Source organism: Propionivibrio sp. (assembly GCF_047602565.1).
Lineage (GTDB): Bacteria > Pseudomonadota > Gammaproteobacteria > Burkholderiales > Rhodocyclaceae > Propionivibrio.
The window spans coordinates 1-55324 of sequence record NZ_JASGGX010000001.1; the positions used below are offsets into that span (position 1 = coordinate 1).

Here is a 55324-nt window from a genome sequence, read left to right on the forward strand (position 1 = left end):
GCACGCTGGCGCATGCCGCCGGACAGCTGCCAGGGCGCGTGCCCGGCGAAGTCCTGGAGACCGACGAGGCGCAGGTAGCGTTCGGCTTCCGGCAGGTAGCGGGACGGCGCCAGGCCGGCGAGGCGCGGGCCGAAGGTGACGTTGTCCCTGACCGACAGCCACGGAAACAGGGTCGGCTGCTGGAAGACCATGCCGCGCTCGGGGCCGGGGGCCTGGATCGGGCGGCCGTCGAGCAGGATGCTGCCGGCGCTGGCCCGCTCGAAGCCGGCGATCAGGTTGAGGATGGTGGACTTGCCGCAACCCGACGGCCCGAGCAGGCAGACGAACTCGCCGGAGGCGAGCGCCAGGGAGACGTCGCTCAGCACCTCCGTGCGCCGCCCGGCGCCGCCCGGCGCGGCAAACCACTTGCCGACGCCGTCGAGGCGGATGCGGTGTTCCGGGGTCACTGGACGACCCTCCTGCCGCAGCGCGACATCCTCTCCCGGGGAGGAAGAGCGCCTCCTTCGGGCGGCCGGGCGGAGGCGCTCATGCATCCTTCCCCGCCCAGGGCGCGATCCGGCGCTGCAGGCGCACCAGCAGCCAATCGAAGAAATACCCGGTCAGCCCGAGCAGCAGGATGCCGAGCAGCACGACGTCGGTGCGCAGGTAGGTGCCCGCGTTGATCACCATCCAGCCGAGGCCGGAATCGGCGGCCACCATTTCCGCGGCGATCAGCGAGGTCCAGCCGATGCCGACCGACAGGCGCACGGTGGTGAACAGCTCGGGCAGGGCGTTCGGCAGCACGACGTGGCGGAAGACCTGCCGGCGGCTGGCGCCGAGCGTCTGCGCCACGCGCACCCGTCCCTGGCTGACGCCGGCCACGGACGCCACGGCGCCGACGACGATGCTCAGGAACGAGGAAATGAAGATCAGGAAGAACTTGGAGCCTTCGCCGATACCGAACCACACCACCACCAGCGGAATCAGCGCGATCTTCGGCAGGGGCCGCAGGAACTGGACGAACGGATCGAGGACGGCGTTGAGCGTCGGCGCCAGCCCCATGCTCAGGCCGAGCGGCACGCCGACGGCGATGGCCACGGCGAAGGCGGAAAGGGCGCGCGCCGCGCTGATCAGGAAATGCTGCCACAGCGGCGTCTGCCGGTAGCCGGACGCCACCAGTTCCGCCGCCGTGCGGAAGACCTCCGACGGCGGGGGCAGGAGCAGGGGATCGACCCAGCCGAGACTGCCGGAGAGCTGCCAGAGCAGCGCGAAGAGGGCCACGCTGGCGATGCCGGTCAGCAGATGGCGATGCCTGCCGGGAACGCGCGGCCGTGGTTCGGGCTCCGCTCGTTCCGCGGCGCCCGGGTACGGCTCCAGCATCAATTCCGATCCGAGCATGATCGCCTACCTCGCCGCCGCGCGTTGCAGGTACACGGTGTTGATGAACGGCGCGTAGGAAGCCGGGACGTCCTCCTTGCGTATTTCGCCGATCTGCGCCAGGAAGTCGGCCGAATCCTTGTAGGAGCGGGTGATGCGCGAATCCGCCTTGTTCTCGGCGTTGCCGATGAACGCCGGCGTCGAACTGCTCGGCGAGCGAGGGATATTCGAGCCCGGCCAGCGTGCTGCGCGCGGTGTCCGGCGGGATGTCCAGGTGCCTGGCGATCAGCTGCGCGGAGCCTTCCGGGTCCTTCTTGTACTGATCGACCTTGTCCTGCACCACGCGCAGGAATTTCACCACGAGGTCGGGATGCCTTTCGGCGAACTCCTTGCGCACGACGAAGTTGTTGAACACCAGGATGCCGTCCTTCTGCAGGTCGCGGGTGGCGAAGATCTCCTTGCCGCCGTCGCCTTCCAGCTGGTGCGAGAACGGTCCCCAGACGTACGCGGCGTCGATGTCGTTGCGCTTCCAGGCCGAGACGATCTCGGCCGGCTTGAGCGCCACCGTCTTGATTTTGGCGCGATCGACCCTGGCCAGCCGGACGGCGACTTCGAAGGCGTACTGGGCGGTCGAATTGGCCGGGTAAGCCACCGTCTTTCCTTCCAGTTCCTTCAGCGAGCCGATCCCCTTGCGGGCGATCAGCCGTTCGCTGGTGGCGATGATCTCGGGCGTGCCGATCACCTCGATCGGCAGCTTGCGCGCGATGCCTGCGGCGGCGGGGCTCGAACCGAAGCGGGCGATGTCGATTTCCCTGGCGGCGAACAGCGTCAGCACGTCGGCGCCGGAATTGAACGGAATCCACTTGACCTTGGTGCCGAACGCCTGCTCGAAGGAACCATCGATCTTGCCCAGAATCCACACGCGCGGACCGCCGGCGTAGGCAAAGCGCACTTCAGAGGGCGGGGCCTCGGCCGACGCGGGCGACGACGCCAGCACGGCGAGCAGCGAGACAGCGGCAAGCAACAGTCGGGTCAATTGGACGATCATGGCGTTTCCTTCGAAAATCGGAGAAAACACACTATATGTAGCGAGAAACGAAACCAGAAGTAATATGAATTGATATTTTTATACGGCAGGCGGTATAAAGCGGTCTTCCGGCGCGGACGAAATATCGCCCGCTCACCTGTTGCGAAGGTTTTCCATGCTTGGCATAAACGACTACGGCGCGTTCGTGGCGGCCGTCATCCTCTTCCTGATGATTCCCGGACCGGGCAATCTCGCGCTGATCACCTCCACCGGCAAGGGCGGCATTCGCGGCGGCCTGGCCGCGACGCTCGGCGTGATCCTCGGCGACCAGGTGCTGATGTGGCTGGCGGTGGCCGGCGTCGCCGCCCTGCTGAGCGCCAGCCCGGCCGCGTTCCACGCCGTGCAGTGGCTCGGCGCGGCATACCTCGCCTGGCTCGGCGGCCGGATGCTGTTCTCCCGGCCGGGCGCGGCGCCGGTGCTCGATCTCAAGCCCCGCCACTTCCTGCGCCAGGCCATGGCGATCACCCTGCTCAACCCCAAGGCCATCGTCTTCTACATGGCGTTCTTTCCGCTGTTCGTCGACCCGGTAGGGCATCGGGGCGTGCTGACTTTCGCCTTCATGGCGGCGACGATCGCGGTGCTGACGTTCGCCTATGGCCTGATCGCCGTCCTGCTGACACATTTCCTGGCCGAACGCCTACGCGCCAATCCGGCCGTATCTCGCTTCCTGACGCGGCTAGCCGGAGTCTTCCTGATCGGCTTCGGCGTCCGGCTGGCGGCCGGGCAGTGATCCGCACAGTCAGGCGGCCAGAGCCTGCTGCACCAGTGGCCGCAAGGCCGGCAAAAGCTCGGATTCGAACCACGGATTGCGCCTGAGCCACAGGTTGTTGCGCGGACTCGGATGCGGCAGGGCCACCGTGCGGGGCCATGCCGCCTGCCGGTTCCTGACCACGTCCGCCAGCGGCAACCTGCCTGCATCGGGCAGGTGGTACGCCTGGGCGTATCTGCCGATGACCAGCGTGAGGCGCACGTGCTGCAGCCGGGCAAGCAGCTTCGCGCGCCAGAGCGGCGCGCATTCCGGCCGGGGCGGCAGATCGCCGGAACGTCCAGTTCCCGGAAAGCAGAATGCCATGGGCAGAATGGCCACCAATTCCGGGTCGTAGAAAATGTCGCGCGACAAACCCAGCCACGCGCGAAGCCGCTCGCCGCTGGCATCGTTGAAAGGAATGCCGGTTTCGTGAACCTTCCGGCCCGGCGCCTGCGCGGCAATGAGGATGCGGGCGGACGGATGGACCTGGACGACGGGGCGGGGTCCATGGGGTAAGTGCGCGGCGCATGCCGTGCATGCCTGGATTTCGGCCAGCAAGGGAGCGATGGATGCCATGAGAGTTCTACAGTTCAGCCACTGATTGCCCCAGTAGTCTGAAAACGGCACTCAAAGATTGTCGGTGCCGCGACGAACGCTATCAGGTGGAGGCCAAGAAAGATAGCAGAGAAAGCGTCGAACTGTAACTATCTATAGGAAGGCAGTTCTGGGGTGTGACGCCGGATAAACCTTGCAAAAGCCAACAGCGCTGCGGCCAGCACCAGCCACAGAAAAACCAGGCCGGTTGAACCGGCGATAACGAAAACGATATCGACGACCCAAGCCCAACGCCCTTTGAATGGAGGCGCCGAGGGAACAAACCATTCATGTACGGCGCCAATAATCGCTAATACCGCAAGCATCACAAGCACACGAACAAACCATCGTGTCTCTTGAACTCCGGTGTGTATGCTGATCGGTTTCAAGATGTCTTACGTTTGAACTCGATGGCCTGCGCACAATTCTGCGCAGGTTCAGTGGAATGACGGATCGGGTCGATGGTCATCGGCGTCCTTTCAAGTTGTAAAGCATGCCACCTGTGGGCGCCGAGTTATCAATGATTCCCTCGCGGACAGAGATGCGAATAGCTTGGGTACCGATGGATCGGGTCTGGCTATTGATTTTCGTAAACTGTGCGCTCAGGAATTCAACGGCCACTGAGTCCGCAGACGTCCACGTAAGGTTGGCGCCGTAAGCGTCCTGGTTGCGACGTGCGCCATACATGGAAACAGCCGGAGAGCCGAAAGACTGAGCACCATGTGCTACGACGTGGACCTCATAACCAAATGATGTTGTGGCACCGCTATTTGTTTCGAACAATACAGCATCAACTTTTCCTGTTGGCGATACGACGCGAGCAACCTCGTCTTTGCTCTGATCCCCCAATAAGCTGGAGAAAAGCCATGTTGTCAGGAATACCGCAACAACGAATATGGAAACAAACGCTCCAATTACCCAAAGTATCCATTTCATCGGTTGAGAAATTGCCATGATTCAGGGTACCCAATGTCTTAGATCATTGGTGCGCGTAGACGGCGCGCAGTGTTGCTTAAGCGGACCAATATTTGTCGGGTGGGCCTTTTCATTTGATTGATAGCGAGAGAGGGCCACACCACATAACAGTGTTACAAACCACCAGCTGGTTAAGAAAGTATCCAGTTCCATAGCCCCCAAGCCCAAGCAGAAAGAGAGCGATTGGCTGAGAAAGACATTTCTTTCGTGCAACGGAGGCAACTATTACTGTCGCGATTACCGCGCCTGGTAGTGAAAAAATATGTCCTAAACCTAGCAAGCCCTCTGGTGAAGATTGTGTCCAGTTGACGGCCATGAGCGCAACCATGGAAGCCGCAATGACTACTGCAGTACCGGAAAGAAAAAGAGGAGCAGGGCGAATCGCGATGCATACTCCAAGAATCAGTGTCGGAACAGCAATGTAGTACCACAGTCCCAAATAGAGAGCATCACCGCGAAGGATTACCGCGATGACCATGACGATGGCTATAGCTGACGCAACACAGATATCGAGTACGCGCATGGTGGCCATGACAGAAAATGCAGTTTTTTTGTGATCGACTGGAACGGGATATCAGAGCGAGTGTTCGATAGCGTACGGAGATACCCGTTTGGGACAAAAATAGATTTCAACGAAGGCGAATGGCAACTGTTACCAGTAGAGCTCCAATTAATGCTAGTAAAATTTTAAAATCGCCTTCTTTGTAACGGCCCATTAGACCGCGATATACGTAATACGAGATTGCCAAGCCTAAAAGTTTCGAAATCCAGTCCATATATCAAATTAAATATTCACAAAGGCTGAAGCTTGGTTGCGTTAGAAATGCCGAATCGCTACAAGCTCCACAGCATACGGACTGGCGGCCTCTATGTCTAGTGGATACAATGCCTTATTATTTCTCGGCAAGCGTTATTCGATAGGGGTGAAGGCTTCAACCGGGGAAATCCACAGCAGTCTGTTTTAGCGTGAGCTATCGATGATTTGGCGCCGGTTGTATTAGCGCATGGGTTTCCGAATGGCGCGGCGCAAGGGCATATGGGCGCGTACCCGTCCGAGGATTATCCGTCGAGAATGCACGCCGACCAATGCGCCGGCGCGATTTCCCTGAGCGGCGGCCTGTCGGCCCGGCATTCGGGCCTGGCGTACGGGCAGCGCGGGTGGAAATGGCAGCCGCTCGGGGGGTGCAGCGGCGAGGGCGGTTCGCCGCGGATCGGGTGATAGGCGCGCCGGCGCGCCGGGAGTTCGGGCAGTTCGGCGATCAGCGCCTGCGTGTAGGGGTGATGCGCGCAGGCGAAGATTTCCTCGACCGGGGCGATCTCGACGATCCGGCCAAGGTACATGACCACTACCCGGTCGCTGATGTGGCGCACCACGCCCAGGTCGTGGCTGATGAACAGGTAGGTCAGCCCCAGGTCCGCGCGCAGCTGCATGAACAGGTTGAGGATCTGCGCCTGGATCGAGACGTCGAGCGCGGCGACCGCCTCGTCGCAGACGAGGAATTCGGGTTGCACGGCCAGCGCGCGGGCGATGCCCAGGCGGGCGCGCTGGCCGCCGGAGAACTGGTGCGGGTAGCGCTCCGCCAGGCCGGGGTCGAGGCCGACGCGGCGCAGCAGCTGCGCGAGCCACGCCGCGCGGTCCTGCTGGCGGAGCAGCCCGTGCGCCAGCGGCGCTTCGCTGATCGCGGTACCGGCGCGCATTCGTGGGTTGAGCGAGGCGGAAGGGTCCTGGAAGACCATCTGCATCTTGATGCGGATCGCGCGCAGTCCGTCGGCGGGCAGGTCGTCCAGCGGCCGGGCATGGCCGTCGCCGTGCCAGAAACGCTGTCCGGCCGTCGGCGCGTACAGGCCGACCGCCACGCGGCCGAGGGTCGACTTGCCGCAGCCCGATTCGCCGACCAGCCCGACCACCTCGCCGCGGGCGATGGTGAGCGAAACGTCGTCCACCGCGTGTACGGTTTCGGCGGCAACCCGGGCGCCGATCTTTTGCGCCGCGCGCGCGGCCAGGTCGAGCGCAGGGCCGAACGACTTGCTGATGCGCCGCAGTTCGAGCAGGGGCGAGGACGTGGGCGCATGGTTCATCGGCGCGGCGTGCGGATCGGTCATTGCGGTACGGGCGAAGGGACGGGCGTGCGCAGCCAGCAGCGGACCCGATGCGGCCGGCCGGGTTCGCCGGCGTCGATGTCGGGCGGCGCGACCTTGCACGCGGCAAAGGCGTGCGGGCAACGGTCGGCGAAGGCGCAGCCGGCGGGCAGGTCGGCCAGCGACGGCGGATTGCCGGGGATCGGATGCAGCGGTTCGCCGCGCGCGTGCAGGGCCGGGATCGCACCGAGCAGGCCTTCGGCGTAGGGATGCAGCGGGCGCGCCAGGACGGCGTCGACGGGGCCGGATTCGACGATCCTGCCCGCGTACATCACGGCGATCCGGTCGGCCAGGCCGGCGACCACCGACAGGTCGTGGGTGATCCAGATCAGGCTGGTCCGGTGTTCGCGGCAGAGCTTCTGCACCAGCGCCAGGATCTGGCCCTGGATGGTCACGTCGAGCGCCGTGGTCGGTTCGTCGGCGATGATCAGGTCGGGCCGGTTGAGCAGGGCGATGGCGATGGCCACGCGCTGGCGCATGCCGCCGGAGAACTGGTGCGGATAGGCGGCGAGCCGCTCGGCCGGCGAGGCGATGCCCACGTCGGCGAGCGCCCGCAGCGCGCGCTCGCGGGCGGCGGCATGGCCGATCCGCTGATGCGCCTGCAAGGTCTCGATCATCTGCGTGTCGATGCGCAGCACCGGATTGAGGGTCATCATCGGGTCCTGGAAGACCATCGCGATGCGGTCGCCGCGCAGCCGGCGCAGGCGCCGGGCGTCCATGGCCAGCAGATTCTCGCCCTTGAACAGCACCTGTCCGCCGACGATCCGGCCCGGCGGGTCGACCAGCCCGAGAATGGAAAACCCGGTCATCGATTTGCCGGAGCCCGATTCGCCGACCAGTCCGAGAATCTCGCCGGGCTGAAGGGCGAGGCTGACGTCGTTGACCGCGCGCACCACGCCCCTGGCGGTGAAGAAGTGGGTGCGCAGACCACGCACGTCGAGCACGGGCGGCGGCATGGTCACTGCCCCTGCAGCCGGGGGTTGAGCACGTCGCGCACGCGGTCGGCGACCAGGTTGATCGAGACGATGAGCAGCACCAGGGCGATGCCGGGGAAGAAGCTGATCCAGTAGTCGCCGACCAGCAGGTACTGGAAGCCCGTGGCGATCAGCAGGCCGAGCGAGGGCTCGGTGATCGGCAGGCCGATGCCGAGGAAGGACAGCGTGGCTTCGAGCGAGATGGCGCTGGCCACCTGCAGCGCGGCCACCACGATCAGCGGCGGCAGGCAGTTGGGCAGCAGGTGCCGGAAGATGATGCGCGGCGTGCCCAGGTCGAGCAGGCGCGCGGCGGCGATGTAGTCCTTGCCGCGCTCCACCAGCGCCGCGCTGCGCGCCGTGCGCGCGTAGTAGGCCCACTGCACGGCGAACAGCGCGGTGACGATCTTGCCGACGCCCTGCCCGAGCACGGCGAGCAGGACCAGCGCGATGAGGATGGCGGGAAACGACAGCTGGATGTCGGCGACGCGCATCACCAGCGTGTCGATCCGGCCGCCGAAATACCCGGCGATCAGGCCGAGCGAGAGGCCGCAGGCCAGCGCCAGCAGCGTGCTGCTGACGCCCACCAGCAGACTGATGCGCAGGCCGTAGAGGATCGCCGAGAGCATGTCGCGCCCCTGGTCGTCGCTGCCCAGCCAGTAGCGGCCGACCCCGCCGGCATCCGCCGCGCTGCCGGGCGGCAGGCGGCCGTCGGCGACGTTGAGCTGGGCCAGGTCGTAGGGGTTCTGCGGCGAGATCAGCGGCGCCGCCAGGGCGGCCAGGAACAGCGCCAGCAGCACGAACAGCGCCACCCGCTCGACACGGTTCGGCGAATAGGCATCGAGCAGGCCGCGCATCGCTCAGTCGCTCCGCTGTTCGAGCCGGATGCGCGGGTCCAGCGCCGAGTAGAGGAGGTCCACGGCGAGGTTGATCAGCACGAACAAGGCGACCACGATCAGCAGGTAGGCCACCACGACCGGCCGGTCGAGCAGGTTGATCGACTCGATCAGCAGCTTGCCCATGCCCGGCCAGGCGAAGATCGATTCGGTGACCACGGCGAAGGCGATCAGCGAGCCGAATTCGAGCCCCAGCACGGTGACGATCGGAATCAGGATGTTCTTCAGCACGTGCACGCCGACGATCCGCGCCGGGCCGAGGCCCTTGGCGCGGGCGAAGCGCACGTAGTCCTGCAGCAGCGCCTCGCGGGTGCCGGCGCGGGTCAGGCGGATGACCAGCGAAACCTTGAAGAGCGCGAGGTTCAGGGCCGGCATCAAGAGGTGCTTGAGGCCGTCCCAGGTGAGGAACGACACCGGGATGCCGAGGAGGTCGGTGGTAGCGCCGCGCCCGTTCGACGGCAGCCAGCCGAGCTGCACCGAAAAAAGCATGATCAGGAGCAGCCCGACCCAGAAGGTCGGCAGCGAGAAGCCGAGGATCGACAGGCCCATGATCGTCCTGCCGCTGCGGCTCTCCGGCCGCAAGCCGGCCCACAGCCCGAGCGGAATGCCCAGCGCGACGGCGATCAGCAGCGCCGCGACGGCGAGTTCCAGCGTCGCCGGCATGCGCTGCAGGATCAGCTGCGTCGCCGAGGTGCCGTGCACGAAGGAATTGCCGAAATCGCCTGCCAGCGCCTGCTTCACGAAGATCGCGTACTGCGTCCACAGCGGTTTGTCGAGGCCCAGCGCGGCCACGGCGCGATCCATTTCCGCGCGGTCGGCCTCCGGATTGACCAGGATGTTGACGGGATTGCCGACGGCGTACACGCCGACGAACACCAGCAGCGACATGGCCAGCAGCACCGCGCCGCTCTGCATCAGGCGGCGCAACAGGAAAACTAGCATGCGAGGCTTCCGGCCGTTTTTTCGCTGCCTTCCGGGATGGCGGCCGGCGGCTCGGGCGTGTACCGCCGGACGATTTCGCCATTGAAGAACGTGAGCAGTTCGCCGCGCTCGAATCTGTTCCACTGCTCGTCACAGGTCAGCGGCTGGGTGGCGATGACCGTGATCAGGTCGTTCGGCTTGTTGTAATGGCTGAAGTCGATGGAAACGTCGCAGTTGACCAGCTTCGCCGTGGAGAAGGGATAGCCGCGCTGGACCCAGAACAGGTCCGTGGAGCAGTGCGCGAACATGAAGTCCCCGTTCGACAGCAGGAAATTGAAGGTGCCGTGCGCGGCGATGCCGGTGGCGATTTCCCGGATGCTGCGGAACAGCACGTCGAGCGGCGGTTCGCGGTACGGGTGGCGTTCGCGCAGGCCCTGCAGGATGAAGCAGAACGCGGCTTCGCTGTCGGTGAAGCCGACCGGCAGATACTGGCCGTTCAGCGCGGGGTGGAAATCCTTGAGGTCGCCGTTGTGCGCGAACACCCAGTATTTTCCCCACAGCTCGCGCATGAACGGATGGCAGTTCGGCAGGCTGACCTTGCCCTGCGTGGCCAGGCGCACGTGCGCGACGATGTTGGTCGATTTGATCGGGTAGTGCTTGATCAGCTGCGCGATCGGCGAGTCGATCGAAGCCTGGTAATCGATGAAGAGCCGGCAGCCGGTGTCCTCGAAGAAGGCGATGCCCCAGCCGTCGCGGTGCTTGCCGGTCAAGCCGCCACGGGCCACGAAGCCTTCGAACGAAAAGGTGATCGCGGCGGGATGGTTGCTGTTCAGCGCGAGCAGTTGGCACATGGCGGGACGGCGTCGGTCGGGGATGGAAAATGCCTCGCCGCGGTTTCCCGGGCGAGGCGTATGGATGCAGGAACGGTTTTTACTCCGGTCGGACGAACTGCGCCAGCGTCGCCTCGTCCGGACGCGGCGTGTAGCGGTAGCCCTTGCGCGCCGCCCAGGTGGCGACCTGGTTGTACAGCGGGATGATCGCATGGTCCTGCCTGATCGCGATATCCGCCGCGTCCTGGAAGAGCTTCTCGCGCTTCCTGTCGTCGATCGTGCTCAAGGCCTCGATCAGCGCCGCGTCGAACTTGGCGCTGCTGTAGCTGCTCCAGTTGCTGGTGCCGAGGCCCTTGTCCTTGTCGGTCGTCGCCAGCAGGCCGCGCAGCGGGCTCGACGGCTCGCCGCCGCCGACGCCCCAGCCGAGCAGGCCGAAGCCGAGTTCCTTCTTCGCCGCCTTGGGCACGTAGCTGGCCATGGGCTGCGTCTGCACCTTGGTGGCGATGCCGCCGCGCGTCAGCATCTGGCCGATGGCCTGCAGCACCTGCTCGTCGTTGATGAAGCGGTCGTTCGGTCCGAAGATGGTGATGCCGAAGCCGTCGGGATAGCCCGCCTCGGCCAGCAGCTTCTTGGCGCCGGCCACGTCGAGGGCGTCGGGCTTGAGGTCGGGGTTGTGCCCGAACATTCCGGGCGGCGCGGGATTGGCGTTGGGCACGCCGAGTCCGTCGAGCACCTTCCCGGTCAGCGTCTTGCGGTCGATCAGCTTGGAGATCGCCTCGCGCACGCGCGCGTCCTTGAGCGGGTTCTTGTCGAGCGGCTTGCCGGCCTTGTCGGTGACGAACGGCGAGGTGTCGCGGTGATCGGTGTACAGGAACATGTAGCGGTTCGACATTTTCTCGAACACGTTCAGGTCCTTGTTGGCCTTGAACTGCGCGACGAGGTTGGCCTGCACGTTCTCGATCAGCTGCACGTCGCTCGACAGCAGCGCCGCCATGCGCGCCGGGTCGTTCGGCAGGAACTTCAGGGTGACCGACGCCCAGGCCGGCTTGGAGCCCCAGTAGCCATCGAAGCGGGCCACCTGCAGATACTCGCCCTTGCTGTACTTGACCAGCTTGAAGGGGCCGGTGCCGCCGACGACCTTGCCCTGGTTGAAATCGTCCGTGGTCGCCTTTTCCGCCGCCTTGCGCGAGACGATGAAGATCCGCGTCAGGTCGTTGGGCAGCAGGGGCGCCGGCGCCGCCGTGGTCAACTGGATGGTGAGCGGATCGACGATCTTCTTGGCCACGATCGACTTCGTATAGGTGGTGAACGAACTCGGACTGTTCTGGATGGTGGCCGGACGCTCCAGCGAGAAGACGACGTCGTCGGCGGTGAAGTCGCCGCCGTCGTGGAATTTCACGCCCTGGCGCAGCTTGAACTCCCAGGTGGTGTCGTTGATCGTGCGCCAGGAAACGGCGAGGGCCGGGGCCAGCTTGCCGTCGGCGTCGATGGCGACCAGCGGTTCGTAGATGTGGCTGCACAGCGCGCTGATGGCGTCGTTGTTGAAGAAGTGCGGGTCGACCGCCGCGGGGTTGCTGCTCAAGCCGATTTTCAATTCTTGCGCCGAGGCGGCGTTCGCGGCGAGCGAGAACGCCAGGGCGAGCGCGGCGAGGCTGGCGCCCCGCTTGAGCGAACGCAATGCGAAGGAAAAGGCCATGCGATTCTCCTTGTTGAATGTTTGAGCGGCCATGCCCGGAACGGCACCGACTCTAGCAGCGGGGGCGCCGGGCATGAAAGAAGATTTTTCGATATGCGTATTCCAAAAGGGCACTACGGGGACATTGGACCGGCGAAACGCCGCGCAAATTCCTCGCCGCGCGGTTTTCCTGCGCGGAATTGCCCGCGCTTCAGCGGAAGCGCCGCGGCCTCAGGCCGGCATGGAACCAGGAAACCAGCGATATCGTATCGAATACCGGCAGCCCGAGCGCATCGGCGATGTCGGCCGAGAACGGCGCCAGGTTGGTGCATTCGAGGAGGAGGGCGCCGAGTTCGGGATGATGCCGCTGGAAGTCGTTCGCGACGGCCAGCACTTCGTCGCGGAGGCGCTCGAAGGGGATGGAATCGTCATCGTCCAGGATGGCGCGGACGAAGTCGGAATCGGGCGGCATGCCGGCCACCGGCGTGCCCGCCGGAATGCCGGCGGATTCGAGATAGCTCCCTTTCAGCGCGGCGCCGTCGAAGGTCAGGATGCCGACTTTCCTGTGCGAGGCGATCACGCTTGCCGCCAGCGGATACTGCAGCAGGCTGCTGGCCGCCACCGGCACCGGCGACCAGTCGGCCAGTTCCCGCTGGTAGTGCGAAAGGAACCCGCAGGTGGTGGTGATGCCGTTGACGCCGCCGTCGATCAGTTCCCGCGCCGCGCGCTTGAACGGTTCGAGCAGGCTCTGCTCGTGGATGCGAGTCATGCCGCGCGGTGTGGCTTCCTCGACGATCCGGTACTGGACCGGGAAGGGCCAGGTCTCGGCGTTGCCGATGTCGCCGGGAAAGCGCCGGAAACGGGTGCGCACCATCAGGATGCCGATGGATACGCCGTAGTAGGTCTTCGTTCTCTTGGCCATGTTCGTTGTCCCGGAGGCTGCGTGCCCCGCGCCGACGCCGGCGGGATGCGGCGAAACGGCCCCGCCGCGATTCTTCCCCGTTCCGCGTCCGGGTTGAACTAATTTATGGTGAATTGCTTATGCCGATCCGCGCGGGATCGCTTCCAGGAATTCATAGTAAGCATAGAAAAAATACTTCGTTCTCGCGCCAACCCCCGTTCGCTAAGGTGAGCCTTTCTTTCACTTCAAAGGGGGGTGTATGTCTCTGCGTCATCGACCGGCCGGCCGGTTCTGGAAACTTGCGCTGGCCGCCGTCGCCGGCGGGCTGATCGCGGCGGGCGCCTGCGCGCAGACCAGGAGCGGTGGCACGCTGAACTGGATCATCGCCTCCGAGCCGGCGCTGTTCGTGCCGCTGACGACGAGCGCCGGCAGCAGCTGCGACCTCGGCCCGAAGGTGGTCGAAGGGCTCCTGACCTACGACTATCAGCTCAATCCCAAGCCGCTGCTGGCGACGGCCTGGTCGGTCAGCAAGGATGGGCTGCAGTACCGCTTCGACCTGCGCAAGGGCGTCAAGTGGCACGACGGCAAGGACTTCACCTCGGCTGACGTGGCCTTCTCGATCCTCGCGCTCAAGCAGTACCATCCGCGCGGCCGCAGCACCTTCGCCAACGTCGAAAGCGTCAGGACGCCGGATGCGCACACGGCGGTGATCGTCCTGTCGAAGCCGGCGCCGTACCTGCTGACGGCGCTGTCCGGCACCGAGTCGCCGATCGTCCCGAAACACCTGTACGAAGGGACCGACGTCCAGAACAGCAAGTACAACCGGGAACCCGTCGGCACCGGGCCGTTCGTGTTCAAGGAGTGGGTCAAGGGCAGCCACGTCGTCCTCGAACGCAACCCGAACTACTGGGACAAGCCCAAGCCCTACGTCGACAAGGTCGTCGCGCGCTTCATCCCCGACGCGGCGGCGCGCGCGTTGGCGCTCGAATCCGGCGCCGCCGACGTTGGCACGCAGGTGATCCCGCTGTCCGACGTCGAGCGCTTCAAGGCGTCGCCGAAATTCACCGTCGACATCCGCTCGTTTCCGTATCTCGGCAACCAGCAGCAGCTCTATTTCAACCTCGACACGCCGCAGTTGAAGGACGTCAACGTGCGCCGGGCGATCGCGCAGGCGCTGGACCTGGAGGCGTTCAACAAGCTGGTCTGGTTCGGCTACGGCACCATCGCGGCGTCGCCGGTCGGGCCGCAGCTGACCCGGTACCACGATGCGGGCATCAAGCATTACCCGTTCAACCTCAAGCAGGCCGAGGCGGCGCTCGACGCGGCCGGCTACAAGCGCGGCGCCGACGGCGTGCGCTTCAAGCTGCGCCTGCTGTTCAACCCGTACCACGAAAAGCGCGCGCCGGAATTCGTCCGCCAGTCGCTGGCCAGGATCGGCGTCGACGCGGTGATCGAGAACTACGACTTCGCCACCTACACGACCAAGGCCTACACCGACCGCGCCTTCGACCTGGCGCTGGAAATGCTCTCCAACATGTTCGATCCAACGGTCGGCGTGCAGCGCGTGTTCTGGTCGAAGAACTTCAAGGTCGGGTTGCCGTTCGCCAACCCGGCGCACTACGCCAACCCGGAGGTCGACCGGCTGCTGGAGGCGGCGGCCGTCGAGCCGGACGAGGCCAAACGGCACAAGCAGTTCGACGAGTTCCAGAAGATCGTGCACGCGGACGTCGTGTCCGTCGAGTTCGGCACGAACCCGCAGATCACCATCGCCGCGAAAAAGGTGAAGAACCACATCCCGACCGGCGAAGGCATCCGCGGCAGCTTCTCCGAAGTGTCGCTGCAGGAATGACGGCGCGCATCACCGGACTCCGTACCTCGAACCTCAATGACTGAAAGGCAACCATGTTCTTCCTGAATTTCCTTCGCCGTTCCCTGTCGCGGACGGCATGGGTGCTGGCGGCGGCCGGACTGGCCGGCGCGGCCATCGCCGAACCCAGAAGCGGCGGCAACCTGAACTGGATCGTCACGCCCGAGCCGGCGCTGATCGTGCCGCTGACCACCACGGCCGGCGGTAGCTGCGAGATCGGCCCCAAAATCGTCGAGGGGCTGCTGACCTACGACCAGAAGCTCAATCCCAAGCCGCAGCTGGCGACCGCCTGGTCCGTCGCCAAGGACGGGCTGCAGTACCGCTTCGACCTGCGCAAGGGCGTCAAGTGGCACGACGGCAAGGAGTTCACCTCGGCCGACGTGGCCTTCTCGATCCTCGCGCTCAAGCAGTATCACCCGCGCGGCCGGAGCGTCTTCGCCAACGTGACCCGCGTCGAGACGCCGGACGCGCATACGGCGATCCTGGTGCTCTCCAAGCCGGCCCCGTTCCTCCTGACGGCGCTGGCGGCGACCGAATCGCCGATCGTGCCGAAGCACCTGTACGAAGGCACCGACATCCTGACCAACAAGTACAACAGCGCGCCCGTGGGCACCGGCCCGTTCGTGTTCAAGGAATGGGTGCGCGGCAGCTACGTCGCCCTGGAACGCAACCCGAACTACTGGGACAAGCCGAAGCCCTACCTGGACAAGGTGACGGTGCGCTTCATCCCCGACGCCGCCGCGCGCGCCCTGGCCCTGGAGTCCGGCAGCGCGGACCTCGGCGGGCAGGCGATACCGCTCTCCGACGTCGAACGCTTCAAGGCGCTGCCCAACTTCGCCGTTGACACGTCGAGCGAGCCGTACCTCGGCAGCCAGCACCAGCTCTATTTCAACCTCGACTCGCCGATCCTCGCTAACCTCGAAGTCCGGCGGGCGCTGGCAGGGGCGCTGGATCTGAACGCGCTGAACAGGCTGGTCTGGTTCGGCTACGGGCAGGTCTCGGCGTCGCCGATCGGGCCGCTGATCGCCAAATATCACGACGGCAGCATCCAGCCTTACCCCTTCGACCCGAAACGCTCCGAGGCCGCGCTCGACGCCGCCGGCCACAAGCGCGGCGCGGACGGCACGCGCTTCAAGCTGCGCCTGCTGTGGAACCCGTTCCAGGAAAAGCGCGCCGCCGAGTTCGTCAGGCAGTCCTGGGCCAGGATCGGCGTTGACGCGGTGATCGAGAACTACGACTTCGCCACCTACACGACCAAGGCCTACACCGACCGCGCCTTCGACGTCACGCTCGAAGCGCTGGCCAACATGTTCGATCCGACGGTCGGCGTGCAGCGGGTCTTCTGGTCGAAGAACTTCAAGGTCGGCCTGCCGTTCGCCAACCCGGCGCACTATGCCAACCCGGAGGTTGACCGCCTGCTCGAAGCGGCGGCGGTGGAGATCGACGAAGGCAAGCGCCAGAAACAGTTCCAGGAATTCCAGCGGATCGTGAACAAGGACCTGCCGTCCATCGAGTTCGGCACCAATCCGCGCGTCGTCGTGCTGGCGAAAAAGGTCAGGAACTACGCGCCCACGGGGGAAGGGCTGCGCGGCAGCTTCGCGGACGCTTATCTGCAGGAATGATCCGTGCCGGGTTCCCGCCGCCGGATGATGTTGATGGCGGCGGCGGAGGCCCGGAGCCACCTTACTCCCGGGCCAGCCTTACAGCCAGCGTCGCCAATACCGTTCCCATCACGTACCGCTGAGTAGCCAGCCATTTGGGGCTATGGCTGAACCAGGCCGCCAACTTGGCCGCCGAGAGTGCGATGGTCAGATTCACCGAGAAGCTGATGACGATCTGGGTCAGGCCGAGCTCGATGCTTTGAGTAAACATGTCTCCATGCGCCGGAGAGACGAACTGCGGCAGGATCGACAAATAAAAAACCGCGATCTTCGGATTCAGCAGGTTGGTCACGAAGCCCATGGCGAACAATTTCCTGGGCGTGTCGATCGGCAGATTCTTCGCTTCGAAAGGGGATTTGGAACCGGGCTTCACGGCTTGCCAGGCCAGATAGAGAAGATAGGCGGCGCCGGCCCATTTGAGGATTTCGTAGGCCAGGGGCACGGCCATGAACAGGGCGGTGATGCCGAGAGCGGCGGCAAACATGTGGACCAAAAAACCGGCGACCACGCCAAGCAATGAAATCACGCCGGCTTTCCTGCCTTGGCAGATGGAGCGCGAAATGAGGTAAATCATGTTCGGACCGGGAGTCAGCACCATCAGCAATGCGATTCCGGCGAATACCAGAAGGTCGGATAAGGGAATCATGAAATTGATCTTTGTCTGGAAAAGGGTTCGCGAGGGAAAGGCAAGCAATTCCGGGCGGCTGCATTTGTACGGAAACTATACGGGAGAACATGGCCGAAAACCGGCCCCGCCGGATCAGGCCGCCGCCGGTGGCAAAACATTCTTCTGCGCCGGCAACAGGCGTTGCGTCCATGTTCCCCTCATGAGCGCACGTTCGGCCGCGACGCGGCTCGGGTAGTACTCGACCGACTCCCGCGAAAACGGCAGGCCGTCCTCGCGGGTGCCGATGTAGAACCCTTCCGGGCTTTCCAGCACTTCGACCCTCAGGCAGGCGCCATACGCATGAGCGACCTGCCCGATGGCCCGGTGCGACCTCGCAGGTTTCATTGTTCCAGACAGTGGCGGCGCAGCAAATGCACGCGGAAGTATGTTTTCTGGTCGCCGTCGCCACGGACTCTTGGCGAGGAGCGGGTCTCCGGCGGCGTGACACCGACTATGACCAACGCCATCACCGCTAGGCTCAGCAGCGCGGGAATCGCCGAGAAGTCGCCGTGCCGGATGCACAGGGCCATCGCGATGGCCAGCGCGCACACCGAGATGCCGCCGCAGAGGTCGAAATGAAATGTGCCCGCGGGGAACTGTCTTGCATCGAGATTGAGCGTTGTCATGACTTTCCTTTCATAAGACTTTACAGATGCCGAATGGGAAAACCCGCCGTCCGGCGTGGCGATGCGGCCACCATCGCCACACCCCACGATTGATATGCTATTACTAATGTCTTATCATGGAAAAATGAGTTTTTTCTCATGGCTAACTGAAAATGACTTTCACCCAACTCGAAATTTTCGCCAAGGTGGCGGAGCTGGGCGGCTTCACCGCCGCGGCGGAGCAGCTCGGCATCAGCCAGTCGGCCGTATCGCACGCCCTGCGGTTGCTGGAAAAGGAATGGGGCGTCACGCTCCTGTCGCGCAAGCAGTCCAACATCGAGGTCACCGAAGTCGGCCGGAATCTGCTGATCCGCGTTCGTGAACTGCTCGGCGTTTCCGAAGCCATCCGCCAGGAGGTGGCTGCCCTCCGCGGACTGAGCCGCGGCGTCCTGCGCATCGGTTCGTTCGGACCCTCGTCGTCCTTGTGGCTGCTGCCGAGAATCCTCGACCAGTTCCAGAAAGAGCATCCCGCCATCAAGATTCTCGTCGAGGAGGCCGACGATGACGACGTGGTCGATTGGGTTCTGGAACGCCGGGTCGATGTCGGCTTCGTCGTGCTTCCCGAAGAACGGCTGGACACCATGCCGCTGGTAGAGGATCAGCTGGTCGCACTGCTCCCGGCCGATCACCCGCTGGCCAGGAAAAGAGCGGTGGGCCTGCCCGAACTGTGCGAGTCGCCGTTCATCATGAAAATCGTCGAGGGCGGCGTGTCGGCGGCCGAGAAGAGCCTCGCCTCCGCCAACCTGCGCCCCGCGATCACGCACCGCTATTCCCAGATCATCACCATCATCAAGTCGGTGGAGAACGGGGACGGCGTGTCGTTGATCTCCGACCTGGCCTTGTCGGATCAGGTCATGTCCCTGTGCCCGGGCGTCATCAAGAAGCCATTGACGCCGGCCGTCCGGCGATCCGTGGGCCTGGCGGTGCTCAGTTTGAAGCACGCCAGCCCGGCCGCGCACGCTTTCCTGAAAACCGCCAAGGCATTGGCGGCGACGTTGCGCAAACCATAACTCCGCATAGCGTCAGTCTTTTCCTCTTGCCGGAGCGAGATCTGGCGTCCTTGGCGATTCTTTGTCAACGGTCTGTTACAGGCTCAATGAGGTCGTCTGCGTTGTTTTTCTATTGCATACAAAAGACGCTGGAATTGGCTTCAAGAAAACGTTCGACATTTTATATGTCATGACGGAAAATACTCCGTCATGATCTCTACTCGTGGTTAGGCCTCAAACAAATGCGTGCGCTCCGAATATTTCTCCAGATCATCTTCGGGTTACTCTCTGCCATAACTGTCTTTGTATTTCTGAGAGCACCAGGCACTGATTACTGGTCAGACCTAGTGATGCTCACGGTATTCATTTTTTTTATCATTATTCTTGGGCCATGCTGGCCAAACCAAGAAAACATTGATCGATGGGCGAAAAAATGGAATTTCCGGCTTCCCACAGACAACCCAGACGTTGCCAAATATGTGGGAAATTACATTTTTTCTGCTTATTGTTTTTACCATGCTTGGGACGTCTTCACCAATCCGTCCGCAAAGCCGTGGCGCTATGAAAAAATTGCTTTTGCAATCGCCGGTTCAAACGGTGTTGTCGCGTTTTGGATTTTTCTGGCGTTAGCATGCCTCGTTTATGGCGCTATTGTGCACGCAAGATCGAGACGGACCCAAAACGCTGCCCGATGAAGCCGCTCGGTGCTCGCCAGTTCCCCGCTAGACATCGCTCCCTTATGCTGCGCTATCTCCCGCATTTCGCCTTCATGATTGCCGTAACCGCGTCCGCGATGGCGGCGCAGCCAAAAATCCAGCCGGGCCAATACGTCCGTGAGCGCGGTAGCGGCATGCTCACGATTCGATCGGACGCGCAGAAGAGGCTGACCTTCGAGATCGAGTCTATCGGAGGAAACTGTCACACCTGTAATGTTTCAGGCGTGATTTCGGGCGCCACCGGTTACCCGGGTGGTTGGGCCGCGGAGGGCGATGATTCGAAATGCGACATATCTTTTTCAGCTAGCGGCTCCGCGGTAGTCGTAAGTCCAATCAACGAGGACGAGTGTCGCGTCTACTGCGGGATGCGGGCCGGATTCGACGGCATGTACCATGTTCCACCGGCGGCCTGCACGAACGCGGGCCGGCAAGCGCTGCGCGACCGGTTCCTCGGCTTGTATCGCTCCCGTCGCTTCGCCCAGGCAGCGGACATTCTGCAAAGCCTGATGGCGCAGTGCGAGAAATTCATGGACTGGATCGAAATGGACCAGGTGCGGAATGACCTGGCGCTGGCGCAATATCACAATGGCGAAATCCAGCAATGTCTGGCAACGCTGGACGCCACGCTGGCTGCGAGAGCAGGAAACGAAGGAGAACTCAAGGGAGGAAAGAATGGCATCTACCTTCCGCCTTGCGATTTCGACAACTATATCGGCGTGGCAAAGTCCACCTGGTTCAACAAGGCGCTTTGTGCCAAGGCAATGTCAAGAGGACGTTGAGGCGGCCCGGCTTTACGCTCTTCAACTCCAACGTTGAACGTCCGCTTTATCCGGGCGGACAGTCTTTCGCCATCGATGAGTCATGATGACGAAAGACTTTCCTGAGGCATTCCGCCTCAATACCGGTAAAACACCTCGCGCAGCGTCTTCGTATCCGCCGCCTTGGTCAGCGCGAGCGCGGTGAGAAGGCGGGCCTTGACCGGCGTCTCCGCGACGAATCCGGCTTTCATATCCCCGCTGGACAAGGGGCCGCGATAAATTTTGAGTTCTCCGGAAATGAACGCAGGCGCGGTCCGTTTCACGCCCCCGGCCGCTTGGCGGGCTCGCCGCTATTCGACGAACGGCCTCGTATGCGACTGGGCGATTTCCTCCAGCGTCACCGGCTTGACCGGATAGCGGCCGCGCAGCATTCCGACGTCCTGAACGTGCAGCCCCGAAACCTCGGCGGCGAGCGCGGCGGTCACGCAGGCGCACATGCGGCCCTGGCAGGCGCCCATGCCGGCGCGGGTGAGGGCCTTGATCTGGTTGGGGCCGGCGCCGCCCAGGCGCGCGGCGTGGCGGATCGCTTCGGCGGCGACGTTTTCGCAGCGGCAGACGATTGCCTCGTCCGATGGAGAAAAACAGGCGCGCGGGGGCGGATACAGGGCGTCGAGGAATAGCCGGGGAGCGAGCTTTCTGCGCCATTGCCGGAACAACGGTCCGGCGTGTTCATCGCGCTGCCGCTCGCCGATCCTGCCGGCTTGGCGGGCGATCTCCAGCGCGGCGATGCGGCCCGAGAGCTGCGCGGCCTCGGCCCCGGCGATGCGCCCGCCGTCGCCCACCACGAAGAAGCCGGGGCGGGAGCTTTCCCGCCAGGCATTGCAGCGGACCTGCCAGGCGTACTGGTCCGGGTTCCAGGCGTGTTCGAGGCCGAGCGCGGAGGAAAAATTGGTGTCCGGCATCAGGCCGGCATGCAGCAGCACGGAGGAGGTTTCGATCGTCTGCTGCCTGCCGTCGGCTACGAAGCGGACGCCGCTGACTTGCCGTTCGCCGAGCAGGCGTATCGCGTCGGCCCCTTCGATGCGGCGAATCCCGTGCCGGCGCAGGTCGGCGAGCAGTCGCAGGCCGCGATGGAGCAGCACCGGCGAGCGCAACGCGCCGGGCAGGCCGCGCAGCAGGCGTGCCGGCGCGACGGGGCCGCGCGCGTCGACGATCGACTGGAGGCGGCCGCCGGCCTGGCAGACCTGCCAGGCGAACTGGTAGAGCAGCGGGCCGCCGCCGATCAGCACCGCGTCGCGCGGCGGCAGCAGGCCGGCGGTCTTCAGCAGGATCTGCGCCGCGCCGACGGTCATTACGCCGGGCGTCGTCCAGCCCGCGAGCGGGAAGGGGCGTTCCTGCGCGCCGGCGGCCAGCACCACGAAGCGCGCCGCGACCGGACCCGGCGGCGGTTTGCCCGGTGGGCCGGACAGATAGGCGACCGGCCCGTCGCCGATCTGCCAGACGCGGGTGCGCGGCAGATGGTCGATGCCGCTGGCCGCGAAGCGGTCGAGCAGCGGTTGGCCGGCGACGTAGTCGGCGCCGAGGATTCGGGCCGGGTCCTGCAACGGGTTGCCGCGCAGGTTCCGGTAAATCTGGCCGCCGGGCTGCGGCTGCTCGTCGACCACGAGGACCGAGAGCCCGCAGCCGTGGGCGGCCAGCGCGGCGCTCAGCCCGGCCGGACCGGCGCCGACGACGAGGACGTCGACGCGCTTCATGCCGGCGACCTGGCGCCGTCGACGACCACGCGCATGCCGTCGGCGACCGGGGTCTGGCAGGTTTGGCGGTTGGGGATGCCGTCGATCTCTGCCAGGCATTCGAAACAGGCGCCGGTCAGGCAGAACGGGCCGTGCGGTCGGCCGGCGGCGTCGCGGCGGCAGTGGGCGTAGCCGTGCGCGATCAGCGCGGCGGCCACGCTCCAGCCGGCGTCGACCGGATGCGGCCGGCCGTTGATGTGGAGGGTGAGGGTGGCGGCGGTGGAAGGCAGGCGCTCGAAGCGGCCGGCGGCCGGCGGGCGTTCAGGGCGCGAAGCGTTCTGCATGGAAATCCTCCACGAAGGGCGGCGCGGCATCGCCGGCGATCCACGGCGCGACGATCTCGCCGTGCGCGGCGGCCAGCGTCACGCCGCTGTGGCAGGTGGCGACGAAGGCGCCGGGGTGGCGGCGGGATTCTTGGTAGATCGGCAGCCCGTCCGGCGTCATGATGCGCAGCGCGCCCCAGGCGCGCACCACGCGCGCCGCGCGCAGGCGGGGGAAGAGGCGGATGGCCCGCCGCGCCATGCCGGCCAGCACGTCGGGGCGCGTGCCGTCGTCGAAGCCGACCGGCTCCTGCGAATCGCCGATCTGCACCGTGCCGTCGTCGGTCTGGCGGACGGACGGGGTCGGGCAGGGCAGGAACGGAGGCAGCCGTTCGGTGATCATGAGCTGCCCGCGCACCGGCGCGACGGGCGCCCGCAGCCCGACCCGCGGCGCCAGGCGCGCGTTGCCGAGGCCGGCGGCCAGCACCAGCCGGCCGCAGCGCAGGGCGCCGGCGCCGGTGTCCAGCGTGAACCCGCCGCCGTCGGCGCGGATCTCCTCGACGCGGCGGCGCGGCAGGTAGCGGCCGCCCCGCGCCTGGAAGGCGGCGAGCAGCGCATGCAGCGTGCGCAGCGGGTTGACGTGCCCGTCGAGCGGCGAGTAGATGCCGCCGGCGAGGTCCGGCGCGGCATCGGGCAGGCGCCGGCGCACGCCGTCCGCGTCGAGCACTTCGTAGCCGAAGCCGGGCGCGTGCGCCGCCAGGCGGGCCATCGCCGCGGCCCTGGCGGCGAGTTCGCCGGCGTCGACGCAGAGGCTGAGGCCGCCCGGCTGCGCCAGCGCCGGATCGATCCCGCTGTCGCCGCGCAGGCGCTCGGCGAAGGCGGGCCAGGCGCGGGCCGACTGCGCCGTGAGGCGGGCGTAGGCCGGCGCGTCGACGCCCTTGCCCTGCACCCAGACCAGCCCGAAATTGCCGCGCGAGGCGCGAAAACTCTGGTCGCCTTCGTCGCAGACGGCGACGCGCAGCCCTGCGCGGGCCAGCCCGTAGGCGATCGAGAGTCCGACCAGTCCGCCGCCGATCACGATGGCATCGAAGTGCGCGGACATTTTTGGAAGGAACGGCTGAGCGCGGAGAAAAGCAAAAAAATGATCAACCACGGCGACACGGCGGGCACGGCGAAAAGGCAATTCTTTGTTTTTCCGCTGTGCCCGCCGTGTTCGCCGTGGTCAAGAACGATTTTCCCCGGGGTTTCAGAAAAGGGTAGAGAGACCATTCGCGGCTCAGAACGTGCCGGGATAGCTGCCGCCGTCGATCAGCAGGTTCTGCCCGGTGATGTAGCCGGCCTGCGCGGAGCACAGGAAGGCGCAATAGGCGCCGGCTTCCCCGGGCCGGCCGAAGCGGCGCGCGGGGCTGGCGGCGGCGCGCGCCTGCCAGATCTCCTCGAACGGGCGCCCGGTCTGCGCGGCGAGCATGCTCACGTGGCGGTGCTGGCCGTCGGTGTCGAAGATGCCGGGCAGCAGGTTGTTGATGGTGACGTTGCGGTCGACGAAGGCGCGCGCGATGCCGGCGACGAAGCCGGTCAGCCCGGAACGGGCGCCGTTGGACAGCCCGAGTTCAGCCTGCGGGATTTTCACGCTGCGCGAGGTGAGGTTGACGATGCGCCCGAAGCCGCGCTCGGCCATGCCGTCGACGGTGCGCCGGATCATCTCGATCGGGCCGAACATCATGGCGTCCAGCGCGGCGATCCAGTCCGCACGGGACCAGTCGCGGAAATCGCCGGGAATCGGCCCGTCGGCGTTGTTGATCAGGATGTCCGGTTCGGGGCAGAGCGCCAGCGCGGCGTCCCGGCCCGATGCGGTCGCCAGGTCGGCGGCCACCGTGTTGACCGGCCGGCCGGTGGCGGCGAAGATTTCGCCGGCGGCGGCATCCAGCGCCCGCGCGTCGCGCGCCGCGAGATGGACGCGCACGCCTTCGCCGGCCAGTTGCAGGGCGATGGCCTTGCCCAGGCCGCGGCTGCCGCCCCAGACCAGGGCTTTCCTGCCGGCGATGCCGAGGTCCATCGCTCAGGCCTTGAAGCCGTATTTGCGCGCCAGCCCCAGTTCCCTGACGATGCGCACGCCGGCTTCGAGCGCGTCGCCGTCGAGGTCGCGCAGCGGCCGGCGCAGGCTGCCGGCGGGCAGGCCGATGGCCTTCATCAGCGATTTGACGGCCACCGGGTTGATCGCGGAATAGGTGTAGTGGAGCAGCGGCAGCAGGTGCAGGTAGGCCTCGCGGAAGCGCGCGTCGTCGCCCGGCTCGCGCCACGGCCGGGAAATCGCGGCGAGTTCGGCCGGCGCGATGTTGCCCGTCATGTTCGCCGTGCCGTGCCCGCCGAGGCTCATGGTCGGGACGACCAGGCCGAGATTCGGCGAGTCGCAGCACATCACGGCCACGTCGGGCCGGCCGGCGATGACCTGGGCGACCTGTCCGACGCGCGTCGTGGATTCCTTGTGCACCACGTAGTTCGGGTGCTTGAAGATGCGCAGCAGGCTGGTCCAGTGCAGGTCGGTCTTGACGCGCGGCGGGTTGTTGTAGATGCCGAGCGGCAGGTCGGTGGCGTCGGCGACGTCGAGGAAGTAGCGTTCGATGTCGGTTTCGGCGGCGCAGATGTAGGCCGGCGCGGCGAGGATCGCGCCGTCGGCGCCGTTGTCCCTGGCGAACTTCACGTAGTCGATGGTAGCGTCGGTGTTGTTGCCGGTGCAGCCGTAGAAGAGCTGCAGCCGGCCGGTCTTGAGCTGCGCGGTACGGACGATGATCTCCCGGCGTTCTTCCGGCGAGAGCATCGACACCTCGCCGGTCGAGCCCATGATCAGCACGGCGGAGGTACCGTGCTTCTCCTGGAATTCGAGCAGGGCGCGGAACGCTTCGTAGTTGACGCGGCCGTCGGCGTTGAACGGGGTAATCAGGGCCACGAACGACCCTTCGATCTTGAGCTTGGACATGCTTTCCTCGGTGGATGCGGAATGAAATTCAGGCGGCGGCCAGCACGGGCGCCTTGCGGGTGGGGACGGCCTCGATCAGCGTGCGCGTGTAGTCGTGCCGCGGCGCTTCCCAGATGCCCTGGTGGTCGCCGTGCTCGACGAACTTGCCGCCGTGCATGACGAACACCTCGTCGGCGATGTAGCGCACGACCGACAGGTCGTGCGAGATGAACAGGTACGAGAGGCCGAAGTCGCGCTTGAGTTCGACGAGCAGGTTGAGGATCTGCGCCTGGATCGACACGTCGAGCGCCGACACCGGTTCATCGCAGATCACCAGCGACGGCTTCAGGATCAGCGCGCGGGCGATGCCGATGCGCTGCCGCTGGCCGCCGGAAAATTCGTGCGGATAGCGCGCCAGCGCCTGCCGCGGCAGACCGACGTGGTCGAGCGTCTCGGCGATGCGCGCGCGGCGCTCGGCCCGCTGCCCGACGCCGTGCACGCGCAGGACGCTGTCGAGGATGGTCTCGATCGAATGGCGCGGGTTGAGCGAGCCGAAGGGGTCCTGGAAGATCATCTGCACGTGGCGCCGCAGCGGGCGCAGCCGGTCTTCGTCGAGGTGCGTGATGTCCTGGCCGTCGAGTTGGATGGTGCCGTCGGTCGGCTCCAGCAGGCGCAGGATGGTTTTCGACAGCGTGGACTTGCCGCAGCCGGATTCGCCGACCAGCCCGACGGTCTGGCCGCGCCGGATGTCGAGCGAGACGCCGTCGACCGCGGCGAGCCGGCCGCGCGGCGTCTGGTAGTGCGTGCGCACGCCGCGCAGCGAGAGCAGCGGCACGTCGGACGGCGGCGGCGACGGGATGCGGTGCGGCAGCGCCTCGGTCAGGCGGAAGGTGGCTTCCCCGGCGTCGTCAACGCCGTGCCGGATTTCCGGCAGGCGCGCCGTGCGGTAATGCAGGTCCCGGTCGAGGTGCAGCGAGGTGCCGAGCAGCCCGCGCGAATACGGGTGCGCCGGGTGTTCGAACAGGCGGGGCGTCGTAGCCTCCTCGACCTTCCTGCCGGCGTACATCACCGCGACGCGGTCGGCCCATTGGCCGACCAGCCCGAGGTCGTGGGTGATCAGCAGCAGGCTCATCGAGAACTCGCGGCGCAGGCTGTCGAGCAGTTCGAGGATCTGCGCCTGGATGGTCACGTCGAGCGCCGTGGTCGGCTCGTCGGCGATCAGCAGGCGCGGGCGGCAGGCCACGGCCATGGCGATCATCACCCGCTGGCGCTGCCCGCCGGACAGGTTGTGTGCGAAGTCGTCGACGCGCCGCGCCGGCTCGGGAATCCTGACGAGATCGAGCAGTTCGATCGCGCGCCCGCGCGCCGCCCTGGCCGACAGGCGTTCGTGGCGCTGCAGCACCTCGCCCAGTTGGCGCCCGATGGAGAGCACCGGATTGAGCGAGGTCATCGGTTCCTGGAAGATCATCGAGATCGCGCGGCCGCGCAACTCGCGCATGGCGGACAGCGGCAGGGCGAGCAAATCCCGATCCTCGAAGAGCAGTGTGCCGTTCGACGCGGGCCGAGGGCGGCAGCAGGCGCATCAGCGACAGCGCGGTGACCGACTTGCCGCAGCCCGATTCGCCGACCAGCGCCAGCGTTTCCCCGGCATGGATGGCCAGATCGAGGCCGCGCACGGCGTCGTGGCCGGGGAAGGAAACGTTCAGGTTCTTGATTTCGAGCAGCGGATTCATGACACGCCTCGCAGGCGGGGATTGAGGGCATCGTTCAGCGCGTCGCCCACCAGGTTCAGCGAGAGCACGGCGGCGACGATCATCGCGCCGGGGAAGGCGGTGAGGTACCACGCCGTGCGCAGCATTTCGCGCCCCGCGCCGATCATGCTGCCCCAGCTCACCCGGTTCGGGTCGCCGAGGCCGAGGAAGGACAGCGCCGATTCGATCAGGATCGCCGTGGCGACCATCACCGAGGTGGTGACGATGATCGGCGGCAGCGCGTTGGGCAGGATTTCGTGGAAGATGATGCGGGCATTGGAGTAGCCGAGGCTGCGCGCGGCCATCACGAAATCCGCTTCGCGCAGCGAGCGGAACTCGGCGCGCACCAGGCGGGCGATGGTCGGCCACGAGGCCACGCCGATGGATAGCGAGATCAGCGTGGCCGACGGCCGCCCGATGGCCACCAGCACGATGACCAGGAGAAAGGTCGGGATGGTCTGGAACAGTTCGGTGACGCGCACCAGCAGGTCGTCGAGCCGGCCGCCGAAATAGCCGGCCACGGTGCCGGCCAGCGTGCCGATGAGCAGGCTGATGCTCATCGCCGAGAAGCCGATCAGCAGCGAGATGCGCGCCCCGTGCACCAGCCCGGCGGCGACGTCGCGCCCGAGCGAATCGGTACCGAAGGGAAAGTGCGGGTCCTGGCCGGGCCGCAGCAGCGGCTGCGCGACCATGTCGAGCGGATCGCCGGGGTAGAAGAACGAGGCGGTGAGCGCCATCAGGAACATCAGGACGAGCAGCGACAGCCCGGCCACGCCGGCCGGATTGCGCAGGAAGGCGCGCATCTGCGGGGTGAACCGGCCGGCCGGCGCGGCGGCGGATGGATCGGGAAAGGGCACGGTGGCGGAAGTCATGTCAGCGGGATTTGATGCGCGGGTCGAGCCAGGCATGCAGGAGATCGACGAGCATGTTGGCGACGATCACCGTCAGGGAGGAGAGCAGGAGGATGCCGAGCAGCACCGCGTAGTCGCGGGCCATCACGGCTTCGAGCGCCAGCCGCCCGAGGCCGGGCCAGCTGAACACGGTCTCGATGACCGCGGCGCCGCCGAGCAGGGTGCCGAAGTGCATGCCGGCGACGGTGGTCAGCGGTACCAGCGCGCAGCGCAGGATGTGGCGCACGGTGACGACGAACGGCGCGAGTCCCTTGGCGTGGGCGGTGCGCACGAAATCCTGGCGCGAAATTTCGAGCATCGAGGCGCGCACCAGGCGCGCGTAGATCGCCACGAAGAAGCCCGCCAGCGCCATCACCGGCAGCGCGGCGTGGGCGGCGAAATCACGCAGGTAGGCCCATCCCTGCAGGTCGGCGCCGATGGTGATGTTGCCGCCGCTGGGCAGCCAGCCCAGCCAGACCGAGAAGACCACCAGCGCCATCAGGCCGATCCAGAATCCCGGCGTCGAATAGAGTAGCAGGGCGACCAGCGAAAGCAGCCGGTCCGGCCACTTGCCGGCCCAGGTGGCCATGATCGCGCCGAGCAGGATGCCGGCGGCGATGGCGATGGCCTGCGACAGCAGCATCAGGACCAGCGTCCCCGGCAGGCGCGACATGATCAGGTCCATCACCGGCGCGTTGTAGCGCGGCGAGTAGCCGAGGCTGAAATGGGCCAGGTTGTTCAGGTAGGCCAGCAACTGGACGAGCACCGGCTGGTCGAGCCCGAAGCGGGCGCGCAGCATGGCCAGGCCCTCCTCGGTGATGCCGCCCGATTCACCGGCCAGCACGTCGGCCGCGTCGCCCGGCACCAGCTGGAGCAGGAAGAACACCAGGATGACGATGCCGAACACGGTCGGGATCGCCTGCAGGGTCGTACGCCAAAGCGTGGCACGGATGCGTGCGAAGGTGGTCATGCCTGTCCTCTTGCGGGAACGGGACCGGTGCGTGGAGCGCGGCCGGCGGGCCGGGAAGAGGCCTGGAATGCCCGCGTATCGTCCCGTGGAAACATGGACCGAGTATCGCGGCAGTCCGGATGGCGGACAAATAATTAAAACTGAGAAGCTAATACCGCAAACCGAATAACGCGCCGCGCGTTCGCCGGTGTGCGGGCATGCGAAACCGCCCGGCGTGACGATGCCGTCATGCCGGGCGGAGGAGGGATTGGATCGTGGAAAGGCGGCGAAGGCTGGCGGGCGTTCTCCGCCGCGTGCCCGGTCAGAAGGCCGGGACGACGGCGCCCTGGTACTTGGTGGCGATGAATGCCTTCACGTCCTGGCTTTGCAGCGCGGCGGCGAGTTTCTTGACCGCGTCCGCATCCTTGTTGTCCGGACGGGAAACCAGCAGGTTGGCGTAGGGCGACTTGCTGTTCTCGATGAACAGGGCGTCGCGCGTCGGCACCAGCTTGGCCTCGATCGCATAGTTGGTGTTGATCAGCGCGAGGTCGACCTGATCGAGCACGCGCGGCAGCGTGGCGGCTTCGAGCTCGCGGATCTTGAAGCCTTTCGGATTCTCGGCGATGTCCTTGACGGTCGCCAGGATGTTGTTCGGGTCCTTCAGCTTGATCAGGCCGTTCTGCGCCAGCAGGACCAGCGCGCGGCCGCTGTTGGAGGGATCGTTGGGAATGGCGATGGTCGCGCCCTTGGGCAGGTCGGCCACCTTGGTCACTTTCCGGGAATAGGCGCCGTAGGGCTCGACGTGCACCTGCGCCACCGCGACCAGATTGGTCCCCTTGGTCTTGTTGAACTCGTCGAGATAGGGCTTGTGCTGGAAGTAGTTGACGTCGATCTTCTTCTCGGCGACCTGCACGTTGGGCTGGACGTAATCGGTGAACACCTTGATGTCGAGCGTGATGCCTTCCTTGGCCAGGACGGGCTTGACGTGTTCGAGGATCTCGGCGTGGGGCACGGCGGTGGCGGCGACGCTCAGGCGGGTCTGCGCGGACGCCGACAGCGAGGCGACGGCGAAAACGGCGGCGACGAGGGGAGAGAATCTGATCTTCATGGAATGGTCCTCATAGACGGAAAAAAGAAGGTTGCCGAAAGAGCCGCCGGCGACACGGCCGGCGGGAAAAAAGCGTCATGGCGCGTCAGCTCCGGGTGAAGCGATGGACGAGCCTGTCGCCGGCCATCTGCAGCACCTGCACGAGCGCCAGCAGCACGGCCACCGTCACGCACATGACTTCGGTCTGGAAGCGCTGGTAGCCGAAGCGGATGGCCAGATCGCCGAGGCCGCCGCCGCCGATCACGCCGGACATCGCGGCGTAGGAGACCAGCGCGATGGCGGTGACGGTGATCGCGCCGAGCAGGCCGGGCACGGCCTCGGGCAGCACGGCGCCGAAGATGGTCTGCGCCAGGCTGGCGCCCATCGACTGGCTGGCCTCGATGATGCCCCGGTCAACCTCGCGCAGGACGTTCTCGACCAGCCGCGCGAAGAACGGCGTGGCGCCGACCACCAGCGGCGGTATGGCGCCGGGAACGCCGATCGAGGTGCCGACCACCGACACTGTGAACGGGATCAGCAGGATCAGCAGGATGACGAACGGCATCGAGCGGACCAGGTTGACCAGCAGCGACAGGATGCCGTAGACGCGGGCGTGCGCCATCGGCTGGCGCGGCCCGGTCAGGAACAGGACGACGCCGAGCGGCAGGCCGAAGATCACCGTGAACACCAGCGAACCGCCCACCATCGCCAGGGTTTCCACGGTGGCCATGCCGATGTCGAACCAGTCGATGGCGCCCAACAGGGATTGCAGGGAGGAAATCATCGGGCCAGCACCTCGCAATGAATGGATTGATGCGCGAACGCCTCCTCGACCCGCGCCACGTCGGGATCGGTGCCGATCACCTGCACGGTGAGCTGGCCGTACGGCGTGTCCTTGATCCGGCCGATGACCCCTTCGAGGATATTGAAGCTGACGTCCAGGCTCCGGGAAATCCGCTCCAGCACGGGCTGGTAGGTCGCCTCGCCGAGGAAGGTCAGGCGCAGCAGCGGGCCGGGCAGGCCGAGGTGGCCGACGAGATCCGTGCCGTCCTCGTGATGGCTCTCGCGGACCATCGCGCGGGTGACGGGGTGGCGGGGATGCAGCAGCACCTCGGTGACCAGCCCGTGTTCGATCACGACGCCCTTGTCGAGCACGGCGACGCGGTCGCAGACCGCGCGGATGACGTCCATCTCGTGGGTGATCAGCACGATCGTCAGGCCGAAGCGCCGGTTGATGTCGCGCAGCAGGCGCAGGATCGACTGGGTGGTCTGCGGGTCGAGCGCCGAGGTCGCCTCGTCGCACAGCAGCAGCCGGGGATGGTTGGCCAGCGCGCGGGCGATCCCCACCCGCTGCTTCTGCCCGCCGGACAGCTGGGCGGGATACTTGTCCCGCTGTTCGGCCAGTTCGACCAGGTCGAGCAGTTCGGCGACGCGGCGGTCCATCTCCGCTTCGCTGTATTCGCCGGTGAGCTTCAGCGGGTAGCGGACGTTCTCCGCCACGGTCTTCGCCTTGATCAGGTTGAAGTGCTGGAAGATCATCCCGGCCTTGCGCCGATAGTTCTGCAGTTCCTTGCTGGAGAACCGGGTGATGTCCTTGCCGTCGACCCGGATCTCGCCGCCGTCGGGGCGTTCGAGCAGGTTCAGGGTGCGGATCAGCGTGCTTTTTCCCGCGCCCGACGCGCCGATGATGCCGAATACTTCCCCTTCCTCGATGCGCAGATTGATGTTTGTGATGGCGGGAATGCCGACGCCGTCAACCCGGTATTGTTTGGAAACGTTGATTATCTCGATCACGCGCGATCCATCGTGGCTCAAAAATCGGCGTGCCGCCGCCGCGGCGGCACTCACCGCCGGCAACGGTAGCATGCGCGCAACCGCGGGAAAAGAAGAAAAGCGGCTATGTATATTCAAATCCGAGGGGGTCCGACGTCCGCGGGCAACAGGTCGGGAAGGCCGGAGCGGGCGACCGACGCCGCGAGTTCCCGCGCGGCCGCGGCCAGCGTTTCAGGGGCCTGGAGCAGGTCGACGGCGGCCACGGCGAGCATCCGGGCGGCATGCAGCATGCCCTTGTGCGCGTAGGAGGACTTCCCCTGCGCGACGTTCTGCCAGCTGTGCCCCGGCGTGCCGATGGCGAAGCAGGGGCTCCAGATCTGCGCGGTCGGCACGACCCAGCTGACGTCGGACACGTCGGTCGAGCCGCCGACCGAGGAATGTTCGGGCCGGTAGGGCATCGCCCGGTCGGCCAGCGCCTCGCCGTAGGCATCGGGGATCAGGAACTTGCGCTTGCCGGCGGCCAGCTCCTCCTCGCTCAGGCTCGCCTGGAAGCGGCGCGCGGCGGCGAAGTCCGGCGCGTCGAAGGCGGGCGCGCCGAGCCGGGCGACGAGCGCGGCCAGCCATTCGTCCAGCACGAGGTTGTGCAGCATCGGCGCGGTGGCCTTGTCGACGGCGATCTCCAGCGCGGTCTCGGTCATCAGCGCGGCGCCCTGCGCGATCCGGCACACCCGCCGGTAGAGCGCCTTCAGTTCGGCGGCGGACTGGCTGCGCACCAAGTAGAGCACTTCGGCGCGCGCCTGCACCACGTTCGGCGCATGGCCGCCCGAGTCGGTGATCGCGTAGTGCACGCGCGCATCGGGCGGCATGTGTTCGCGCAGGTAATTGACGCCGACGTTCATCAGCTCGACCGCGTCGAGCGCGCTGCGGCCCAGGTGCGGCGCGGTGGCCGCGTGCGCCGCGCGGCCGGTGAAGCGGAAATAGGCCTGGATGTTGGCCAGGATCGGACCGGTCATGACGCCCGTCGACGCGCCCGGATGCCAGGTCAGCGCCGCGCCGACATCGGCGAAATGCCCGGCGCGGGCGAGGAAGGCCTTGCCGATGCCGTTCTCCTCGGCCGGACAGCCGTAGTAGCGGATGCGCCCCGGCAGGCCGTGGCGTGCGAGGAATTCCGCGGCCGCGACGGCGGCGGCCAGGGCGCCGGTACCGAGCAGGTGGTGCCCGCAGGCGTGGCCGTTCCGCGTGCCGTCCCCCGCGCGCTGCGGGTTGCCGGCCTCCTGGCCGAGGTTGGGCAGCGCGTCGAACTCGCCGAGCAGGGCGATGACCGTGCCGCCGTGGCCGGCTTCGCCGACGAAGGCGGTCGGCATCCCGGCCAGCGCGTCCGCGATCCGGAAGCCGAAATGTTCGAGAACCGCTTTCTGGGCGGCGGCGGAGCGGTGCTCGCGATAGCCGATTTCCGCATGGCCCCAGATTTCGTGGCTCAGGTCGGTGAAGCGCTGCCGCTCGCGGTCGAGGAAACGGGGGATCTCGCTTTCGGCAAGGGTCGTCGGGTCCGTCGGGCGGCTGGAAAGCTGTGCTGTATGGGGCATCGTGTCGCTCCCGCGGCGTCTACTCGATCCAGGCGTTTTTCAGCGACGCGGTGGCCTGGTCGCCTTCCTGATCGACCCCCTTGAGCCGGGTCGAATGCACCGTGAAGAAGTGCAGTTCCAGCAGCGGCAGCGTCGGCAGCTCGGCCTGGGTGATTTGCTGGAATCGCTTGAACAGCGCTGCGCGTTCGCTCTGCGTGGGCGCTCCCTGCGCCTGCTCGATGATCCGGTCCACCTCGGGATTGTTGTAGCCCGAGGCGTTGGTCCAGGGAACGTTCTTGCCGATCCACCCGGACCAGTACATGCGGGTGAGGCCGATCTGCGGATCGGGCGTCGAAATGTTCCAGCTGATCGAGGTGTCGAAGTCACGGTCGCCATAAACGCGCCTGGTGAAGGACGCGGTGTCCTGGCTGCGCAGTTCGACGTCGATGCCGACCCGTTTGAGCGACTGCTTGAGAAATTCGGCGGTACGCCGGTAGTCTTCGCCGTAGGGCAGGAAATCGTCGCTGATCGAAAAGCGCACGCCTTCGGCGTTGCGCGGGTAGCCGGCCTCGTCCAGCAAGGCTTCGGCCTTTTTCGGGTCGAACGGGTAGCGCGGCACGGACGCGTCGTGGAACTGCTTCAGGCTGCTCGGTACGACGCTGACGGGAGGTTTGCCGTAGCCGTACCAGACCACCTTGCCGAGCGCGTCGAGATCGACGGCATGGGCGATCGCCCGGCGCACGCGCACGTCCTTCAGATAGGTGTTGTTCAGGTTGTAGTCCAGGTAGAGAACCGGCGAGGACCACTGGTAGCCGTTGGTTTCGATCGCCACCTTGCCGCTCTCGCGCAAGCGCTGCGCTTCCTTGGGCGGTACCGGGCTGAACACGGCGTACTGGGCTTCTCCGGTTTCGAGCAGTACGGCGCGGGTTCCCGCGTCGGGCACCACCTTGAAGATGATGCGGTCGAGATAGGGCTTGCCCTTGTCCCAGTAGTTGCTGTTGCGTTCCAGGGTGATGTGGCTGCCGCGCACCCATTCCTTGAACACGAACGGACCCGTGCCGACCGGCTTGTTGTTGTACGGATTGCTCAGGATGTCCGTGTTTTCGTAGAGGTGCCTGGGCAGGATCGGGCCGCCCCAGGAATTGAGCGTGGACAACAGGGCCAGGGACGGCTTCGAGAAGCGGAGGATGGCGGTGGCGGAGTCCGGCGTATCGACCTGGATCAGGTTAGTCAGCAGCGCCTTGTTGCGCGGGTGCACCGTCTTCCAGACGTTTTCCACCGACCATTTGACGTCCGCGGAGGTGAACCGCTGTCCGTCGTGCCACTTGACGTCCTTGCGCAGGTGGAAGGTGATGCTCAAGCCGTTTTTCGCGACTTCCCAGCGTTCGGCCAGCTGCGGTTCCGGTTTCAGATCGTTGTCGTAGGAAACCAGGCCGTCGTAGATATTGGTGGCGATCAGCGACGTGGGCTGCGCCGTGTTGACGGCGCCGGTCAGGGTGACGGGCTCAGGCTGGACGATGGCCTGCAGGGTGCCGCCTGTTTTCGGCGTGCCGGCGGCGCCGGCGACGGCGGGAAGGAGGAGGATGGACAGCAGGGCCAGCAGTCGGCCGCCACGCGGATAGGCAAGAGAGAAGGACATCGGTATTCCTGGTGCAAGGGATTAGTTGTCGAGATAGACGTCGGCAAGGTTCGACTCGACGCCGCCGACGGTCAGCGAACGATAGCGATCCCCCGGTCCCGGCTGAACGATTTATTTGTGATAACCAAATAACCCCGGAACCGGCCCGCGCCGGTTATTCGGCTCGATGGCGCGATGATTCCGGAGCCACCTTGGCGCCCGGCCATTGCGGTTCAGCGGTCGTTACGGGCCGAGCGAACGACGTCGACCGGAACGGGCGCGTCGATCGGCTTGGCGAACAGCAGCGTGGCGCGCTCGGGCGCTCGGGCATCCTGGGGTTTCGCGCCGATATCCGATCGCGCTTTCAGGACAAACCCGCTCGCCTTTGCGCGCTCGATGATGTAGTTCTCTTCGATCCGGCCGGTCCGCTTGGTTTCCTCGACGGAGGAACCGGGCGCCGCCCGATACTCGACGATCCCGAGAACGCCGCCGGACTTGAGCGCACGGTAAGCGGCGGCAAACGCGCCGTCGACGACGCCGTTCCGTATCCAGGCCGCGACGTTGAATGCGGAGATGACGGCGTCCACGCCGCCGACCGGCCGCAGATCGCTGTTTGGCGGATCGAACGTGACGATCGCGGCTTCCCCGAATATATCGGGCGCGTCGGCAACCTTGTCGAGGTAACGGCTGCGCAGACGCGTGCGTTCCGGCGTATTTGCCGGCTCGATGGCGGCGATCAGCCGGCCGCTCTCGCCGAGATAGGGCGCGAGAATCTCGGTGTACCAGCCGTCCTTCGGCCAGATTTCGATGACCTTGTGGTCCGGCTTGATGCCGAAGAACTCCAGCGTTTCCTTGGGATGCAACTCGCGGTCCAGCGCCTTGTGCTCGTCGCTGCGATGTTTTCCGGAGATCGCCGATTCCAGCGATGACGCCGGATCCACGCCGAAGGCGAAGGTAGGGAACAACAGGCCAAGGTATACCGCGGCCAGTGAAACGAAGCTTCGAAACTGCGATTTCACGGAAATTCTCCTTTCATCTGAATGGCGTCGGCCGGCGAGAGGCGGACCGGCGCCATTCTCTTCTTGCAGAAGACGACGTGGAACGCAGAAGAATTGATATTCAAATAACAGTCGATCGTAATTAGCTAATGAAATATTAATATGTCGCCCAATTGAAAACGCGTATTAGGAAATTTATGAGGAGACTCTAAGCAAATAGGCAAAAAATCGTTTTTCTATCGTATTTCGACATCAATAATGCATAAGACGTTACTCGCCGCATGGTTAATCGCTGTGTCCCATAACAGATCGGAATATGATGAAATCAATGATACGAGTTGTTGCGACGATGCTTCTTGCGCTTTCGGTGGCTCATGCGAACGGTGCCGCGAATCCGGAAATCATTCGCTTCGGCGTCGCCGATATCGGTATCGGAGGCAAGCCGGTCGCGGGTGGCACTTCGGTCAACCTGGTGCATATCAGGGGGCTGCTTGACGAGGAGTTCAAGAAAGACGGAATCAAGGTCGAATGGAGCTTCTTCAAGGGCGCGGGTCCGGCCGTCAACGAATCGATCGCCAACGGTCAGCTTGATTTTGCCTGGCAGGGCGATCTGCCGGCGATAATCGCCCGGGCGGGGGGGCTCAAGACCAAGCTGATCCTCGCCACGGATAAATTCCAGCCGACTTATCTCGTGGTGCCGGCCGATTCGCCGGCGAAGTCGATCGAAGATCTCAAGGGCAGGAAGGTCGCAATTTTCAAGGGCACCAACCTGCAACTGGTGGCGATCCGCGTCTATGAGGGGCTCGGCCTGACCGAGCGTGATTTCAAGACCATCAACATGGACCAGCCGACGATCCAGACGGCGCTTGCCACGAAGGACATCGAAGGAGGATGGCTGGGGGCCCAGGCGTTCAATCTGGTCGACAAAGGCATAGCCCGTATCCTGTACGCCACCAACGGACCATCCACCAAGCCGGTGCGCCGTACCATCCACGTGCTGGTGACCGAGGATTTCGAGAAACAGCAGCCTCGGATCGTACAGCGCGTCGTCAACACCATCCTCAAGGAAGCCGCCTGGCTCGCCGACGACAAGCATCGCGACGAGGCCTACGCACTCTGGAGCCGCTCGGGAATCGCGGCAGCCGCCTACAAGCGCGATCAGGATGCCGATTTCGCCCTCCGGCACAACCCGCTGATCGATGAACTGTTCATCACGCATTACAAGGAAGCAGCGGACGCTTCGTTCAAGAACAGACTCATCCGCAAGCCGGTCGAGGTCGATTCGTGGTTCGAGACCAAGTATTTGAAGCAGGGATTGAAGGATCTCAAGCTGGAAAAACTCTGGCCGGAATTCGACGCGGGCGGAAAACCGAGGCCGATCAAATGAGCCGTGCCGGACGGCCGTCTTTTTTCGCCTTTGCCGTGCTTTCGCTGCTTGGCGGCCTGAGTTTCGGGTTGATTCGCGTGACTACGGCACTCTATGCCCTCGACCTCGACGCCTCCACCGCCGAGCAGGGACTCATTGCGGCGGCTCAGAACGTCGGGCTGCTATTGATGGCGCTGCCGGTGGGGTGGCTTGTCGAAACCCGCGGGGCACGGTGGTCGTTCGTCTTCGGAAGCCTCGTTGCGGGACTTGTGCTGATCGCCGTGCCGCTGGTTCGGGCGCCGTCGTTCTTGATGGCGTGCTCCGGCGCGCTTGGATTTCTCATACCGTTCCGATTCGTCGCCGTCAATGCCGAATTCATGGAACAGTTGTCCGGCCTGGGCGAGCATCGCGCCGGGTGGGCGCGCGGCAGTTCGCTGATCGGCATGCTGCTGATCGGCCCGGGGCTCGCGGTCGCCATCGTCGCATGGCTCGGATTCGCCGCTTTGTGGTACGTCATCGCGGCGACCCTGGGGGTGTCCGTATTCATCGCACCGTTTGCATTCGGCAGGCGTGCCGGGCCGGCGCGCGCGCCACGATGCTCCCCGCCGTCGGACATTTCGCGCGAGATACGCCGGTTGGCGCACGATCCGGAACTGCGTGAAACGTGCCTGGTGGAATTCGCCATGCAGTCGGTCATCGCCTTTTTCGGTTTCTTCGTCATTCCGCTCGCCGTCGAATCACTCGCTTTTTCCGCCACCGCTGCCGCGCACCTGATTACCATCGAAGGGGCATTCTTCGTCGGAGCGCTGTTCCTGCTTGGCCGGGCGTTGACGCGCCAGGCGCCGCAGCGGCTATACCTTTTCGCACTGCCCGTCGCGGGCCTGGCGTTGTTCGGTTTCGGCCTGGGCGCCACCCACGCCGGTGCCTGGACGGCCAGCGCCTTGCTGGGGTTCTCGCTGGGAACGCTTCAGCTCGTCAATCTCGGGCGCTTCTCGCGTATCGGCGGTCTTCTCGGACGCGGCAGGATCGCCGGCGTCATTTCGTTGATTGGTCCGGCGGGCGGCCTGCTCGGATGCCTGGTCGGAGGATGGCTGGGAGCATGGTTCGGTCTGCGGGCGGTGTTCGTCCTGTTTGCCCTGGGAATGATGTCCGGCGCGGCGTTCATCGGCTTGCGCGTCGGGCCGGCGGATCGTGCGCCGTTGGAAGGAGAGTCCGATGTCGCTGCGGGATAGCGTTCTGTCACGTGCTTTTCTTTCGGCCTCCCGCCTGCCGTGGCCGGATGCCGGCGCGTTGCGCCGCAAAGCTTCGGCGGCGGTGCTTGCCATGGTGGTGCCGGCATTGCTGTTGTACCTGTGGCAACTCGCCTCCCTGCATGCGTGGGTTCCGGCGATGATCCTGCCGGAACCGCGCCTGGTCCTCGATTCACTTTCCGACTTGTGGCGGTCGGGAGAACTGGCGGCGCATCTGGGCATCAGCTTGAGCCGCCTGGTCCTCGGCTTTCTGGTCGGCGCCCTGGCAGGATTGTTCCTGGGCTTCGCGATGGGGCTCTCGCGCGTGGTCGAGGCCTATGTCTATCCCACGTTCAAGGCGCTCAGCCAGGTTCCGGCGCTCGGCTGGATTCCCCTGGCGATCATGCTGGCAGGCATCGACGAGGCAATGAAAGTCATCGTCGTCGCCAAGGCCGCGTGGGTGCCGGTCGCGATCAACACACAGCAGGCGATCCGCAACATTCCGGAAGAGTTCCTTGAGGTCGGACGCATCTATCGTTTCAACCTGGCGCAACGGTTGACCCGGATCGTCGTGCCGGGGGCGCTCCCGGGGATTTTCAACGGTATCCGCTATGGCTTGACGCACGCCTGGCTGGCGCTGGTGACGGTCGAGCTGCTGGCATCGAGCGAGGGCATCGGTTTCCTGGTGATCTGGGGGCGGCAACTGGCGCAGCTCGATATCGTCCTGGCGGTGATCGTGGTCATCGGCCTCATCGGTTCGTCGATCGACCAGGCGCTGCAATGGGTGGAGTTGCATTTTCTCGCCTGGCGGCGAACGGCTTTCTGAGGATGACTGCATGGACCGGCTGATCGCGTTGCCCGGCTTTCTTCGCCGCGATTATCGAGGCCTGGCGCTGCCGCTGTCGTTGCTGCTCGCCTGGTACGTCGTGACGACCTTCGATCTGGCGAATTCGCACATTCTGGCGCCGCCCCAGGCGGTCTGGCTCGAAGGCTACAAGCACCTGATGACCGGGAGCTTTTTCCTCGATCTGGTCAGCAGCCTGTCGCGCGATGCGGCGGGCCTCGCCGCCGGCGGGTCGGCCGGCCTGTTGCTGGGGCTCGCGCTCGGGGTGTCGCGCTGGTGCGAGCGCCTGATCGCGCCGACGTTCAACGCCTTGAAGCAGATTGCCATTTTCGCCTGGATTCCGCTGATTTCGGCGTGGTTCGGAACCGGCGAATCGGCGAAGGTCGTCTTCGTCGCGCTGGCGGCATTCTTCCCGATGGTCATCAACGTGTTCGAAGGGGTGCGCGGCGTCAGCCGCGACTACGTCGAAGTGGCGCGCGCCTTCGAGTTCGGACCGTGGCAACTGCTGCGCAAGGTCATTCTGCCGGCGGCCAGTCCGCAAATCCTGACCGGATTGCAGTTGGCGCTGATCTACTCCTGGCTGGCCACGCTGGGCGCGGAATATTTCATGAAGTCGAGTTACGGCGTCGGGAACTCGATGATCGACGGGCGCGAGCATTTCAATATGGGGTCGGTGCTGTTCGGCGTCGTCGTGGTCGGGGTGATCGGCGCCGTCATCGACCGGTTTTCCACGCGCCTCGAACGGCGGCTGCTGCGCTGGCGCAATCACGGGAGTTGAAACGAAAAGGAGATGTCATGACCAGTACCGGTGACCTGCGCCTCAGTGGTATCCGCAAGAACTACGTCGTCAACCAAAGGACTCTCGAAGTGCTGGACGACATCGAACTGGACGTTCGCTCCGGCGAATTCGTCAGCATCGTCGGCACCAGCGGATGCGGCAAGTCCACGCTGCTCCGCCTGGTTCTCGGCCTGGACGGCGATTTTTCCGGCGAAATCCTGCAGAACGGCCGGCCGATCGACGGCACCAGCCTGTCGCGCGGCATCGTCTTTCAGGAACATCGCCTGTTCCCGTGGCTGACCGTCGAGCAGAACGTCGGCCTGGCGCTGCAGAACTCGCCGCTGAGTGCCGCGGAGAGGCGCAATGCGATCCAGGAACATATCGAGCTGGTGGGACTCGCGGGATTCGAGAAGGCCTATCCCTACCAGCTCTCCGGCGGCATGTCGCAACGGATCGCCATCGCGCGCGGCCTGGTGAATCGGCCGGAGGTGTTGCTGCTTGACGAGCCGTTCGGCGCGCTGGACCCGCTGACCCGCGCCAACCTGCAGAATGAACTGCAGGCCATCTGGGCGTACGAGAAGATCACCATGATCCTCGTTACGCACGATGTCGAGGAGGCCGTCTTCCTCGGCGACCGAGTCGTCGTCATGGAGCCGCGCCCGGGGAGGATTCGGCGGATCGTGCCGGTCGACGTGGCTCGTCCGCGCGAACGTCTCGATCCGCGCCTGCGGGCCATCCGCGAGGAAGTGTTGCGCGAATTCGCCGAAACGTCGCCTTCCCGGACGCCGGAAAGGCCGGCGTTTCGGCCCGTCGTTTCGCTGCAACCCGTGTTTGCCGAAGGTGCGCTCGAATCCGTGGCGATCAGGTGAGGCCGTGAACGAAGTCCATATCGGACAGGCGGGGCCACGGGAGGCCTTGGCGTTGCTGCCGGGGTTGATCGCCCTGATCGAGGATGCCGTCGCGGGCGGCGCATCGGTCGGGTTCCTGCACCCCGTGCGTCTGGCGGAAGCCGAGGCGTATTGGTTCGAGCGTATCCGCGAGATTGATTGCGGCTGCCGCGTACTGCTGCTGGCACGCGCTGGCGAACGGCTCGTCGGAACGGTGCAACTCAGGCTCGAGACGCAGCCCAACGGCACGCACCGCGCGGAAATCCAGCGGCTGCTAGTGCTGCGCGAGGAGCGGCTGCAAGGAATCGGCCACCGGCTGGTTGCAGAAGCCGAGAGGGCGGCGATGCGTCTGGGGCGGTGGCTGTTGACGCTCAACACGCGCAGCGGCGACCTGCCCGAGCAGTTCTACCTCCGGCGCGGGTACGTGCCGGTTGGGCGGATTCCCGAATTCGCCCGCAATCCGGACGGTTCTTTCAACACGACCACCATTCTTTACCGGCAGCTCGCCACTTCCGTCCCAGCGTGACAGGGACATCGAACTCCATGAGCAAACCCACACAGCACATCGAGAACTGACCGGACGATCAGTCTTCCCCGGACGACGGCGCCTGGTTGAGGCCGGCCTGGGTGACGTTGCTGTGCGGCGGGACGCTGTGCGTCAGCCAGACGTTGCCGCCGATGGTCGAGCCGCGCCCGATGGTGACGCGGCCGAGCACGGTGGCGCCGGCGTAGATGACCACCTCGTCCTCGACGATCGGATGGCGCTCCCCGCCTTTGCGCAAGGCGCCGTGCGCGTCCTTCGGGAAGCGCCGCGCGCCGAGCGTCACGGCCTGGTACAGGCGGACGTGCTCGCCGATGACGGTGGTCTCGCCGATCACCACGCCGGTGCCGTGATCGATGAAGAAATGGCCGCCGATGCGGGCGCCGGGATGGATGTCGATCCCCGTCTTGGAGTGGGCGATGTCGGAAATCAGCCGGGCCAGGAAGGTGGCGCCCAGGCCGTGCAGGGAGTGCGCCAGCCGGTGGTAGATGTTGGCCAGCATGCCCGGATAGCAGAGCAGGATCTCGGAATAGCTGGTCGCCGCGGGGTCGCCCTGGTAGGCGGCGTGCAGGTCGCTGACCAGCAGCGCGCGGATGGCGGGGAGGCCGGCGGCGAAGGCCTGGGTGATCTCGACGGCCTTGCGGCGCAGCGCGGCGTCGTTCTCGATGTCCTCGACGGCGACGAAGAACAGTCCGCGCCGGACCTGTTCCGCGAGGTCGGTGAGCGCCGAGTTCAGCGTGCTGCCGACGAAATAGTCCACGCTCTCGTCGGTCAGGTCGCGGTTGCCGTAATGCGTGGGGAACAGCGCCGCCGCCAGTTCCTCGACGACGTGTTCGAGCACGGCCCGCGCCGGCAGCTCGCGGATGCGCCCCTTGTGGCGCACGCTGTGCGTGGTCTCGCGCGAGGTGCGCAGTGCGGCGACGAGGGGCGCCAGATCCCAGCGGGACTTGGCGATCTCGCTGTTCCTGAACGACGGGATGGACATCGGAATCCTCGGTAGTGGAGAGCGGCGGATCGCCGCGCCGAAAAAATGTAGCAGCGGCCAGCCGGGTTTCGAACGACTGAATTCGCATATGCATATCACCGCGACGGATATGTCCCGCGCCGGCGGATATGCCGCACGGCCTATAAGCTAGTGCAAACAAAATCGTTCCCGCGCGCGGGGCGCATGGGTAGGGTATGCATCCTGACTCAACGCCGATTCCGCGAGGTGCCCGCCATGCCTTTGACCGATTTCATCCGCTACCTGAACGCGCAGCTGCCGTTCTCGCATTCCCAGCTGCAGCTCACGTCGCCGTTCTATTCCGAGGGCGGCCGGGTGCTCGTCCGCTACCGCCACCTCCGGCTGGAATCGGAGTTCCTGCCGATCGTCGAGACCGCCGGCGGCGGCGTGCGCGGCCACGCGGCGCGCCTGCTGGCCACGGCGGAGCACAGCTACCAGAGCGTCGCCGAGCCGGCGGTCTTCGCACTGCCCGAAAGCAGCGAGGAACTGGTGTTCGTCGACCGCCTGACGCGCACGCTGCACACGCTGAACTACCTGACCTACCTCGACCGCAAGTCGCGCGGGCTGCTCCTGCTGAAGGTGCATCCGCGCCACGTGGCCGGCGTCGCGCGCGATCACGGGCTGGCGTTCGAGGAAATACTCCGCGCCTGCGGCCTGCTGCCCGACGAGATCACCCTCGAACTCGGCGTGCCGGAGGACGCCGATGCGGGGCATCTCCTGCGCGCGATCGCCAACTACAAGCTGCGCGGCTACGGCATTGCGCTGGCGGGCGCCGGCCGGCGTCCGCCCGGCCTGGGCCTGGTGCGCGCCGCCGGGCCGACGATCGTCGGCCTGCGGCCGCCGGAAACCGCGCGATCCGGCGCCGTCCGCCGCTACGTCGACGCGCTGCACGCGCTGCGCATCTCCGCGCTGGTGCGCGGCGAGGAGCAGCCGCTGCCGCGCGCGCACCTCCTGGAAAACGGCTTCGACCTGCGCACCGAGCCGCCGCGCGCACGCCTGCGGGAGGCGTCGTGAGGCTCCATATCACCGATGCGAATAAGCAAAGCAGGAGAAATTCGTTCGGTTTTCGCGGACGGCTGGCTAGGATGGTTCCGGCAAACCACCGATCATCGAAGCGCATCGCAGGAGACAGCCATGTCGGCATCCGCAGCACGAATCGTGAATCTTTCCGAAGCACGCGCGGGCGAGAGCCTGGACGACATTCTTTATCGCGCCGAGAACCGCGCCCGCGAACGGGAAATCCCGTATCGCGGCCAGCTCACGCCGGATGAGGCCTGGCGCGTCTGCCAGGAGTATCCCGGCGCCCGGCTGGTCAACATCCGCACCAAGGAAGAGCTGGTGCTGATCGGGCGCGTGCCCGGCGCCGTCGAGATCCAGTGGCGCCTGTTCCAGGACTGGGACCTGAATCCGCGTTTCCTGCGGGACATCAGGAAGAATTTCCTGCCGACCGACACGATCCTGCTGCTGTGCCGTTCCGGCGTGCGCTCGCGCGAAGCGGCCGAGCTGCTGGCGGCCGAGGGTTTCCGCAATTGCTTCAACATCCTGGAAGGCTTCGAGGGCGACAAGAACGAGGCCGGCCAGCGCGTGATCGCCGGCTGGAAGGTGCGCGGCCTGCCGTGGTCGCAATGATCGCCGGCGCGCGGCCGTGTCGATCGACTGGCTGAATTTCTCGCCGACGGCGGCGCTGGCCGGCGGGCTGTCGATCGGCGTCGCCTGCACGCTGCTGCTGCTCGGCATCGGCCGGATCGCGGGGATCAGCGGCATCCTGAGCGGCCTGCTCGATCCCGCCGGCCGCGATTTCGGCTGGAAGCTGTCCTTCATCGCCGGGCTGGTGATCGCGCCGACGCTGCTGAAATCGTTTGTGCCGGCCGCCGGCGTCATCGGCGCGCCGGCCGCGTCCTCGCTCGATTTCCTGGCCGGCGGATTGCTGGCGGGCCTCGGGGCGCGGCTGGCCAACGGCTGCACCAGCGGCCACGGCATTTGCGGGCTGGCACGGTTTTCCAGGCGCTCGCTGGTCGCGGTGGCGCTCTTCATGGCCACGGCGATGGCCGTGACCTACGTCCGGCGCCACGTGCTCGGTCCGGCATGAGCGTGGTCAAGCCGGCGGTGGCGCTGCTGTCCGGGCTGCTGTTCGGCGCGGGCCTGTTCGTCTCCGGCCTGAGCGATCCGGCGAAGGTGCTGGGATTCCTCGACGTCTTCGGCACCTGGGACCCGTCGCTGGCGCTGGTCATGGCCGGGGCGCTGAGCGTCGTCGTGGTCGAGTTCAACGGCGCCCGCGCGCTCGACCGGTCTTTCATTGGAGAGCCTTTTGTCTGGCCGAAGTCCGGGCCGGTGGACCTGCCGCTGGTGGCGGGCAGCATCCTGTTCGGCCTCGGCTGGGGCATCGCCGGGCTGTGCCCCGGCACGGCGCTGGTCGGACTCGGGCTCGGCCGGCTGCCGGCGGCGCTGTTCGTGATCGGCCTTCTGCTCGGCTCCATGATGGGCGGCGCGTGGTCCGGGGAAGCCGGGCGGACGTCGAACCGGCCGGGTTGAACCGCTAGTCCGCCGGCATGCGCATGCCGTCCGGTGGCGCCGGACGGCCGATGCCGCCTTGCCGGCCAAGGAACTCGACGCTTGCACCGGTGGTCAGATCGGGCGGGCAGGTTGCCGGAAAAAACTCTCCAGCGGGTCGCACCGTTCGCCGAGCTGGGAACGCCGGTTGCCGGAAGATCGTGTTGCGCGCCTGTGAGGGGACAAGCCATGGACAGCTCCGCCGTCGTCAGCCTGCTGGTCTGGATCAATCGCCTGGTGCTCGCGCTGCTGCTGCTGGCGGCCGGGTGGACCGCCTGGATCGTGGTGCATAACTGGGGCGGAATCAGCGTATGAACAAGCGCCAGACCCGGCTTTTCGCGATCGGCGCGACGGCGGTGAGCGCGCTGGTGTTCGCCGGCCTCACCATCGACAGCCACCGCCAGTTTCCCAAGCTCACGCAGGCGCAGAACATCACCGCCGAGGTGAAGCGCGGCAAGGACGTCTGGCACGCCAACAACTGCATCAACTGCCACACGCTGTTCGGCGAGGGCGCCTACTACGCGCCCGACCTGACCAAGATCACGCAGCACCGCGGCGCGGCCTACCTGCAGGCCTACATGCGCGATCCGTCGCAGTTCTACGACGAGAAGAAGCATCGCCGCCTGATGCCCAAGCAGAACCTTTCGGACACCGACATCACCGACCTGATCGCCTTCCTCGACTGGGTGAGCAAGGTGGACAACGCCGGCTGGCCGCCGCGTCCGATCCTGGTCAGCGGCGCCACGCTGCCGGGCAGCGACCGGCCGCCGCAGGACGTCACCACGGCGGCCGCGCCGGGCCTCGGCAGCCCGCCGCCCGGCGCGCGCCCGGTCGACGCCGGCAGCAACCCGATCGCGCTCGGCGAGAACGTCTTCCGCAGCGCGCAGCCGGCGTGTTCCTCGTGCCACTCGGTGGTGGCCGGCGTGGCGATGGTCGGGCCGTCGCTGGCCGGCGTCGCCGACCGCGCCGCCGCCACGCTGCAGTCGCCCGACTACAAGGGCAAGGCCAAGGACGTTGCGGGCTACCTGCGCGAATCGGTGGTGGAACCGAGCGCGCACATCGTCGCGGGCGGCACTTACGGCGCCAACGGCGTCTCGTTCATGCCGCCGACCTACGGCGAAAGCCTGCAGCCGGCGCAGATCGACCAGCTCGTCGACTATCTCGTCACCCTGAAATAGCCGCGACAGCCACGCTCTAGGGAAGGAAAGCCGCCATGCGCTACAAGAGTCAATCGGTCGCCTACTGGTACTTCGCGGTCGCCATGCTGCTCTTCGGCCTGCAAGTCGCCTTCGGCCTGCTCTCTGCCGCCAAGTACCTCGGGCCGGACCCGCTGCTCTACATCCTGCCTTTCGACGTGACCAAGGTGATCCACACCAACCTGCTGATCGTCTGGGTGCTGACCGGCTTCATGGGCGCCACCTACTGGATGGTGCCGGAGGAGTCGCGCACCGAGATCCACAGCACCCGGCTGGCCTATCTGCAGCTCGGTCTCTTCGTCGTCGCCGGCGTCGCCGCCGTGGTCGGGTACCTGTTCCGCTACGGCACCGGCAACAAGCTGCTCGAACAGCCGTTGTACGTCAAGCTGGCGATCGTCGTGGTCATGCTGATCTTCCTCTACAACGTCGGCATGACGATCTGGCGCGTCAAGCGCTTCACCACGCCCGAGGCGGTGCTGCTGCTCGGCCTGGCCAGCGCCGCGGTGCTCTACCTGCCGGCCCTGCTGCCCTTCGACAACTACACCGTGTCGATCTTCTACCGCTGGTGGACCATCCACCTGTGGGTCGAGGGCGTCTGGGAGATGATCCAGGGCGGCTTCCTCGCCTATCTGCTGATCCGGCTGTCGGGCGCCGACCGGGAGGTCATGGAGAAATGGCTGTACGTCATCGTCGGCCTGGTCTTCATCGCCGGCATCCTGGGTACGGCGCACCATTACTACTGGGTCGGCGTGCCGGCCTACTGGCTGCCGATCGGCGGCCTGTTCAGCGCCCTCGAACCGGTGGCGCTGGTGGGCATGGCGATCTACGCCTACGGCGCGATGCGCCGCTCGGGGCTGCAGCACCCGAACACGCTGGCGCTGCACTGGACCCTCGGCTCGGCGATCTACACCCTGTTCGGCGCCGGCCTGCTCGGCTTCGCCCATACCTTCCCCGAGGTGAACAAGTGGACGCACGGCACGCTGATCACCGCCATGCACGGCCACGCGGCCTTCTACGGCGCCTACGCGATGATCGTGCTGGCGATGATCACCTACGCGCTGCCGGCGCTGCAGCCCGGCCGGCCCGAGCGCGGCACGCCGCTGGGCTACTGGGCGTTCTGGACGCAGCTGACCGGCATGTTCGGCATGACTCTGTCGTTCGCCACGGCGGGCATCGCCCAGGTGTATCTCGAACGCATCATGGGGCTCGGCTACCTCGACACGCAGCTCAAGATCCAGGTGCACTTCCTGATGCTGGTCGGCACCGGCGGGCTGTTCGCCATCGGCGTGGCGCTCTTCGCCATCGACTTCTTCCGCTACGCGCCGCGCTTCCTGGTCAACGTCCGTCCGGCACCGGACGACTCGATCGCGCCGGCACGCGCCGCCACGGCCGCGCGCACGACCCATGCCTGACGGCGGCGCGACGGTGGCGCTGCGGCCCGGAATCCGGCCTGAACTCCGACCCGAGTTCCGGCCGGAGCCGTTCTACCTCGCCAACGGCGACGAGATCGCCATCTTCGAACGCTGCCACGCGCACGGGCTGGCGGTGATGCTCAAGGGGCCGACCGGCGTCGGCAAGACGCGCTTCGTCGAGCACATGGCCTGGCGGCTGGGACGGCCGCTGGTGACCATCGCCTGCCACGACGACCTGAGCGCCAGCGACCTCGTCGGCCGCTTCCTGATCCGCCACGACGGCACGGCCTGGCAGGACGGGCCGCTGACCCGCGCCGTGCGCGAGGGCGCGCTGTGCTACCTCGACGAGGTGGTCGAGGCGCGCCAGGACACGGTGGTCGTCCTGCACGCCCTGAGCGACCACCGGCGCATGCTGCCGATCGACAAGACCGGCGAGCTGCTGCACGCCGCGCCGGGATTCCAGCTCGTGATCTCGTACAACCCCGGCTACCAGCGCATGCTCAAGGACCTCAAGCCGAGCACGCGGCAGCGCTTCGTCACGCTCGACTTTGATTTTCCCTCGGCCGAGCACGAGGCGGCGATCATCGAGCGCGAGAGTCCCGGCATCGACGCGCCGACCGCGCGCGCCCTGGTCGAGCTCGGCCGGCGGCTGCGCGGACTGCATGACCGCGGCCTGGCCGAGGTGCCGGGCACGCGCCTGCTGATTTCCGCCGCGCGCCTCGTCGCCAGCGGCGTCGCCCCGCGCGCGGCGTGCTACGCGGCGATCGCCGGCCCGCTGTCGGACGACGCCGCGCTGGTCGGCGCCATGCACGACCTGATCGACGCCTGTTTTCCGTAGAGACGGCCAGGGAGACGCCGATTCATTGCGGATTCGTCATTCCGGCGCAAGCCGGAATCCAGGGAACCGGGCTCCGGCGCTTGCCGAGGCGACGGTTCTTTCAGCGTTTTCCTGATCTGTCGATGAGGCCCGAAGATGTGTGAATCCGTCACCCCGGCGCAAGCCGGAGTCCAGCCGGCGGTTGCTCTCCGATACTGGATACCGGCTTCCGCCGGTATGACGGCGACTTTCCACTTCATCGGGTTGGGGCAATAGCCTGCCATGGCCGAAGCCGAAGACGTCATCATCGACGCGGCGCGCCACGGCACGGCCTACGTGCAGGCGCTGTGGCGCCGGCACCGGCCGCGGCCGGCCGGCGCCGCCACCTTGCGGCTCGCCGACTGCGCCCAGCGCCTCGACCTGCTGCTTGCCGCGGCATTCGGGCGCAGCTTCCCCCTGCGCAGCGCGCAGCCGCCGAAACCGGCCGGACTGCTGGCGCGGCTCGCCGGCATGGGTCGCGGTCCGCGCGTCGCCGCCGCGCTGCCGGCGACCGACGGCACGCATCTCTGGCTGCCGCCTGACCTCGGCCTCGACGACGAAGCGGACGCTGCGCAGACCTACCGCTTGCTGGCGCTGCAGCAGGCGATGCGCGCCTGCCGGGGCAGCGCGGCGTGGTGGGCGCGGGCGAGCACGCCGCTCGAACGGGAGCTCGTCCTGCTGCTCGAAGCGGACGCGGCCGACGCCGCGCTGATGCGCGCACTGCCGGGACTCGCCCGGCCCCTGCACGCCCTGCGCGCGCGGGCGCTCGCGGCGCGGCCGCCGCTGGCGCGCTTCCCCGCCGGCCGGCGCGCGCTCGAACAGGCGCTGCGCGAACGGCTCGCCCGCGCGCCGGAGGCGTCGCGGCCCGACGCCGTGCTGGAGCATGCGCGCAGCTGGGCGCGCGACCTTGCCGGATCGACGGCCCGCGACACCCCGGCACTGTTCAAGGACCTGTGGACCGGCGAACTGCGCGCGCCGCCGGCGGGTGCGGCGCCGCCGGAAATCATCGCCGGCGAACCGCCCGCGCCCGACCAGAAAGCCCCGCGCAGCGCCCGCCTGGCGCGCGCGCCCCGCGTGCGGAACGCGCCCGATGATGACGACGCCGAGCCCGGCGCCTGGATGGTGCAGACCGCGCAACCGCATGAAATGGCCGCCGACCCGATGGGCCTGCAGCGCCCGACCGACCGCGACGCCGACACGGCGGCTGAGGATTTCGCCGAGGACCTCTCCGAATTGGCCGAGGCGCGGCAGATCGCCACGCCGGGACAGAGCAGGGAAGTGCTGCTCGCCGACGATCCGCCCGAGGCGCCGGCGCGCGCCGCTCCCCGGACGGCCGCGGACGGCGCCGGCGGGCGCGCCATCGACTATCCCGAATGGGATTTCAAGGCCGGCGCCTACCGCTATCCGGGCGCGCGCGTGCATCTGCTGCCCGCGGCCGGCGGCGATCCGGCCTGGGTGGAAACGACGCTGGCCGAACACCGCGGCCTGCTCGCCGGTGTCCGGCGCGGCTTCGAGACGCTCAAGGCCGAGCGCGCGGACCTGCGCCGCCAGCTCGACGGCGACGACATCGACCTCGAAGCGCTGGTCGAGGCGCGCGCCGATTATGCCGCCGGCCGGCCGCTCGCCCAGGCGGTGTACCGGGCGACGCGGCCGGCGCGGCGTTCGCTGGCGATCACGCTGCTGGTCAACATCAGCGGCTCGACCGACAGTTGGGTGAGCGCCCGGCGGCGCGTCATCGACGTCGAGCGCGAGGCGCTGCTGCTGGTCTGCGTGGCGCTCGAAAGCCTGCGCGAGGCGTACGCGGTGCTCGGCTTCTCCGGCCAGGGCATGCGCGGCGTGACGGTGCGCGAGCTCAAGCGTTTCGACGAACCCTACGCCGAGCCCGTGGCGCTGCGCATCGCCGCGCTCGAACCCGAGCACTACACGCGCACCGGCGCCGCCCTGCGCCACGCCGCGGCGGCGCTGATGCGGCAGCCGGCACGCCATCGGCTGCTGCTCCTGCTCTCCGACGGCAAGCCGAACGACGACGATCACTACGAGGGCCGCTACGGCGTCGAGGACCTGCGCCAGGCGGTCGTCGAGGCGCGGCTGCAGGGCATCAGCCCCTTCTGCCTGACCATCGACCGCGCGGCGTCGGCCTACCTCGCGCGGGTGTTCGGCGCGCACCACTACGCGCTGCTGCGCGAACCCGACCGCCTGCCCGGCGCCCTGCTGGCCTGGATGCGCCGCCTCGTGCTGCATTGAGCCGGGGGCCGCGGGGCCGCGACCACCTGATATGACAGGCCATATCGATATCGGAATAACTTCGTTCTAACGCCACAGGCCGCGCGCTAACCTGCTCTCCACTTCGAACCCCTCCGTGGAGAGAGACATGCATTTGAATCGAACCCTGGCCGGCCTGGCGGTGCTGTTTTCGTTTCACGCCGTTTCGGCGGAAACCATCCGCGTCGCCATCGGCACGCAGGACCCGACGATCAATACCGCCACGGGCGGACTGGTGATCCGGGAGTTGAAGCTGCTCGAAAAATACCTGCCCAGGGACGGCAAGTACAAGGACGTCCAGTGGGACATCCAGTGGAAGAGCTTCACCTCCGGCCCGCCGCTCACCAACGAGCAGGTGGCCGGCAAGCTCGATATCGGCTCGATGGCCGAGTTCCCCGGCCTGCTGAACATCGTGGCCCACCGCTCGGCGGGCAAGAAGAGCGTGTTCATCAACGTCATTTCCGGCAGCGTGCAGGGCAGCGGCAACGGCATCGTCGTGCCGGTCGACTCTCCCGTCCAGACCTTCGGCGAACTGAAGGGCAAGCAGATTTCCGTGCCGTTCGGCTCGACGGCGCACGGCGTGCTGCTGCGGGCCGTCGCCAAGCAGGGCTGGGACAACGAGCGCGACGTGACGCTGGTTTCCCAGGCGCCGGACGTCGGCGGCAGCGCGCTCAAGGCGAACAAGATCGATGCGCACGCGAACTTCGTGCCGTTCCCCGATCTCTTCCAGTATCGCGGCTTCGCGCGCAAGATCTTCGACGGTTCGCAGGATGGCAACGCGACGTTCCACGGCACGCTGGTCGATGCCGACTACGCCGCGAAGTATCCCGAGGTCGTGGTGGCCTACCTGCGCGCGGTGATCGAGGCGGACCGCCTGACCACCGAGGACCCGGAAAGGATCAGCGAACTGATCCAGAAAATCACCGGCGTCGAGGCCGAGGTGAACTACCTCTTCCACGGCCCGCTCGGCTTGCAGACGCGGGACGCCACCTGGAAGCCGGAGTTCCGCGCGGCCGCGAATACCGCGCTGAAGACCCTGCGGCTGCTGAAGAAAACCGATCTCGACTTCGACGCCAACGAGTACATCGACGACTCGTACATCCGCGCCGCCTACAAGCAGTCGGGCCTCGACTACGAGGCGCGGCTCAAGGATTACGCCAAGTCCCCGCTCAAGGCCAAGGACGCCAGGACCGGCAGGGAGATCGTCGACTTCCGGCAACTGGCCCAGGTCTGGATCGCGGGCGAGCCGAAGGTCCGCCACTACGGCTCCCCGAACACCGCGCTGGAAGCGGCGGCGGCCGCCGAGGCGGCGGGAGGCAGGGTGCGCGTGGTGTACGCCCACGACCGCAATACCGGCATCAAGCTCTTCGCGCATCAGGCCTGGTTCGTGCGCGACGCCAAGGGCGAATTGTCGGCCTTTCTGCTGAAGGCGGACGCCGATGCCTGGGCCAAGGCCAAGGGCGGCGCGGTGCTGGATTATGCGGCGGCGCGCAAGGCCGCGGCGCCGGCCGCTTGAGCGGGCAGGGTGACCCATGAGCACCGACATCACCCTGGCGGCGCGATCGGCCGGGCCGGCCGCGTCCTTCGCTGCCGCGCAGCGCCGCTTCGCCGCCGCTGTCGGCGGATGGCGCGGGACGCTGCGCCCCGGACGCCTCGCGCTCCGGTTGTTGTCCCTGGCCTGCTGCGTCGTTCTCTGGCAGTTGGCGTCGTCGCTGCGGCTCGATCTCGGCATTGTCACGTTCAAGTACGTTCCCGCGCCGACGAACGTCGTGATCGCGGCCTGGAATCTCTTCCAATCGCCGAAGCTCGCCGCGCACGTGCTGAACAGCCTGGGCCGCGTCTTTTCCGGCTTCGGGATTGCGGCGCTGTGCGGCATCGTGCTCGGGGTACTGATCGGGCGCGTGCGCTGGCTGGAGGATGCGCTGCTGCCGCCGCTGGAAGTGCTGCGGCCGATCCCCGGCGTGGCGTGGATTCCGCTGGCCATCCTGATGTTCCCTTCGTCGGAACTGAGCATGGTCTTCATCACCTTCATGGGCGCCCTGTTTCCGATCCTGCTCAGCACGATCCACGGGGTGGAGGCCGTCGACCGGCGGCTGGTCGCGGCGTCGCGCAGCCTGGGGGCCGGACGCTGGGCGGTGCTGGCGGAAGTGGTGCTGCCCGGCGCCTTGCCCGGCATCGTCACCGGCCTGGCCATCGGCATGGGCACCTCGTGGTTCTGCCTGGTCACCGCGGAAATGATCGCGGGGCAGTACGGCATCGGCTACTACACCTGGGAGTCCTACACCTTGCAGAACTACGCGGACATCGTCGTCGGCATGCTGTTCATCGGCGCCTTCGGCATGGCCAGCAGCGGCCTCGTCAAATTGCTCGGCCGCGTGCTGATGCCGTGGTACCGCATCCAGGAGCGCCACGCATGAGCGACCATTTGCCGAAGCGGGCGGGACGGATCGAGCTGCGCGACGTGGCCATCCATCTGCCGGGGAAAACGCGCTTCGAGGCCGTCCGGCACATCGGCACGCGGATCGAGGCGGGCGAATTCGTCAGCATCATCGGGCCTTCGGGCTGCGGCAAGTCGACCCTGCTCAATGCGGTCGCCGGGTATCTGGCGCCGAGCGGCGGCAGCCTGCGGGTGGATGGCGAACCCGTCGCCGGTCCCGGCCCGGATCGGGGCATGGTGTTCCAGCACAGCTCGCTGTTCCCCTGGAAGACGGCGCTGCACAACGTGGCGTTCGGCCTGAAGATGAGCGGGATCGGGCGCGGGGAGCGGCTGGAGCGGGCAGCGGAATTTCTCGATCTGGTCGGGCTGAAGGGGTTTGCCGACCGCTATCCGGCCCAGCTCTCCGGCGGCATGCAGCAGCGCGTCGAGATCGCGCGGGTGCTGATCAACGATCCGCGCGTGGTGCTGATGGACGAACCCTTCGGGGCGCTCGACGCGCAGACCCGCGAACGCATGCAGCAGCTCCTGCTGGAAATCTGGGGACGCCTGAAGCCGACGGTGCTTTTCGTCACCCACGACATCGACGAGGCGTTGATCCTGGCCGACCGCGTGCTGGTGATGACGCATCGGCCGGGGCGGATACGCGAGGAGATCGCCGTCGGTCTGCCGAGGCCGAGGCCGGCGGACATCGTGGTGTCGCCGGAATTCATCGCCCTCAAGAAGCGCTGTCTGGATCTGGTGCAGGACGAGGTGCGCAAGTCCCTGATCGGCGGGCTGGAGGCGGCGCGCATCGAGCTTCCGGTGGAAGCATGAATCGCGGCGCGGCGTTCTCCAGTGAAGGCAGCGACTCGCCACATTTTTTCGACATGCCTGTCATGACCGGTCATCCACAGCAAACGCCATTGTCCGGCCGGCAGCAGCCCTTGCCGCTTTATGCCCAGATCAAGGAGGCGCTGCGCGAGGAAATCAGTGACGGTCGCCTGCGGCAGCACGAGCGCATCCCTTCGGAGAGCGAGCTGGGCAAGCGGTATGGCGTCAGCCGCATCACGGTGCGGCGGGCCCTGAGCGACCTGGAGAACGAGCAGTTGATCTTCAAGGTCGCGGGCAAGGGCGCCTTCGTGGCGAAGCCTCGTCCGTTCCAGAAAACGGAACGCCTGCAGGGGTTCGGCGAGGCCATGCAGCGGCTGGGGATCACGGTGGTCAACCGGGTGGTGGGCGTGGATGCCGTCGCCGCACCGGAGAAGGTGGCCGCCCGCCTGCAGGTGCCGGAAGGCAGCCCGCTCACGGAAATACGCCGGGTGCGCTGCGCCGACGGCAGGCCGATTTCGCTCGACGTGACCTACGTGCGGCGCGTGCTCGGCGAGCGCCTCGCGCGGGAGGATCTGGCGACGCGCGACATCTTCCTGATCATCGAAAACGACTATGCCACGCCGCTCGATCATGCCGATCTGGTGGTGGAGGCGGACGTCGCCGGCGAGGCGCTGGCGCGCCGGCTCGACGTGGCGGTCGGCGCGCCCGTCCTGCGCGTCGAGCGGCTGGCGTGGACCAAAGACGGGCAGGCGATCGATTTCGAATACATCTACTACCGGGGCGATTCGTTCCGCTTCGAGCTGCGCGCGGAACGGTAGGCGAGCCCGGATCACTTCAAGGAAAACCATGGAAACCAGAAACATCGAGGTCAACATCCTGGTGATCGGCGGCGGGACGGCCGGTCCGATCGCCGCGATCAAGGCCAAGGCCAAGGCGCCCCGGCTCAGGGTGCTGCTGCTGGACAAGGCGAACGTCAAGCGCAGCGGCGCCATCACCGAAGGGATGGACAGCGTGAACAACGCCATCATCCCGGGCTATGCGACGCCGGAGCAGTACGTCCGCGAAATCACCATCGCCAATGACGGCATCGTCAATCA

Annotated in this window: 58 protein-coding genes and 2 pseudogenes (1 of these 60 cut by a window edge); 26 read left to right on the plus strand and 34 right to left on the minus strand. The window is 66.3% G+C overall.

What is annotated here, in order from left to right:
* From QM701_RS00005 to QM701_RS00015, 3 genes and pseudogenes are all read right to left on the minus strand, one after another.
* Positions 1 to 446 (minus strand): ABC transporter ATP-binding protein (locus QM701_RS00005; RefSeq protein WP_415165059.1); only part of this gene is annotated, 446 nt, incomplete at its 3' end.
* Positions 447 to 525: 79 nt separating this feature from the next.
* Positions 526 to 1377 carry an ABC transporter permease gene (locus tag QM701_RS00010; protein ID WP_415165060.1) on the minus strand — a complete coding sequence of 284 codons (852 nt, stop codon included), beginning with the start codon at positions 1375 to 1377 and terminating at the stop codon, positions 526 to 528.
* A 340-nt stretch (positions 1378 to 1717) separates the two neighbouring features.
* Positions 1718 to 2404: pseudogene (locus QM701_RS00015) on the minus strand (ABC transporter substrate-binding protein); the annotation flags it as partial.
* A 154-nt stretch (positions 2405 to 2558) separates the two neighbouring features.
* Here QM701_RS00015 and QM701_RS00020 point away from each other — a divergent pair.
* The gene (locus QM701_RS00020) at positions 2559 to 3173 is read left to right on the plus strand and encodes a LysE family transporter (RefSeq protein ID WP_415165061.1); all 615 of its coding nucleotides are present in this window, start codon (positions 2559 to 2561) and stop codon (positions 3171 to 3173) included.
* 9 nt (positions 3174 to 3182) lie between these two features.
* Here the strand turns inward: QM701_RS00020 and QM701_RS00025 are convergent, their stop codons facing one another.
* The 11 genes from QM701_RS00025 to QM701_RS00075 form a co-directional block, all read right to left on the minus strand.
* Positions 3183 to 3767: a uracil-DNA glycosylase family protein gene (locus tag QM701_RS00025; protein ID WP_415165062.1), complete on the minus strand. Its 585-nt coding sequence runs from the start codon at positions 3765 to 3767 to the stop codon at positions 3183 to 3185.
* 128 nt (positions 3768 to 3895) lie between these two features.
* Complete coding sequence (locus QM701_RS00030) at positions 3896 to 4174, minus strand: hypothetical protein (RefSeq protein ID WP_415165063.1); 279 nt, start codon at positions 4172 to 4174, stop codon at positions 3896 to 3898.
* Positions 4175 to 4250: 76 nt separating this feature from the next.
* Positions 4251 to 4739, minus strand: a complete 489-nt coding sequence (locus QM701_RS00035; RefSeq protein ID WP_415165064.1) for a hypothetical protein — start codon at positions 4737 to 4739, stop codon at positions 4251 to 4253.
* A gap of 91 nt (positions 4740 to 4830) precedes the next feature.
* The gene (locus QM701_RS00040) at positions 4831 to 5292 is read right to left on the minus strand and encodes a hypothetical protein (RefSeq protein ID WP_415165065.1); all 462 of its coding nucleotides are present in this window, start codon (positions 5290 to 5292) and stop codon (positions 4831 to 4833) included.
* 527 nt (positions 5293 to 5819) lie between these two features.
* Positions 5820 to 6863 carry an ABC transporter ATP-binding protein gene (locus QM701_RS00045; protein WP_415165066.1) on the minus strand — a complete coding sequence of 348 codons (1044 nt, stop codon included), beginning with the start codon at positions 6861 to 6863 and terminating at the stop codon, positions 5820 to 5822.
* Positions 6860 to 7855, minus strand: a complete 996-nt coding sequence (locus tag QM701_RS00050; protein ID WP_415165067.1) for an ABC transporter ATP-binding protein — start codon at positions 7853 to 7855, stop codon at positions 6860 to 6862. Before QM701_RS00050 ends, QM701_RS00045 begins: the two co-directional genes overlap by 4 nt.
* A gap of 2 nt (positions 7856 to 7857) precedes the next feature.
* On the minus strand, positions 7858 to 8727 hold the full coding sequence (locus QM701_RS00055; protein ID WP_415165068.1) for an ABC transporter permease: 870 nt from the start codon (positions 8725 to 8727) through the stop codon (positions 7858 to 7860).
* A 3-nt stretch (positions 8728 to 8730) separates the two neighbouring features.
* Positions 8731 to 9708, minus strand: coding sequence for an ABC transporter permease (locus tag QM701_RS00060; protein ID WP_415165069.1), 978 nt, complete (start codon positions 9706 to 9708; stop codon positions 8731 to 8733).
* Positions 9702 to 10538: a class II glutamine amidotransferase gene (locus tag QM701_RS00065; protein ID WP_415165070.1), complete on the minus strand. Its 837-nt coding sequence runs from the start codon at positions 10536 to 10538 to the stop codon at positions 9702 to 9704. The genes QM701_RS00060 and QM701_RS00065 overlap by 7 nt, the downstream gene beginning before the upstream one ends.
* A gap of 79 nt (positions 10539 to 10617) precedes the next feature.
* Entirely contained in the window at positions 10618 to 12213 is a 1596-nt protein-coding gene (locus tag QM701_RS00070) for an ABC transporter substrate-binding protein (RefSeq protein ID WP_415165071.1), read from the minus strand.
* Between the two features lie 190 nt (positions 12214 to 12403).
* A complete protein-coding gene (locus QM701_RS00075; protein ID WP_415165072.1) occupies positions 12404 to 13114 on the minus strand; it encodes an aspartate/glutamate racemase family protein in 711 nt (236 codons plus the stop codon).
* 238 nt (positions 13115 to 13352) lie between these two features.
* On the opposite strand from QM701_RS00075, the gene QM701_RS00080 reads away from it, so the two are divergent.
* Together QM701_RS00080 and QM701_RS00085 are read left to right on the plus strand one after the other, a co-directional pair.
* Positions 13353 to 14942, plus strand: a complete 1590-nt coding sequence (locus tag QM701_RS00080; RefSeq protein ID WP_415165073.1) for an ABC transporter substrate-binding protein — start codon at positions 13353 to 13355, stop codon at positions 14940 to 14942.
* Positions 14943 to 14995: 53 nt separating this feature from the next.
* Positions 14996 to 16582 carry an ABC transporter substrate-binding protein gene (locus QM701_RS00085; RefSeq protein WP_415165074.1) on the plus strand — a complete coding sequence of 529 codons (1587 nt, stop codon included), beginning with the start codon at positions 14996 to 14998 and terminating at the stop codon, positions 16580 to 16582.
* A gap of 61 nt (positions 16583 to 16643) precedes the next feature.
* On the opposite strand, the gene QM701_RS00090 is transcribed toward QM701_RS00085, so the two are convergent.
* The 3 genes from QM701_RS00090 to QM701_RS00100 all read right to left on the minus strand — a co-directional run bounded on the left by QM701_RS00090 (position 16644) and on the right by QM701_RS00100 (position 17914).
* Positions 16644 to 17267, minus strand: a complete 624-nt coding sequence (locus tag QM701_RS00090; protein ID WP_415165075.1) for a LysE family translocator — start codon at positions 17265 to 17267, stop codon at positions 16644 to 16646.
* 114 nt (positions 17268 to 17381) lie between these two features.
* Positions 17382 to 17633 (minus strand): hypothetical protein, encoded by a 252-nt coding sequence (locus tag QM701_RS00095; protein ID WP_415165076.1) that lies wholly within the window; start codon positions 17631 to 17633, stop codon positions 17382 to 17384.
* On the minus strand, positions 17630 to 17914 hold the full coding sequence (locus QM701_RS00100) for a hypothetical protein (RefSeq protein WP_415165077.1): 285 nt from the start codon (positions 17912 to 17914) through the stop codon (positions 17630 to 17632). Before QM701_RS00100 ends, QM701_RS00095 begins: the two co-directional genes overlap by 4 nt.
* Positions 17915 to 18066: 152 nt before the next feature.
* Between QM701_RS00100 and QM701_RS00105 the strand changes: the two genes are divergently transcribed.
* The 3 genes from QM701_RS00105 to QM701_RS00115 all read left to right on the plus strand — a co-directional run bounded on the left by QM701_RS00105 (position 18067) and on the right by QM701_RS00115 (position 20437).
* Complete coding sequence (locus tag QM701_RS00105; protein ID WP_415165078.1) at positions 18067 to 18963, plus strand: LysR family transcriptional regulator; 897 nt, start codon at positions 18067 to 18069, stop codon at positions 18961 to 18963.
* Between the two features lie 329 nt (positions 18964 to 19292).
* Positions 19293 to 19637, plus strand: a complete 345-nt coding sequence (locus QM701_RS00110) for a hypothetical protein (protein WP_415165079.1) — start codon at positions 19293 to 19295, stop codon at positions 19635 to 19637.
* A gap of 44 nt (positions 19638 to 19681) precedes the next feature.
* A complete protein-coding gene (locus QM701_RS00115) occupies positions 19682 to 20437 on the plus strand; it encodes a hypothetical protein (protein ID WP_415165080.1) in 756 nt (251 codons plus the stop codon).
* 116 nt (positions 20438 to 20553) lie between these two features.
* On the opposite strand, the gene QM701_RS00120 is transcribed toward QM701_RS00115, so the two are convergent.
* The 16 genes and pseudogenes from QM701_RS00120 to QM701_RS00195 form a co-directional block, all read right to left on the minus strand.
* Positions 20554 to 20739, minus strand: a complete 186-nt coding sequence (locus QM701_RS00120; RefSeq protein ID WP_415165081.1) for a hypothetical protein — start codon at positions 20737 to 20739, stop codon at positions 20554 to 20556.
* 27 nt (positions 20740 to 20766) lie between these two features.
* The gene (locus tag QM701_RS00125; protein ID WP_415165082.1) at positions 20767 to 22170 is read right to left on the minus strand and encodes an FAD-dependent oxidoreductase; all 1404 of its coding nucleotides are present in this window, start codon (positions 22168 to 22170) and stop codon (positions 20767 to 20769) included.
* Positions 22167 to 22493 (minus strand): (2Fe-2S)-binding protein, encoded by a 327-nt coding sequence (locus QM701_RS00130; protein WP_415165083.1) that lies wholly within the window; start codon positions 22491 to 22493, stop codon positions 22167 to 22169. Before QM701_RS00130 ends, QM701_RS00125 begins: the two co-directional genes overlap by 4 nt.
* Complete coding sequence (locus QM701_RS00135; RefSeq protein ID WP_415165084.1) at positions 22471 to 23571, minus strand: NAD(P)/FAD-dependent oxidoreductase; 1101 nt, start codon at positions 23569 to 23571, stop codon at positions 22471 to 22473. The genes QM701_RS00130 and QM701_RS00135 overlap by 23 nt, the downstream gene beginning before the upstream one ends.
* Positions 23572 to 23745: 174 nt before the next feature.
* Complete coding sequence (locus QM701_RS00140; RefSeq protein WP_415165085.1) at positions 23746 to 24525, minus strand: SDR family oxidoreductase; 780 nt, start codon at positions 24523 to 24525, stop codon at positions 23746 to 23748.
* Positions 24526 to 24528: 3 nt separating this feature from the next.
* Complete coding sequence (locus tag QM701_RS00145) at positions 24529 to 25446, minus strand: 4-hydroxy-tetrahydrodipicolinate synthase family protein (RefSeq protein ID WP_415165086.1); 918 nt, start codon at positions 25444 to 25446, stop codon at positions 24529 to 24531.
* Positions 25447 to 25474: 28 nt separating this feature from the next.
* Entirely contained in the window at positions 25475 to 26947 is a 1473-nt protein-coding gene (locus QM701_RS00150; protein WP_415165087.1) for a dipeptide ABC transporter ATP-binding protein, read from the minus strand.
* A 91-nt stretch (positions 26948 to 27038) separates the two neighbouring features.
* Positions 27039 to 27158: pseudogene (locus tag QM701_RS00155) on the minus strand (peptide ABC transporter ATP-binding protein); the annotation flags it as partial.
* Positions 27155 to 28048, minus strand: coding sequence for an ABC transporter permease (locus QM701_RS00160; RefSeq protein ID WP_415165088.1), 894 nt, complete (start codon positions 28046 to 28048; stop codon positions 27155 to 27157). The pseudogene QM701_RS00155 and the gene QM701_RS00160, both read right to left, overlap by 4 nt.
* 1 nt (position 28049) lies before the next feature.
* A complete protein-coding gene (locus tag QM701_RS00165; RefSeq protein WP_415165089.1) occupies positions 28050 to 29036 on the minus strand; it encodes an ABC transporter permease in 987 nt (328 codons plus the stop codon).
* Positions 29037 to 29337: 301 nt separating this feature from the next.
* Positions 29338 to 30123: a MetQ/NlpA family ABC transporter substrate-binding protein gene (locus QM701_RS00170; RefSeq protein WP_415165090.1), complete on the minus strand. Its 786-nt coding sequence runs from the start codon at positions 30121 to 30123 to the stop codon at positions 29338 to 29340.
* Positions 30124 to 30208: 85 nt separating this feature from the next.
* Entirely contained in the window at positions 30209 to 30886 is a 678-nt protein-coding gene (locus QM701_RS00175) for a methionine ABC transporter permease (RefSeq protein ID WP_415165091.1), read from the minus strand.
* Complete coding sequence (locus QM701_RS00180; RefSeq protein ID WP_415165092.1) at positions 30883 to 31896, minus strand: methionine ABC transporter ATP-binding protein; 1014 nt, start codon at positions 31894 to 31896, stop codon at positions 30883 to 30885. Before QM701_RS00180 ends, QM701_RS00175 begins: the two co-directional genes overlap by 4 nt.
* 113 nt (positions 31897 to 32009) lie before the next feature.
* Positions 32010 to 33461: an amidohydrolase gene (locus QM701_RS00185; protein WP_415165093.1), complete on the minus strand. Its 1452-nt coding sequence runs from the start codon at positions 33459 to 33461 to the stop codon at positions 32010 to 32012.
* 19 nt (positions 33462 to 33480) lie between these two features.
* A complete protein-coding gene (locus tag QM701_RS00190) occupies positions 33481 to 35079 on the minus strand; it encodes an ABC transporter substrate-binding protein (protein ID WP_415165094.1) in 1599 nt (532 codons plus the stop codon).
* 212 nt (positions 35080 to 35291) lie between these two features.
* Positions 35292 to 36077, minus strand: coding sequence for a class I SAM-dependent methyltransferase (locus tag QM701_RS00195; protein ID WP_415165095.1), 786 nt, complete (start codon positions 36075 to 36077; stop codon positions 35292 to 35294).
* A gap of 328 nt (positions 36078 to 36405) precedes the next feature.
* Here QM701_RS00195 and QM701_RS00200 point away from each other — a divergent pair, with 328 nt between their 5' ends.
* Genes QM701_RS00200 through QM701_RS00225 form a run of 6 tightly spaced genes read left to right on the plus strand, consistent with a single transcriptional unit; the run spans position 36406 to position 41686 of the window.
* Positions 36406 to 37443 carry an ABC transporter substrate-binding protein gene (locus QM701_RS00200; protein WP_415165096.1) on the plus strand — a complete coding sequence of 346 codons (1038 nt, stop codon included), beginning with the start codon at positions 36406 to 36408 and terminating at the stop codon, positions 37441 to 37443.
* Positions 37440 to 38654 (plus strand): MFS transporter, encoded by a 1215-nt coding sequence (locus QM701_RS00205; protein WP_415165097.1) that lies wholly within the window; start codon positions 37440 to 37442, stop codon positions 38652 to 38654. Before QM701_RS00200 ends, QM701_RS00205 begins: the two co-directional genes overlap by 4 nt.
* Positions 38638 to 39477 carry an ABC transporter permease gene (locus tag QM701_RS00210; RefSeq protein ID WP_415165098.1) on the plus strand — a complete coding sequence of 280 codons (840 nt, stop codon included), beginning with the start codon at positions 38638 to 38640 and terminating at the stop codon, positions 39475 to 39477. The genes QM701_RS00205 and QM701_RS00210 overlap by 17 nt, the downstream gene beginning before the upstream one ends.
* A 10-nt stretch (positions 39478 to 39487) precedes the next feature.
* On the plus strand, positions 39488 to 40273 hold the full coding sequence (locus QM701_RS00215; RefSeq protein ID WP_415165099.1) for an ABC transporter permease: 786 nt from the start codon (positions 39488 to 39490) through the stop codon (positions 40271 to 40273).
* A 17-nt stretch (positions 40274 to 40290) separates the two neighbouring features.
* Complete coding sequence (locus QM701_RS00220) at positions 40291 to 41142, plus strand: ABC transporter ATP-binding protein (RefSeq protein ID WP_415165100.1); 852 nt, start codon at positions 40291 to 40293, stop codon at positions 41140 to 41142.
* A 4-nt stretch (positions 41143 to 41146) separates the two neighbouring features.
* The gene (locus tag QM701_RS00225; protein WP_415165101.1) at positions 41147 to 41686 is read left to right on the plus strand and encodes a GNAT family N-acetyltransferase; all 540 of its coding nucleotides are present in this window, start codon (positions 41147 to 41149) and stop codon (positions 41684 to 41686) included.
* Between the two features lie 58 nt (positions 41687 to 41744).
* On the opposite strand, the gene epsC is transcribed toward QM701_RS00225, so the two are convergent.
* Entirely contained in the window at positions 41745 to 42686 is a 942-nt protein-coding gene (gene epsC / locus QM701_RS00230; protein ID WP_415165102.1) for a serine O-acetyltransferase EpsC, read from the minus strand.
* Between the two features lie 234 nt (positions 42687 to 42920).
* Here epsC and QM701_RS00235 point away from each other — a divergent pair, with 234 nt between their 5' ends.
* The 14 genes from QM701_RS00235 to QM701_RS00300 all read left to right on the plus strand — a co-directional run.
* Complete coding sequence (locus tag QM701_RS00235) at positions 42921 to 43718, plus strand: EAL domain-containing protein (protein WP_415165103.1); 798 nt, start codon at positions 42921 to 42923, stop codon at positions 43716 to 43718.
* A 120-nt stretch (positions 43719 to 43838) separates the two neighbouring features.
* Positions 43839 to 44333, plus strand: coding sequence for a rhodanese-like domain-containing protein (locus tag QM701_RS00240; protein ID WP_415165104.1), 495 nt, complete (start codon positions 43839 to 43841; stop codon positions 44331 to 44333).
* A gap of 16 nt (positions 44334 to 44349) precedes the next feature.
* Positions 44350 to 44793, plus strand: a complete 444-nt coding sequence (locus QM701_RS00245) for a YeeE/YedE family protein (protein ID WP_415165105.1) — start codon at positions 44350 to 44352, stop codon at positions 44791 to 44793.
* Positions 44790 to 45236 (plus strand): DUF6691 family protein, encoded by a 447-nt coding sequence (locus QM701_RS00250; protein ID WP_415165106.1) that lies wholly within the window; start codon positions 44790 to 44792, stop codon positions 45234 to 45236. Before QM701_RS00245 ends, QM701_RS00250 begins: the two co-directional genes overlap by 4 nt.
* 207 nt (positions 45237 to 45443) lie before the next feature.
* Entirely contained in the window at positions 45444 to 45569 is a 126-nt protein-coding gene (locus QM701_RS00255; protein ID WP_415165107.1) for a hypothetical protein, read from the plus strand.
* Positions 45566 to 46432: a c-type cytochrome gene (locus QM701_RS00260; RefSeq protein WP_415165108.1), complete on the plus strand. Its 867-nt coding sequence runs from the start codon at positions 45566 to 45568 to the stop codon at positions 46430 to 46432. Before QM701_RS00255 ends, QM701_RS00260 begins: the two co-directional genes overlap by 4 nt.
* A 35-nt stretch (positions 46433 to 46467) precedes the next feature.
* Positions 46468 to 47862 carry a cbb3-type cytochrome c oxidase subunit I gene (locus QM701_RS00265; protein ID WP_415165109.1) on the plus strand — a complete coding sequence of 465 codons (1395 nt, stop codon included), beginning with the start codon at positions 46468 to 46470 and terminating at the stop codon, positions 47860 to 47862.
* Positions 47855 to 48700 carry a CbbQ/NirQ/NorQ/GpvN family protein gene (locus QM701_RS00270; RefSeq protein WP_415165110.1) on the plus strand — a complete coding sequence of 282 codons (846 nt, stop codon included), beginning with the start codon at positions 47855 to 47857 and terminating at the stop codon, positions 48698 to 48700. Before QM701_RS00265 ends, QM701_RS00270 begins: the two co-directional genes overlap by 8 nt.
* Positions 48701 to 48961: 261 nt before the next feature.
* A complete protein-coding gene (locus tag QM701_RS00275) occupies positions 48962 to 50962 on the plus strand; it encodes a nitric oxide reductase activation protein NorD (protein ID WP_415165111.1) in 2001 nt (666 codons plus the stop codon).
* A 127-nt stretch (positions 50963 to 51089) separates the two neighbouring features.
* On the plus strand, positions 51090 to 52496 hold the full coding sequence (locus QM701_RS00280) for an ABC transporter substrate-binding protein (protein ID WP_415165112.1): 1407 nt from the start codon (positions 51090 to 51092) through the stop codon (positions 52494 to 52496).
* 16 nt (positions 52497 to 52512) lie between these two features.
* Positions 52513 to 53397 (plus strand): ABC transporter permease, encoded by an 885-nt coding sequence (locus QM701_RS00285; RefSeq protein WP_415165113.1) that lies wholly within the window; start codon positions 52513 to 52515, stop codon positions 53395 to 53397.
* Positions 53394 to 54230, plus strand: coding sequence for an ABC transporter ATP-binding protein (locus QM701_RS00290; RefSeq protein WP_415165114.1), 837 nt, complete (start codon positions 53394 to 53396; stop codon positions 54228 to 54230). The genes QM701_RS00285 and QM701_RS00290 overlap by 4 nt, the downstream gene beginning before the upstream one ends.
* Positions 54231 to 54292: 62 nt before the next feature.
* Positions 54293 to 55045, plus strand: coding sequence for a GntR family transcriptional regulator (locus QM701_RS00295; RefSeq protein WP_415165115.1), 753 nt, complete (start codon positions 54293 to 54295; stop codon positions 55043 to 55045).
* 28 nt (positions 55046 to 55073) lie between these two features.
* On the plus strand, positions 55074 to 55324 hold the 5' portion of the coding sequence (locus QM701_RS00300; RefSeq protein WP_415165116.1) for a fumarate reductase/succinate dehydrogenase flavoprotein subunit. Its footprint extends 1474 nt past the window's final position; only the first 251 of its 1725 coding nucleotides appear in the window; the start codon lies at positions 55074 to 55076; its stop codon lies beyond the right edge, outside the window.

Excerpts from the sequence above, each read along its gene's own strand:
- QM701_RS00010 (WP_415165060.1), bottom strand. The coding sequence starts at position 1,377 with ATGCTCGGATCGGAATTGATGCTGGAGCCGTACCCGGGCGCCGCGGAA.
- QM701_RS00020 (WP_415165061.1), top strand. The coding sequence starts at position 2,559 with ATGCTTGGCATAAACGACTACGGCGCGTTCGTGGCGGCCGTCATCCTC.
- QM701_RS00025 (WP_415165062.1), bottom strand. The coding sequence starts at position 3,767 with ATGGCATCCATCGCTCCCTTGCTGGCCGAAATCCAGGCATGCACGGCA.
- QM701_RS00035 (WP_415165064.1), bottom strand. The coding sequence starts at position 4,739 with ATGGCAATTTCTCAACCGATGAAATGGATACTTTGGGTAATTGGAGCG.
- QM701_RS00040 (WP_415165065.1), bottom strand. The coding sequence starts at position 5,292 with ATGGCCACCATGCGCGTACTCGATATCTGTGTTGCGTCAGCTATAGCC.
- QM701_RS00045 (WP_415165066.1), bottom strand. The coding sequence starts at position 6,863 with ATGACCGATCCGCACGCCGCGCCGATGAACCATGCGCCCACGTCCTCG.
- QM701_RS00050 (WP_415165067.1), bottom strand. The coding sequence starts at position 7,855 with ATGCCGCCGCCCGTGCTCGACGTGCGTGGTCTGCGCACCCACTTCTTC.
- QM701_RS00055 (WP_415165068.1), bottom strand. The coding sequence starts at position 8,727 with ATGCGCGGCCTGCTCGATGCCTATTCGCCGAACCGTGTCGAGCGGGTG.
- QM701_RS00060 (WP_415165069.1), bottom strand. The coding sequence starts at position 9,708 with ATGCTAGTTTTCCTGTTGCGCCGCCTGATGCAGAGCGGCGCGGTGCTG.
- QM701_RS00065 (WP_415165070.1), bottom strand. The coding sequence starts at position 10,538 with ATGTGCCAACTGCTCGCGCTGAACAGCAACCATCCCGCCGCGATCACC.
- QM701_RS00070 (WP_415165071.1), bottom strand. The coding sequence starts at position 12,213 with ATGGCCTTTTCCTTCGCATTGCGTTCGCTCAAGCGGGGCGCCAGCCTC.
- QM701_RS00075 (WP_415165072.1), bottom strand. The coding sequence starts at position 13,114 with ATGGCCAAGAGAACGAAGACCTACTACGGCGTATCCATCGGCATCCTG.
- QM701_RS00080 (WP_415165073.1), top strand. The coding sequence starts at position 13,353 with ATGTCTCTGCGTCATCGACCGGCCGGCCGGTTCTGGAAACTTGCGCTG.
- QM701_RS00085 (WP_415165074.1), top strand. The coding sequence starts at position 14,996 with ATGTTCTTCCTGAATTTCCTTCGCCGTTCCCTGTCGCGGACGGCATGG.
- QM701_RS00090 (WP_415165075.1), bottom strand. The coding sequence starts at position 17,267 with ATGATTCCCTTATCCGACCTTCTGGTATTCGCCGGAATCGCATTGCTG.
- QM701_RS00095 (WP_415165076.1), bottom strand. The coding sequence starts at position 17,633 with ATGAAACCTGCGAGGTCGCACCGGGCCATCGGGCAGGTCGCTCATGCG.
- QM701_RS00100 (WP_415165077.1), bottom strand. The coding sequence starts at position 17,914 with ATGACAACGCTCAATCTCGATGCAAGACAGTTCCCCGCGGGCACATTT.
- QM701_RS00105 (WP_415165078.1), top strand. The coding sequence starts at position 18,067 with ATGACTTTCACCCAACTCGAAATTTTCGCCAAGGTGGCGGAGCTGGGC.
- QM701_RS00110 (WP_415165079.1), top strand. The coding sequence starts at position 19,293 with ATGCTCACGGTATTCATTTTTTTTATCATTATTCTTGGGCCATGCTGG.
- QM701_RS00115 (WP_415165080.1), top strand. The coding sequence starts at position 19,682 with ATGCTGCGCTATCTCCCGCATTTCGCCTTCATGATTGCCGTAACCGCG.
- QM701_RS00125 (WP_415165082.1), bottom strand. The coding sequence starts at position 22,170 with ATGAAGCGCGTCGACGTCCTCGTCGTCGGCGCCGGTCCGGCCGGGCTG.
- QM701_RS00130 (WP_415165083.1), bottom strand. The coding sequence starts at position 22,493 with ATGCAGAACGCTTCGCGCCCTGAACGCCCGCCGGCCGCCGGCCGCTTC.
- QM701_RS00135 (WP_415165084.1), bottom strand. The coding sequence starts at position 23,571 with ATGTCCGCGCACTTCGATGCCATCGTGATCGGCGGCGGACTGGTCGGA.
- QM701_RS00140 (WP_415165085.1), bottom strand. The coding sequence starts at position 24,525 with ATGGACCTCGGCATCGCCGGCAGGAAAGCCCTGGTCTGGGGCGGCAGC.
- QM701_RS00145 (WP_415165086.1), bottom strand. The coding sequence starts at position 25,446 with ATGTCCAAGCTCAAGATCGAAGGGTCGTTCGTGGCCCTGATTACCCCG.
- QM701_RS00160 (WP_415165088.1), bottom strand. The coding sequence starts at position 28,048 with ATGACTTCCGCCACCGTGCCCTTTCCCGATCCATCCGCCGCCGCGCCG.
- QM701_RS00165 (WP_415165089.1), bottom strand. The coding sequence starts at position 29,036 with ATGACCACCTTCGCACGCATCCGTGCCACGCTTTGGCGTACGACCCTG.
- QM701_RS00170 (WP_415165090.1), bottom strand. The coding sequence starts at position 30,123 with ATGAAGATCAGATTCTCTCCCCTCGTCGCCGCCGTTTTCGCCGTCGCC.
- QM701_RS00175 (WP_415165091.1), bottom strand. The coding sequence starts at position 30,886 with ATGATTTCCTCCCTGCAATCCCTGTTGGGCGCCATCGACTGGTTCGAC.
- QM701_RS00185 (WP_415165093.1), bottom strand. The coding sequence starts at position 33,461 with ATGCCCCATACAGCACAGCTTTCCAGCCGCCCGACGGACCCGACGACC.
- QM701_RS00190 (WP_415165094.1), bottom strand. The coding sequence starts at position 35,079 with ATGTCCTTCTCTCTTGCCTATCCGCGTGGCGGCCGACTGCTGGCCCTG.
- QM701_RS00200 (WP_415165096.1), top strand. The coding sequence starts at position 36,406 with ATGCTTCTTGCGCTTTCGGTGGCTCATGCGAACGGTGCCGCGAATCCG.
- QM701_RS00205 (WP_415165097.1), top strand. The coding sequence starts at position 37,440 with ATGAGCCGTGCCGGACGGCCGTCTTTTTTCGCCTTTGCCGTGCTTTCG.
- QM701_RS00210 (WP_415165098.1), top strand. The coding sequence starts at position 38,638 with ATGTCGCTGCGGGATAGCGTTCTGTCACGTGCTTTTCTTTCGGCCTCC.
- QM701_RS00215 (WP_415165099.1), top strand. The coding sequence starts at position 39,488 with ATGGACCGGCTGATCGCGTTGCCCGGCTTTCTTCGCCGCGATTATCGA.
- QM701_RS00220 (WP_415165100.1), top strand. The coding sequence starts at position 40,291 with ATGACCAGTACCGGTGACCTGCGCCTCAGTGGTATCCGCAAGAACTAC.
- epsC (WP_415165102.1), bottom strand. The coding sequence starts at position 42,686 with ATGTCCATCCCGTCGTTCAGGAACAGCGAGATCGCCAAGTCCCGCTGG.
- QM701_RS00235 (WP_415165103.1), top strand. The coding sequence starts at position 42,921 with ATGCCTTTGACCGATTTCATCCGCTACCTGAACGCGCAGCTGCCGTTC.
- QM701_RS00240 (WP_415165104.1), top strand. The coding sequence starts at position 43,839 with ATGTCGGCATCCGCAGCACGAATCGTGAATCTTTCCGAAGCACGCGCG.
- QM701_RS00250 (WP_415165106.1), top strand. The coding sequence starts at position 44,790 with ATGAGCGTGGTCAAGCCGGCGGTGGCGCTGCTGTCCGGGCTGCTGTTC.
- QM701_RS00255 (WP_415165107.1), top strand. The coding sequence starts at position 45,444 with ATGGACAGCTCCGCCGTCGTCAGCCTGCTGGTCTGGATCAATCGCCTG.
- QM701_RS00260 (WP_415165108.1), top strand. The coding sequence starts at position 45,566 with ATGAACAAGCGCCAGACCCGGCTTTTCGCGATCGGCGCGACGGCGGTG.
- QM701_RS00265 (WP_415165109.1), top strand. The coding sequence starts at position 46,468 with ATGCGCTACAAGAGTCAATCGGTCGCCTACTGGTACTTCGCGGTCGCC.
- QM701_RS00270 (WP_415165110.1), top strand. The coding sequence starts at position 47,855 with ATGCCTGACGGCGGCGCGACGGTGGCGCTGCGGCCCGGAATCCGGCCT.
- QM701_RS00275 (WP_415165111.1), top strand. The coding sequence starts at position 48,962 with ATGGCCGAAGCCGAAGACGTCATCATCGACGCGGCGCGCCACGGCACG.
- QM701_RS00280 (WP_415165112.1), top strand. The coding sequence starts at position 51,090 with ATGCATTTGAATCGAACCCTGGCCGGCCTGGCGGTGCTGTTTTCGTTT.
- QM701_RS00285 (WP_415165113.1), top strand. The coding sequence starts at position 52,513 with ATGAGCACCGACATCACCCTGGCGGCGCGATCGGCCGGGCCGGCCGCG.
- QM701_RS00290 (WP_415165114.1), top strand. The coding sequence starts at position 53,394 with ATGAGCGACCATTTGCCGAAGCGGGCGGGACGGATCGAGCTGCGCGAC.
- QM701_RS00295 (WP_415165115.1), top strand. The coding sequence starts at position 54,293 with ATGACCGGTCATCCACAGCAAACGCCATTGTCCGGCCGGCAGCAGCCC.